Genomic DNA, 54,704 nt, shown 5'->3' with positions numbered 1-54,704 from the left:
TGAGCTTTCTTTTCGCTACGGGACATTCTGCTCACGCCTCTCCGACGGAGTGGCAAGTCACTATGACGACAAGGCAGGTGAACTACACGACCGATTCGAAAACCTGGCTTGCAGTTAAAGTCGGCGATGTAATCCCGAATAAGGCTTGGGTTTCCACAGGACCGAAGGGACGAATTCAGCTCTCCCGAGGCGTGGAGTCTGTTTCCTTTCAGCCAAACACGTTGGCAAGCATTACTACCTCCGGTTTTTTTCAGAAAACTACCGAAGTGCGCCAACAGACTGGTACGCTCGACCTCGAAATCGAAAAGCGTAGCAGACCTCATACCACGGTCCAGACACCTTACCTTGCGGCTGTCGTGAAAGGCACAGCGTTTCGCGTGTCAGTCACAAACACGACGGCAAGCGTGTCGGTAGCGCGTGGGCTCGTCCAGGTGAGTTCTTTTGCCAGCGGTCAGCGTTCCTCCGTCGGTCCTGGTCAACGTGCTGCGGTAGACGCCGTCAAAGGAATGACTGTCGCCGGCGCCGTTTCAGCACCCGCAATAAGCTCAGTAGAGCCTTCAGTAGCGAGCGTGCGGGCTGTTGGCGCAACAGCGCTAAACGGCCAAACGCAGTCCACGGCCGCTGGAAAAAACTCTACCACGTCAGGCTCGACGAACAGCAATCGCGCCGACAACGCTGGCCATTCGAAGAGCGGAAGCAGTGACAATGGTGCCGGCAACGGAAATGGAAACGGGAACGGGAACGGGAACGGGAACGGCAACGGGAACGGCAACGGCAACGGCAACGGCAACGGCAACGGCAACGGCAACGGCAACGGCAACGGCAACGGCAACGGCAACGGGAACGGCAACGGCAACGGCAACGGCAACGGCAACGGCAACGGCAACGGCAACGGCAACGGCAACGGCAACGGCAACGGCAACGGCAACGGGAACGGGAACGGGAACGGGAACGGGAACGGGAACGGGAACGGGAACGGGAACGGGAACGGGAACGGGAACGGGAACGGGAACGGGAACGGGAACGGGAACGGGAACGACTAAAGTCGTTATCGGGTGTCTAGGGGGACGAGGTGAGTTTTTGGAGAAAAGTGAAGACGTCACTCGCGGTTCGGGCCGCGTTGGTCGCACTTATGTGCGCCGTGCCAGTTTGGACCACAGTAAAGCCATTCACCGATCACGTCGACAACGTGATTGCCAGCCTTCGTTTCAAAGCTTTGCAACGGCCGGCGAGTGGCGACGTTGTCTTCGTGGCAATCGATAAGAAAAGTCTTGATGCGATAGGCGTCTGGCCCTGGCCACGCGGCATTCACTCGGAGATCATCGATCGACTGGCAGCGGGAGGTGCTCGTGACGTCTTTCTCGATATCGACTTCAGCAGCCCGTCGTCCGCCCCGGAAGATGAGAAATTAAGGCTATCACTCGTTGCTGCCGGCGGAGGCACTGTGTTGCCCGTATTCCGGCAACACGAAAGCGCCGTACCCGGATCGTCCACAAGCGTAACAAGGCCCATCCCCGCCCTCGCCTCGAATGCTTGGCTCGCGTTCGCTAACGTTGAACTTGCGGAAAGCGGGCTGATAACGACATTCAAAATGGCCGACCGATTGGACGGCAAGGTAACGCAATCCGTACCTGCCGTCTTGGCACAGGTCGACGACACCGCTGGCACCTACCTCATAGATTATTCCATCGACCCTTCAACAATCCCCACTGTTTCTGCCTCTGAGCTGATAGATGGAACGGTTTCACCAAGCGTTTTCGCCGATAAAGCGGTGGTTGTCGGCGCTTACGCTACTGAACTGAAGGATGTCTATCCAGTACCAATGTACGGGCCTCTAGCGGGCCCCCTGATCCATATCCTGGCGACAGAAACGATTTTGCAGCATCGATTGGCTTCGGGCGTCGATCAGACAATACCAGAGTTGCTCCTTGCAGCGGCGCTTATAGGGCTAGCTATAGCCTTCAGAGTGTACCGTCCCGTCGCGTTTTTCGCGACTGCCGTCATAACCATCTCAGCAATGGAAACTATCGCATTCATTGTGCAAGCCAATGATGCCTATGCACTGCGAACAGCAAACAGCTGGATACTTGTCGGGCTCTCTCTCTTACTCGCCCTCAGCGAGAGAAGTAATTTTGCCCACGTCCGAAGCCGGATCGCCGTTGCTGACTTTCAAACTTCAAAAAACATACTTCAGTCCATAATTGCGGACAGCAACGACGTCGTCCTCGTTTTCGATGAAAACCTTCGCGTTCTTGATCGGAGTGCGTCTGCTGATGACCTCGACTTAGAGCATGAGGAAGGTGACGACGACCGTCAAACTATTCCCAAAGCGTTGATGCGGCATGTCGAGCAGGCCGTCCTTCGTTTCAGAGAAGGCCAATCGCCCACCTATTCGGTCTCTGCAGACTTTGAGGTGGTTCGCAGAGGTTTCGAGGCCCATTTTGAAGCATCGATTACAATATCTCGTTCAGAACGTCTCGACGATAGCGGCGAGCAAATCAACGGGTTTTTGGGAAGCGTTATCGCTCGAGATGTTACCGCCCGTCGAAAGCACGATGCAGACCTTCTACGTATATCCCAAATCGATGAACTGACTGGGCTGCTCAACCGCAGAGAATTCATCAATCGCCTTCAGTCCATGATCAAACCGCAGGTTGTCGTCGCTGTTGGACTGCACAGATTTCCTGAGCTCAGTGCGACTCTGGGCCGCTCAGCGTGCGACCAGCTGCTGCGTGCAATCGCTGGCCGTTTGTCCAGCGTCTCGCGCGTCTCGCATTTGGGCCGTGTCGATGGTGATTGCTTTGCGATGTCACTGAGCCTGCACACTCGGGACTTCCACGAGATGCAAGCGGAAGCCGTCCTGAGACAGTTCGCGCTTCCTTTTGAAGCCGATGGGTCCGAAATCTATGTTGACGCTCGTCTGGGCATTTCATTGTTCAACGACATTAGGCTTCCGGCCGCGTCCGCTGTGGACCACGCCGAAACAGCACTTATCGACGCGAGGTCTAACCCGAATTCCAACTGGATCGTCTACGATGAAAAACGTGCCCAAGATCAACTTCGAGCCAGAAAGCTCGAACAGGCGATGCGCTCAAGTCTGAGGCGGGGTGAATTCTTTCTGGTATATCAGCCGCAGGTCGATCTGCCCACGGGACGGATGGTAGGGGCTGAGGCGCTCATGCGGTGGAAGCATCCCGATTTTGGCTTGGTTTCGCCGGGTGAGTTTATTCCTGTCGCCGAAAGCAGTGGTGTCGTGTGCGAACTCGGCACATGGGCGCTTCAAAACGCCTGTGCGACGGCGATGACGTGGGCACCTTATATGACCGTCGCAGTTAACGTCTCGCCCCTTCAGTTTGCCAAGACGGATATCGTGGAGGAGGTGAAAAGAGCTCTGGCAGAAAGCGGGCTGGCCGCCCACCGCCTTCACCTGGAGATCACCGAATCCGCTTTCCTGGACGGAACAGAGCGTTTATTGGGCGTCATTTCACAGTTACGAAGCCTCGGAGTTTGTATCGCACTTGACGACTTCGGTACCGGATATTCGTCCCTCAGCTACATGGCTGGTTTCCCGTTGGACAAGCTGAAGATAGACCAGTCTTTTGTCCGCAAGCTGACGACCGACCATCAGTCTCTTCTGATCGTAAAAGCGGTAGTCTCTCTCGCTCAGGGCCTCGGGCTGAAGCTCGTCGCTGAAGGTATTGAGAAGGAAGAAGAGCGACGGATTCTCGCCGAATTGCAATGCGAGGAAGGACAAGGCTACCTGTTTGGGAGACCGCAGAGTGCTGAAGAGATTATGCAGCAACTAACAATAAGGAATGTTAACGAGGCTGCCTGACCACTCATGGAGCACTGAACAGATGGGTCTTTCCAGGATCGCGATCCAAAAAATGTTCGAGTTCAGAAGGTCTTGAGAGGATGTGAACCCAAGACCCGTCTATCATGATTATAGCTAACGCGCTGAATCGCAGCTTGATTTAATATAAACCGACGGCTGCGGCAGGGCTCAGTTTGTCATGCTGGTGATCGTTTGCGGATCTTCATCGCAAGGACACGATGCTCGTCAGTCAAATGGAGATGACGACGGGCGGAGATAGTTTAAACCTCTGATCCACTCACGCTGCGTCGCGAGAGGGTCACACTCAGCCATATTGCCGAAACCAGAAAATAGAATGCCCCGACACCAGCGTAACCGGCGACAGTTGAGATCGACGGTTCTTGCGGCATCTGCGCCTGAAATAGAAAGAGCGCTCCCGCGACAGCTGACTGGCCACCGCTCAAGATCATGGCCCATTGACCGCCACTCGTTTTCCAACGCCGGAGAGCGGTGCCAAGTTGAAGTAGACCCGAGAAGATCGCCCATAGGCCGAATGCGCCGAGAACCCAGTTCATGCTCATCGTAAGTGCCAAAATCACGGCAATCGTCATCACCGCGCTTGCTGTAACGTTGATCGCTTGGCTCCGGTTGATCGCCAGACCTCCGCTCCTTAACGCATCAACCACATTGGCGGCAGCGTCCCAAGCCGGATAAATAATCAGCAGCGTGGCAGCCACCGCAAACGAATGCTGGCCGGCTGTCAGTGCAGCTATGACCCACAATATTGAGAACGCTGCTCGGGCAAGATAATATTGCTTCAGCCATTGTTCGTTGCCGCTCGCGGCATAGACATTTTGGTTGTTTGACATTGTTATCTTCCACCTTCTTGGATGATGAAATTGTTCACTCGGATCTTTCAGAAGAAACCGACATGCTTGCCAAATGGCGTATTCTTGTTCCAATCACGTCGACCGATCCGCTCGCTCTCGCCAGACAGTGTGCCGGATAGCTCATGTGAGGAGTCATCCCGTGTGCCGCCGCAAGACGCTGTCTTCGACCCACCTTGTTGATTGCTCACTGATCGCATGCGTTTCTCGAACCCTTCATTGATCGCTTCTTGCCGCTTCGCGACCCATCTGCCGTCGGGATCGGAGAGGATCGAATAGGTTTGACCGATCTCGACCTGGCGTGAAGACGCGGTCGCTGAAATCGGCATGATTTTCTGAACTTTGCGATTGCTCATGAATTGTCCCACTCGGCTGACTGGTCGACCGCATTAGATGCCGGCGTACCATTCGTATCCGCGGTCTTCCCAGTAACCGCCGTTTCCGCCCCAAAGGCCTGCGAAGCTGTCGACCAGTTCGATGCGCATGATGTATTTTGCTTGCTTGTAACCCAGCTGCCGCTCCACCCTGAGACGCAAGGGTGCGCCGTGGCCGACACTGAGGTCATCGCCATTCATCTGGTAGGCGAGGATGGTTTGAGGATGGACGGCGTCGATGAGATCGATGCTTTCGTAATAACGGCCGCTCCCGTCGAGCGTCTTTTCCAGTTCATCGGCGCAATGCAGCACGACATAGCGCGCAGTCGGTTTGAGCCCGGTCAGACGCAACAGGCTCGCAAGGGGCACGCCCGTCCATTTGCCGATCGCGCTCCAACCCTCGACACAATCATGCCGGGTGATTTGCGTGCGGGCCGGGAGCGCCTTCAGATCGGCAAGCGAAAACTCTCGCGGACGTTCAACAAGGCCGTCAACTTTCAATCGCCAGGCGGCAAAATTGCCTTCGGCCAGTTCAACATAGTCTTCGCTGTCAGGAGCGCTCGTTCCATTTACCCGAAACGATGGGGATATGTCTTTTTCATCAAACTCCCGCGCGAGGGCATCGCGACCCTGAAAAAGTCTCTGTGCCTTCATGGTCAAATGTTCGGCTGAGCGAAGGACATTGGCGACGTCCGCGTTCTCATCCAGCACATCACAACCGGAAAGAGCCAAAGCGCTGGTGCCAAGTGTGCCACCGACCAAAAAGCGTCGTCTCGTAAAAAGCGTGCTCATGATTTCGGGCCCTTTAGCTGGATTGCATAGCGCCCGGTAATCATCGAACGGATGTTATTCCAGGTGCCGGACAGGACGACCATTGCCACATGAACGACGACGAAGATGACAAGCGCTGACGCCGTAACGAAATGGATGGTGCGCGCGGACTGGCGTCCGCCAAAGAGATCGACAAGGGCCGGAAACGCAGCATCCACTCCGGGTGACATGGTCAAACCCGTCAGGACCATAAGAGGCAGCAAAATAACGGTGACGGCCAGATAGGTGAGTTTCTGAAGTGCATTGTAATGCCTGGCCTCATCCCCTTCAGGGAAGCGGAGCCTGGCGTGGTCAAGGATTTCACGACCAAGATGACGGGGTGAAAGCTCGTGCGTCGCTGGAGCGAGATCGCGCCGGAAATGCCCAGTCAGCAGGCTGAAGCCAAGGTAGAGAATGCCGTTGATGACAAACAACCAGGCAAAAAAGAAATGCCAGCGACGTCCGGCCGCGAGATCCTGGAACGACGGGATGGTAGCCCAGGACGGGAAAGCGCGTGCAGATGGCTCTCCATCGACGTTAGAAATGCCCAGAACGCCGGTCGTAGGGATCTGCAGGCCTACGATACGCACGAAGCCGCTAGGCGTGCCACGATCATCATTAGAGCCGATCGTAAGGACAGCAGGGTCGCCATTGGCGCCGTAGTGCCCCCAGTAGAGCTCCGGGTGGGCATTGAATATCTGGAGCCCACTCAGAAGGAGGAAGCTCAGGCAAAGGACGTTCAGCCAGTGGGTAAGCCTGGTCACAACAGAGTGGCGGCGGATGAAGATCGTCCGGGGATATCGGACATTGTCATTGGAGGCGGTTTCGCTCATCTCAGTGTCTCTTGTCTCTGACGTCTCATGGCTGCAGAGCAGCAAGGATCAGTTCCTGGCCGAAGCAGTGGGGCGGCTGCTCCGGCCAGTGGCGACGTGGTTTACATCGGTGGAACCACGCCATCCTTGCCAACGACCACCTGATGAGCGATCGGGCCGGCGTCTGACGTTTCGGCGGTGATAAAGACTACGGCGCCTGGAACGAGGTCTTCCCTTGCGGCCGCAGCAATGGTCACTACGGGCGTGCCATCGGGAATGGCGAATTTCTTTTCCTTGCCGTGATAGCTGACTGTGACGGTGCGGCCATCGACGCCTTTGACAGCATCTGCGACGGTCGCATTGGTCATGCTGCTTTCGGGTTTGAGATCCCAGCTATAGCTACCCTCTCCCGTGCCCTTCATAGCCGGTGGGAAGATCAGAACCTCCAGCGCACCATCGCCACCATCGGCCTTCGGCAGGGATGCAATGCCGACGAAATCACCCGGCTTGATGTCTGTCACCTTGGCATTTGCTACGCCTGCCACCTTCCAGTCGTCAGCAAGCGCAACATCGACGGTCTCGCCTTCGCGTGTTTTCACCTTGAGCGTAGAACCAGCGTAGGTGACGATACTTCCGCGAACGTGGATAGGCGCGGTCTTTTTATCTTCAGCATGGACGGGCACGGACAGGACCGCCGTAAGTCCGAAGGCGAAGGCAGTGATAATTCTCTTCATCGTATTCTTCCTACTAGTTGGTAGTTTTGAAGGGCGCATTTTGACGCCGGTGGCATACCACCGGCGGATTAATGAGAGGCGGAGGGAGTCAGCCGGCTGAGGGCGGGCTGCAGTATTACTGCGAACACTTCAGGTTTGCCGTAAGCTCTTGCTGAGAGCATTGCTCCGTAGACTGTCGCCAAAAATGCCTCGGCCTCGATCTCGGGAGCATTTGCAAGATTGAGCGTGCCTTGTTTGGAGCCCCGATCCATCACTGACGTTAGCCAGGACGAAATGAAGCGAAAGAATGCCGTGACTTCTTTTGCAACTTCCGCCGGAAGGGATGGCAGTTCGCTGGCAAGCAGCGCACACACACAGTATGGCCTGCTGGCATCCTCGATACATTTTGCCCAATGGTTTGCATAGACGTTGAGGATGTCCAGAGCGTCTGGCACGTTTTGCTCAAGGGCGGCAACGTTCGTCTCGCCGTCTTCACGGTAACGCTTGACCAGCTCACGCACCAAATCGACCTTGCTCGGGAAATGGTGGTGGATACTTGCCTTGCGAATTCCAACGACTTCCGAGATGTCAGCGTAGCTAAATCCATTGTAGCCTCCGCTCATGATCAGGTTGCGGGCGGAGGCCAAGATGTCGTCAGAAGTGCTCGAAAGATTGCTCATGGATCGTATCTACCTTCTAGTAGGCAGAACGTCAATGGCAATCTTTTCGGATTTTTCAGATTAGCCGTCTGTGGAAACTGTAAGGGCCCTCCAAGCGTCGATCTCCTGCTGTAGACGATCTATCCGTGCGGTCACATGTTTGAGAGCATCGCTCCCGAGCAAAAGTTGCGGTGGAGGATTTTCGGACGCGATCAGCGTCAATAACGCCGCAGCCAATTTTTGCGGATCGCCCAGTTGCTTTCCGCTGACTGCCTGGCGCGCCTCGCGGATCGGATCAAAAAGACTATCGTAGTCTGTAATCGAACGCCCTGTGCGCACCATAGAGCGCCCTGCCCAGTCTGTCCGAAACGAGCCTGGGCACAGCGTCGTCACGTGAACGCCAAAGGGCGCCATTTCAGAACGCATGACCTCGGAGATACCCTGAAGCGCAAATTTGCTACCGCAATAATAAGCAATTCCAGGCATCGTTATCATGCCGCCCATAGACGTAACATTCACGATGAACCCCCGGCGGCGCTCTCGAAACCTTGGAAGAAACGCCTTGGCCACCGCGACCGCGCCGAATACGTTCACGTCGAATTGGCGACGCATCTCCTCGATCGGCGATTCCTCGAGCACGCCTTCGTGCCCATATCCTGCATTGTTGATCAAGACATCGACTGGACCGTGTTCCTCTTCCGCCTGTTGGACCACATCCGGAATGCGATCGAATTCGGTAACATCAGCAAGAACGGTTTTGAGCTCGGGAAGCGTTTTTGATAGCATCTCTCGCGAGGCTTCGGAGCGGACGGTACCGATGACGGTGTGGCCGGCGTGTGCCGCGGCCGTGGCAATGGCGAGGCCGAAACCGGAATTCGCACCGGTGATGAAGAAGGTTTTGCTCGACATCTCTGAAACTCCTTGATCAATCTTGCATGTGACAGATATTCTAGGAGTAAGGGTTCCTTCGATTGCAATTCCTTTCCAATCCTTGCCAAATCCTATGAATTATAAGAAAACTCGCTCCACGCGTGATCAGCTTGTTGCCTTCGCCGGACGCCTAGCTCCACGTCTCGGGTACAATCAAACCGCCATCGAGAGCGTCCGTATCCTGCGTACGGAAGCGGTGCTCAACGACATTCCGGTTCTTTACCGACCGGGAGCAGTCTTCGTATTGCAAGGAAGCAAGCACGGCATACTCGATGGGGAAATCTACCTCTATGATGAGGACCACTATCTTGCCGTCTCGGTACCCGTTCCCTTCCGGATGACGTCTACGGCAAGTCCACAGCGACCACTGCTGGCGGTCTACCTCCAATTCGACATGCAGATGGCGGCCGAGATTGCTTTGCAGCTCGAACAAAATATTGGTCCCGATACGACCGAGCCCAGAGGCCTGTTCTCGAGCAGAATGGCGAGCGATATCGAAGACGTCTTGCTGCGCCTCCTAAAGGCGCTCGGCAGCCCGATCGATGTCGCCGTTCTCGGTGATCCGATCCTGCGAGAATTGCATTACCGCATCATGGTCGGTCCGCAAGGCGGAGCGGTGATTGCGGCGCTTCAGCGCAAAGGCACGTCCGGAAAAATTATTGAGAGCGTGTTGTGGCTGCGAGACAACTTCGGCTCCGAAATTGCGGTCGCGGATCTGGCCCGAGATGCGGGCATGAGTGTTCCTTCTTACCACGTGCATTTCAAGAACCTGACCGGCTCAAGCCCGATGCAATATGTGAAGGCGATGCGCCTCCATCACGCAAGACTTATGCTCGCCGGCCAACGCGGCACCATCGCAACGGTTGCCACTTCAGTCGGCTACGTCAGTCCGGCGCAGTTCAGTCGCGACTTTAGGCGGCATTTCGGGCGCACGGCCTCGGAAGAAGTGAAATGGGTTCGACAGCACCTTGGAGAACAGATCTGACGCTGCCCCTGCGGCATTCTCGAGAGCGGAGCGCACGATCACAGTGGCTGGGTTCTCACTGCAAAGCAGCCTGAAGCGCCGCTTTGCAATGAACCAGGGTCGTGTCGAAGACGGGGACGCTCACATTATCCTGGCTTAGCAGCATGCCCACCTCGGTGCACCCGAGGATGAGACAATCGCAGCCGCGGGCGATCAGCCGCCGCGCAATTCGTTCATACGCCAAGCGGCTTTCCTCTCGGCTAGCATCGCGACAAAGTTCGTCATAGATGATGCGATGGGTTTCCACCCGATCGTGATCCTCAGGATTAATGGCAAAAGACCTTGAGCGACCAGTCGGTCGACATAAAAGTTCTGCTCCATCGTGAATGCGGTCGCCATCAATCCTGGCCTCCGGAATCCGCGTTCAAGGATCGCTTTCGCAGTTGCATCCGCAATATGCAAGAACGGGATCGACACCCCGCTCAAGATCTGGTCGGCGACCTTGTGCATGGTATTCGTCGCCATGATCAGGATGTCGGCACCTCCGCGCTCCAGAGCGATGGCCTTTTCATTCAGGATTTTTGCCGCAGCGCCCCACTCAGAGGACGCCTGCAACCGTTCAATCTCGTCGAAATCGACAGAGCGTATGAGGAGCTCAGGAGAATGAAGTCCACCGAGGCTCTCGCGGGTAAGCCTGCACAATTCACGATAATAAATTTGGGTCGAGGCAGCAGACATTCCGCCCAATATTCCGATCGTCTTCAAATGTTTCGTCCATCTTCAGAAGTTTCAGTTTATCGCCGCCAGCTCTGTCGTCAGGAGAACCCGACGACAGGGTGAGGAATGTAACTGATTTCAAGCTCTGTGATTTCAGCAGCACTGAGCCTGATGGTAAGCGCTGCGACAGCGTCATCCAAGTGATGCAATTTGGTCGCGCCGATAATAGGCGCCGAAACTTCGGATTTCGCGAGAAGCCAAGCGAGTGCGATTTGCGCTCTGGGAACCCCTCGCACCTTGGCGATCTTTGCCACCGCCTCTACCACGCGCCTATCGGCATCCTCTGTCATCGAGGTGTAAAGGCCTTTTCCGATCTCGTCGGTCTCAGAGCGATCACTTCGTGCGTCCCAGTCGCGGGTCAGCCGGCCCCGTGCGAGGGGGCTCCACGGGATGACACCAATACCCTCAGCTTTGCAGAGTGGAAGCATTTCTCTCTCCTCCTCGCGGTATAGCAGGTTTACGTGGTTCTGCATGGAGACGAAGCGTGTCCATCCGCTAGCCGCTGAAACCGCGAGCATTTTCGAAAACTGCCACGCGTACATGGACGACGCTCCGATGTAACGGGCTTTTCCGGCTTTGACGACGTCGTGCAAAGCTTCGAGTGTCTCCTCGATCGGCGTGTTATGGTCGAACCGATGGATCTGATAGAGATCCACATAGTCGGTCCCCAAACGCTTCAGGCTGGCATCGATTTCCGAAAAAATGGCCTTTCGGGATAGGCCGGCACCATTTGGTCCCGGCTTCATCCGACCATTGACCTTGGTGGCAATGACGACGTCATCTCTCTTTGAGTAATCCTTGATGGCGCGGCCGAGAATTTCCTCGCTCGTCCCATCCGAGTAGACATTGGCGGTATCGAAGAAATTGATACCCATTTCGATCGCTTGGCGGATGAATGGTCGACTTTGATCTTCCGTCAGTGTCCATGGATGACTTCCCCGACCGGGCTCGCCATAGCTCATGCACCCGAGGCAAAGCCGGGAAACCTCAACACCAGTGTTTCCAAGGCGCGTGTATTCCATGACTATCTCCAATTCTGCGGCGAAATTCTATATGTTTGGGTCCTTGCAGGCGATGGGTTCCTACATCCTGCTCAAGCGCTTATGCCGCCGTCCACGAGGATCCCTGAGCCGGTGATGTAGCCAGCGGCCGGTCCGGCGAGGAAGGCGACGGCTTCCGCGACCTCTCGGGTCCGACCGTAGCGGGCAATAGAGAGACTTGGCAGAATAGCAGGGGACAAGTCGCCGTCGGCGGGGTTCATGTCGGTGTCGATTGGGCCAGGCCGGACCAGATTGACGGTAATCTCCCGCGGACCCAGTTCGCGTGCGAGACCACGTGTGAAACTCTCCAAAGCCGACTTGGTCGCTGCATAGACCGCAATCCCTGCGAACGGGACAGCCACGCCCGCGTTACTGCCGGTACTGATGATGCGCCCTCCATTCGGGATGTGCTTGAGCGCCGCCTGCGTCATCAAGAAGACGCCGCGGACATTGACGTCCAACTGTAGCTGAATCTCTTCCAGCGGCTGAGTGGCGAAATCGCCAACGAAAAGGACGCCGGCATTGTTGACCAGAATGTCTAGGCCGCCGAGGTCGGCGACTGTCCGATCTACAGTGGCCGTCGCGGTCTCCGCGCTCGCAGCGTCGGCCTGAATGGCGACAGCTCTGCGGCCCGTCGCGCGAATCTCGGCGGTAAGAGCTTTGGCCTTTTCGGCTGACTTCTCGTAGGTGATCGCCACATCGGCGCCATTCTCAGCCAGCTTCAGCGCGATGGCCGCACCGATACCGCGTGCTGCACCGGTCACGAGTGCTCGCTTCCCGGCAAGAGGAAGGTTGGGGGTGATATCCATGGAAAGTTACCTCTAAATGTTGGGTTTGAATTAGTTGGGAGATGATTGTGTGCCGCTAGCAGGCGAGGCAGGGGACGCGGTCTTGCCCTCAACGGGCCTGCCGATGACCGAAGCCACCGAGGTGCGCTCATTGGACGACCTCTTTCTTTTGTCCGAGGTCGGCAGAAAGCCAACCTGCAACGAGAAGACAAAGACCAATCGCGACGGCTGCGACGCTATAGGCATGACCGATGGATCCAACATCTGTTGATGAGCCCAGGATCGAAAAGAACAATCCTCCGATCAGGGCTGTCGCTAGAGCGCCCCCAATCTGAAGCATCGAATTGACCAGTCCGGAAGCCAAACCAGACTGCGTCGGATCAACCCGCTGGACGACTGTCCTCACGAGATTTGGAAGCGCTATTCCTTGTCCGGCACCAACGATGAACAATGCAACGAAGAGGAGTTCCGGCGCCCCGGACGAGATCAGGGCTGCCGTGCCGAACAATCCGGCCGCTTCCAGCGACATGCCTGCGGCGGTGGAATATCTGCCGAAAAGCCGGAAGATACGGCCACTCGCGAATGGCCCCAGAACGAAGCCGACCGCCGCAGGAAGGATTGCCAGCCCGGCCTCGAATGGTGTGCGACCGAGCCCGCCTTGTTGATACACCGAGAATGTCAGCCAGAAGGCCGCAAAGGCATAGAAGAACAATGCGGCAAGCAGCCCGCGCTTCAATCCTGGAACCCGAAGCAGGCGCGGTGCCATGATCGGATCTCTTCCGGCCGCCTCCACCTTTTGCTCGTGATGCCAAAACAGGAAAAGAAGTGGCAGGGAAGCCGCAAGCATCAGGAGCGACCAGACCGGCCAGCCTTGTTCACGGCCCTCGATGAGCGGCGAGATCAGCGCACATAGCGCGAGTGCAATCAGCACTGCTCCGCCGAGGTCCAGTCTGCTTGCGCGATCTGATCGCGTCTCGCGCAGCACCATCATCGCAGACGGCGCAGCTATGGCGATCACCGGAAGGTTGATGAGAAAAATAGCCCTCCATCCGAGCCCAAAAATATCGAGCGCTATCAGAGCCCCACCGAGAAACAACCCAGCCATCGACGCGATACCGAATGTCAGCGCGTAGAAGCTGAGCGCCTTTGATTTTTCGTGCTCGGGAAAGATTGCGTTGATGGATGCCAGAGCCTGCGGCGCCATGATCGCCGCAGCAAACCCCTGAAGGATCCGGCCGAAAACAAGTGCCGCTGGAGACCAGGCAAAGCCGCATAAGGCGGAGGCGGCTGCGAACGCGCCCATCCCTGCCAGGAAAACATTCCGCCGACCGTAGAGATCCCCAAGTCTGCCGCCAGTGATCAGCATGACGGCATAGGTGGTGGCGTAGCCCGAGATGATCAGTTGCATCGTTGATGCGGAGGAATGGAAATCCTCGCGGATCGAGGGCAGGGCCACGTTGACGATGAAGAAATCCAATGGCGGCAGAAAAGCGCCCGTCAACAAGATGGCCAACGCCGTCCACCTGTGCGGATCAAGACCGCCCATGGCCTGATGGGAATGTGTCAATTCTCTCTCCATATCGAGAAGCGAAGCCGCACAGCGGCTTGCAAAATGCGCAACTTCGGAACCATTTGGTTCCTATTTAGAGTCAGTCAAGCGGTTTTAGCGCGAAGTCGACCATTGCCTTGGTGGCATCGCGATCCGCTCCCGCCTTCCCCAGAACTCTCATCCCTTGGATCTGACAGACGAGAAACCGCGCCAGTGTTCGCTCGTCCAGCCCTGGATCAATCTCACCCAGGGCTTGAGCTCGGATGATCGCTGCCGCGTACAGATCCTGCAGTCGCCGAAACAGGCGCGCAATTCGAGCGGAAACCTCTTCGTCCGCTGGAAGCATTTCCACTGCCGACAACACGACAAAGCATCCACGCAGTCCCTCCTTGCCTGAGGACTCTTCCACCTGCCGCGAGAATGCTTCTTTGATTGCAGCTTTCGGCGACGGGTTGGAATGCATGATTTCCCCAGTCTTGCGAATGGCATCGTCGATGTAAACATCAAGCGCGCGGAGATAGACGCCCCTCTTGTCTACGAACGCCTTGTAGAAACTGCCTCTTGACAGTGCCATGCTTTCAAGCAAGTCGGGCAACGACGCATCGTGATATCCTCGGTCCCAGAACACGCTCATTGCCTTCCGAACGGCGTCATCAAGTTCGAATTCACGAGGACGGCCGACGGACGGAGATGTCTGAGTGCTTTTTACCATGACGCCAATATGGAACCATTCAGTTCCTATTGCAAGTGATATTTCCTGACGCTAGGTAATGGGCGTGATGTCGTGGCGACGCCCTTCTTGAATTGGGCCGCCTCTCTTTCAGGAAAAGGTGCAGCATTATGGATCGCGAAGTCATTATTCCGGAGGAAATGCGCGAGATCGTTGCCCGCGCAGGATATGCTCCGGCAGTTAAAGTCGGCAATACGATTTACGTCGTCGGGCAAGTCGGCCGCACTCGGGACCTTACGGTGATTGAGGACCCACAAGAACAGTTTCGCGCCATGTGGGAAAACCTCCGCATTGTCCTTGAGGCCGCAAACTGCACCTTCGACGACGTGGTGGAGATGACAAGCTATCATGTGGACATGTCGAAGAACATGGATGTCTTCCGGACGGCGAAGAACGAAGTTTTCCCAAGAGGAACATACGCATGGACCCGCATCGGGGTTTCCGAACTCGCACATCCCGGATTGCTTGCCGAGGTGAAATGCGTCGCGGTGAAGCGATAGCAAATAAGCCAAAGCGATCAGTGAATCGGCATTGCACGCGTCCAGCCACGCGAGAGCGATACCGGCGTGGAAAGCCGTTTCCATCGTGTTGGATGATATCTAACCGCTGACGGACAAAAGGCATATCCAAACTTGACGCTTCCAGCCGTGGAGATTTCTCAGAAATCGTCTATTGTGGTGTCGGCAATCGTCTGAGCGAAACCCACCCCAAACAACCCCGTTGGCGTCTGGAATCCTGGTTTAACCTCGCCTGCCACAACGCGTCGAGCCGCTTTGGCCGCCGCGATTGACGTGAAGGTGTAGCCGTTCATTGAATCCAGCACAGCGCAGACGGTAGTGCCGTCGGCTCCCAGAACTTCGACTGCGGCGTGGTAGCGGTTAGCCTAGCGCTCGGCGGCCGTGGGACCATCAGGAAGCTCCTTCAGCTCTCCCGCGGAAACACCCCCGCGCTGACATGAACATAGGTGTCAATGTTCTTCACTCCGGTCGTATGGCAGTTGGTAAGGAGATCGGGGAGCGTCACCGGGAATGACGATTGCGGACCACGACCGAAATCGAACTCACGCACCTCACCGGGGTCGCGGGAAACGAGTTCTCCATCGACGAGGTGAAGCATTTCCGTGACCATACCCTGTCTGGCACTGGTCACCGAGCCGCGCGACATCGAGCCCGAAACATGCAGCGCGACGCTGATCTTCTGCGGATCTTCTGCGGATCTTCTGCGGATCTTCTGCGGATCTTCTACACGGGCGACTGCGTGGGAAGCAAGACTGCCAAGCATGGCAACGCTGCCCCCACTTCCGGGTAGCAGCATCACCCCTGCCGCGGGTGCCTGCCCGTCCAGCGCCAGCGCCTCGCGGTAAGTGTCGAGTTCGGCCGAAAAGTCAAGGTAATGAACGCCAATGCGGATTGCGGCGGACATCAGAGGTTCGGCCGTGTTCATGAATGGCCCGGCCGCGTTGAGCACGACGGAGACGCCGAGCAGGCCCTCTTTGGTATCGGCGGGTTCATCGAGCGAGAAGATGCAAACCTCTGCTCCAAGGCGCTCAGCAAGTTCGGCAAGCTTCGATCGGTCCTTTTCCCGTCCTGCGACGACAAGAGCCAGGCCCGCCGCGGCGGCATGCTCGGCGGCCATGCCGCCGGTATAGCCGGCGGCTCCATAGATCATCAGTTTCTTCATGTCAGGGCTTCCAGACTGTTGAGGGTTATTCGAGATCGGCGCCTATGCGCGCGATCAGGCCTTTCGTATCGAGGATGATATCCAGCAGTCCGATCTTGTGGCCGAAGTCCTATCCAGTCTTCGGCGGTAACCGTCGACTGATGGATCTCGTAGCGCAAGCAGCCCGGCTCTTGTCGGGAAGGCGAAACCAGTGCCAGAAGCGCTTCTCCAAGATCCTTCGATCGCCCGGGCTTGGCCTTGAAGAAGGCTACGTTGGTCAGTTCGGCCATGTCCATACTCCCGGCCAAATACGGGTTTACGCACCTTCGAGTGCGATTATCCTCGATTTGGCCGCAGCCTGCCGCTGTACGGCGAGGGGGGCATATTCCGGCGACGCGAAGAGGTCGCGGATGGCTTGCTTGTTCGGCAATTCGATGATGAGCATGTTGGTGGATTCCCAACCCTCAAGCTCGAGCGGTTCGGCGTCGAATGCGATCAGACGGCCACCGGCTTTGGCGACGAGCGGCAATGCCTTGGTGCGATAGTCCTCGATCGATGCCATATCGTGGATATCGAGGTCGACGACGAGATAGGCAGACATGTTTTTCTCCTTCAATCTGTTAGGTGGGGTTAGTGACGCCGCCCCTCAGGGGAGGTGGCGCCATTTGACCATACGGTCTTTGAGATCGAGCGTGCCTCCGTCGACGGCGAACGATCCATCTCCCTGGTGGTGGAGGGTTCGACGTTCTTTACGGCTTTCATTCACCCACAAGCGCTTGGCTTCCAGGATGAACAGGTTGTACGGATCGACATTTCGTCGATCGACGACCACGCACTCGATATTTGCTAGGCAGTCGGCGATAAGAGGCGCGGATACGTCCTTGGCTTTACGGGTCTGCAATCCGAACCGGTGAAACTTGTCGACGCGGTCGCCGGAACAGTTCCCAACATCGACAACCGTTTCGGCAAGATCGAGACCGGGTACGGCGATTACGCATTCGCCGCTTTCGCGAAGTGTCTCGTAGCTATGGTCCCATGGACCGATCACGCAGCCAATCAGCGGTGGCGTATGCTGGATCATCATGTGAAAGCCCATACTCATGACATTGGGCTTTTCCTTATCGCTGGTCGTCACCATGACAATCGGTCCAGGTTCCAAGACGCGATAGGTTTGGGTTGCGGGTATCTCCTTCATTCCAATCTCCCTCGAAGAGATCCCTGCCAGTGGCAGGGACCCATTAGAGCTAGCTGGTTACCAGCCCTGTTCAACCGGCAGGACGAACAGCTCGGCGACGTCGACATGCGACGGAGCCTGGGCAGCGAACACGATGGTGTCACCGATGTCCTCGCCCTGGAGGAAGGTCATCTGGCCGGCCAGCTCGTCCATCTGCTTGCGATAGCCCGGATCAGTGATGTGATCGTAGAGCTCGGTGGCAACGGCGCCTGGCTGGATGCAGGTCACGCGAATGCCGTGCTTCTGGCCGACTTCCATGCGCAGGCCGTCAGAGAAGGCCGTGACAGCATGCTTTGTCGCGCAATAGACGGACAGGCCTTTGAACACCTTGCGCCCCGCGATCGAAGACATGTTGAAAATGTGGCCGGAGTGCTGCTTGATCATTTGCGGCAGGACGGCGGCTGTCGTGTTGAGCAGGCCCTTCACGTTCACGTCGACCATGCGGTTCCACTCGTCGACCTTGAACTGGTCGATATCGGAAAGCGGCATGAGGCCGGCGTTGTTGACGAGGATGTCGATCGAGCCATAGGTGTCGACGAGCTTCTTGACGCCCGCTTCGATCGAGGCGGTGTCCACAACGTCCATTTGGATGACAAGCGTTTCGCCGCCCTTGGCTTCAATCTGTTTCTTGACGTCTTCAAGTTTTTCGGTGCGGCGGGCTGCGATGCCGACTTTTGCACCGGCTTCAGCGAGCTTGACGGCGGTAGCAGCGCCAATGCCGCTCGATGCGCCGGTGACCAGTGCGATCTTTCCGTTGAGGTTGGTCATTGTCTTTACTCCTTGTCTGTAGCCCACCACCACTGTGGGCATCTCGTTGTGACAAGGATGAAACTATGCTTTTGAGCGCGGCCCTTCTCTCGGGCCCTTGCTCGACCTGTCGCGTTTTTGCTCAAAACCGCGACAGGTGAAAAAACTAGCCCCTGCGATAGTGGCTCGGTGGCAAGCCGGTCTCGCGCCGAAATACCTGCGCAAAGTGGCTCGGGCTCGAATAGCCGACGGACATACCAATCTCGATGATGCTTGTTTCCGTTTCCTGCAGGAGCAATTGTGCCCGTGCTACGCGTTGGCGAATGAAATAGCGAGATGGCGACACGCCAGTGGCCTTTTTGAACAGCCGGCTGAAATGGAACTCGCTCATCCCGACGGTCTCAGCAAGCTGGGCCAGATTGAAGGGTTCGGCCAGGTGCTCTTCGAGATAAGCGACTGCACGCCGGAGCTTGAATCCCGGAAGCGCATTCTGGCGATCGTCGAGCGCCTCGCCAGACGCGTAATTGCGGATCAAATGAACAGCAAGGCTTTGGGCAAGGCCCTGAATGAATAACTGACTTCCCATCCCTTCGGCGGTCAGCTCCTGGTGAACGAGTGCCAGCAGGTGGGAGAGCTGCTTATCCTTACCACCTGAGATGTCACGCAGTGCCGGCGGAGCGTTACAGCCAAGCACGTCATATGCGACGCGTTCGAAGAGTGGAACCGAGAGATAAAGGTGCATGACCTGGAACGGCGCATCCCCTACAGCGCGCCAGCGCATCTCATAAGGTGTGGTTGAGCGGGTGAGGAAGAAATCACCCACGGTTACGGTGTTCGCAACCCATTCGCCGTCGAGGTCACGTTCTTCGACGACGGCCTCTCCAGACATGACCCAAACAATGAGGGGTTCGGCGACGGCAGGAACCAAGAACGGTTCCTGCTTGTTTAGGCGGGAGTAGACCTGCACGAACATATCGGTCCAGGCCGGGCTATCGCCACTCACCATTGTTCGGCCTGCTATATACTGTTCAAGCCCAAGCGGGGATGTCCGCTCGGGCCTTACAGCAACCTGTTCACACGCCGGCAAACCGGCTGCGGGATGTATTTGCTTTCCAGCAATTGCTGGAATGGGACGTACATCAGTTTGAAGGGGTGCTTCGATATTCGCCAATGCGGACCCTCTCTTAAGCGGGGCCAGGATCGCCCCGATGATTGCGCGGGGCTTTAATGGAACAGTGCTTCATTCACATCTCCACCCATAACCACCATCAATGATGCGATGCAGCATTTGGTTTCATCCGACATGAAGATGAAGCCGGTGTCGTGCGTCTCTTTCAGGCAGATGAAGTCTGCATCGACGTCGCAGGTCAAGATCTCTGCTCGCTGCGGCATATCCGAACACTCCTGCATGGCATCATGCTCTAGCAGCGTCCGTAAAACAGCTCCTTGCCCAGGAATGGCCCGATGAATGTGACTGCGCTATCGCTGAACATGATCAACTCCATCTTTGTCTGATGAAGCCAATGTCTTTCATCATGTCCACGCGGCGGTAGAACAAGACTGCGTCCGTATTGCCTGATCCTATCGGATTGCATGACTATGCATATTGGGGCGCCACGCGCTCTTCAGGACATCCTTCACTCGTCGCGTCGGCTTAGATGCGAGAGCCTTACCTGCCAACTGCTGGAGAGGGCGCGGGCTCGGTTCTGCCGGGAAGAAACAAGCAGTGGTCGTGAGATAGGGGAGGCCGCTTGACCTCCCCTTCCCGATCAAAGACTGTTCAGACCGTCGAGAAGAGCTTTGTGAAACCTGTCGGGAGCCTGAATCTGAGGCGAATGGCCGAGGTCTTCGAACTCAACAAGTTTTGCCCCTGGGATGGCCTGCGCCGCTTGCTTGCCGAGCTGAGTATAATCGCCGAGCGTCGACGCAATCTCGGCCGGAGCGCGATTGGCACCCGGCGCCGTCTTGTCGGACATTCCGATCATGAGGAAAGTTGGCACTTTGATCTGGTTGAACTCATGCACGACTGGCTGCGTGAACAGCATGTCGGAAGTAAGCGCCTGGTTCCAAGCCACCTGATCGCCGCCCTCGCCACGATACATACCGGCGCTCATGGCCACCCACTTGTCGTATTCCGGTTGCCACTGCCCGGAATAATAGAACTTCTGCTGATACTGCTTGATGCCTTCGAAGCTGGTCTTTTTCTCACCCTCGAACGCCGCGTCAATCGTCTGGTAGGGAACTCCCTTTGCCTTCCAATCCTCAAGTCCGATCGGGTTGACCAGCACCAGCTGTTCGGTCACCTCGGGATACATCAATGCAAACCGCGAGGCGAGCATTCCGCCCATCGAGTGCCCGAGCACCGTTGCCTTCTCAACGCCGCGGCTATCTAAGAGAGCCTTGGTGTTCTCGGCCAGCTGGTGGAAGCTGAACTGGTATGCTTGCGGCTTGCTCGATTTGCAGAACCCGATCTGGTCCGGCGCGATCACCCGGTACCCGGCCTGTGTCAGGCTATTGATCGTACCCTCCCATGTGGCGCCACAGAAGTTCTTACCGTGCAGCAGGACTACGGTCCGCCCGTTCGGGTTGGCAGCTGCTATGTCCATGAAGGACATTTCAAGTTCCTGACCCTGGTTCGAAACCGTCATGATTTCAGTCTTGAATGGATAGTCGAACCGTTCAAGCCTGGGACCGAAGGTCACTTGCTGTGAACTTGACCGGTCGCTGTCCGCCTGAGCGAAAACGACTGCCGATGAGCCGGCGAGCAGAACGGATCCGAGTAGGGACGAAAGAAGGAAATGCCTGGTCATTTGTAATCCCGTTGAAGCGCGTGCACCATGCGAGCGCCAGGCACAGGTGGATCGACAGGCGGCATCCAGCAAGCCGACCTAACGTGGGTGTGATAAGCTGTTATGTTAGAAATTCGAGAGAGCGTTGGCAGCGCTCTGGCTCCTTCCGGTAGCAAAACTTGTGCATCTGCTTGGTTAAGACGCCGAAGATGATCAGCGGAAACGGGATACGCGACAAGAAGATCCGTCTCAGAAAGCAAGGCTGGCCACAGGCATGAACGGCCGGATTGGGTCCGACGACATTGCATGCCTGCGCCGCTCCTGCTTACTTCAGCCGGTCCAATAACTCATTCGCTACCGCCAATGCTGATGCCGGGTTTTGTCCGGTAATGAGCTCGCGATCAGTCACAACATGACTTGAAAATGCTGCGTCAGCCTGACTGTACTGACCACCCGCCTGAGTGAGTGCATCCTGCGGATAAAATTTCATCTCGCCGCCGCCCAGAAGGCCTTTGGCCATTTTTTCCTCCTCATTGCTGAAGACGGTAAAACGGTAGCCATCGTAAGCCCAGCGAGTTTGCGGATTTGCTTTTCCGCTCGTCTCAAACTCTCTGACAAACGCTTGTGCGTCGGGCAGAGTCGAAAGCAGGGCGATAGGACCATGACAGGCCAAGGCGGTCGGCTTTCCACTCTCATGGAAGTAAGTCAGGATCTTGCCGAGCTCGGCACTCACCAGAAGGTCTTGCATCGGAGCATGACCGCCCGGCACATAGACGGCATCGAAATGGCCGTAGCCGATCTGCTCGACCCGCGCGAAGCTAATGACGGGCGACCTGTCGCGTGATGTGAGTTGCAGGTCCGCGAGCGCTTCCTCGCTGGCTTTCATCGCCGCTTCGTCGCCACCGAAATACATCTTGTCGATTGATGTTCTGTCGACTGATGGAGCCGTTCCTTTCGGCGTGGCGAACGTAATCTTGTGGCCAGCATCACGCAGCGCTGTTACCGGCTGCATCAGTTCGTTGAGATAAAAACCTGTCTCGAAGACCTTGCCATCTTGCAGATCGAGGTGATCGGAATCGGACAGGACGATCAGCACGTTTCCGGCGTGAGCGTTTATGGCGCTCGCGCTAATGGCGAGTGCGACGGCAAGACTGCGCAAAAGTGTCATAGACTTGGTTCCCAAGGGATAGATGTCAGTTCGAAAAGTGAGTGCTCGCGGCAGGTTTAGCCGGCCACCTTGATCAGGCGGTGCAGTGAAAAGTCGGCGAAGTCGTCGCCAACGCCGCTCGCCTGAAAGCGCTGCATCGCAGGGCCCTGCATATGGGCGCGCCAGTGTGCCTCGCTTGCCCAAGTCTCAACGAAGATGCGGACGCGTCCATCGTCAAGCGATTGATGCAGTTCGTAGCGAAGGCAGCCGTCTTCGACTAAGGTTTCGGCGACGAGTTTTTCCTGGGCGGCGCCCAAGGCCGCCTCTTTTCCCAGTTTTGCCGTAGTGATTGCGATAACGGTCAAAGGTGAGTTCGACATGGCAGTTCTCCTCACGCGATGGTATTGACGAGCCCGCCTTCAGCACGAAGGGCGGCACCATTGGTGGCCGAGGAACGCGGACTGGCGAGATAGGCAACCAAGTTGGCCACTTCTTCCGCATCCACCATCCGTTGGAGGATGGATGCGGAGCGGGCGGTGGCGAAAAACTCAGCCTCGATCTGCTTCATTGGTGCGAATGGGTCGCTCGCCTGGCTGCGGAGGAAAGCCTCGATCCCTTCCGATCGGGTCGGGCCTGGCAGAACGGAATTGACGGTTACGTTCGTGCCACGGGTGATCTGCGCCAAGCCGCGCGAAACCGACAGCTGAGCCGTCTTTGTCATTCCGTAGTGGATCATGTCACCGGGAATTGCGAGGCCCGCTTCGCTGGAAATAAATACAATGCGCCCCCAATTGCGGTCGAGCATGCCTGGGATAAAGGCGCGAGAGAGCCGCACACCGCTCATCACATTGACGTCGAACAGATGGCTCCAGTCGGCGTCAGTGATATCGGCAAAGGCCTTGCTCTCATAGATGCCGAGATTGTTGACGAGGATGTCGATCGACGGCTCGACGCTGGCGATGACCGCAGCACCGTCAGCGCTTGCGGCGTCTGCCACGATGCCGGATATGTTCGCACCGCCGGAAGTCTTGATGGATGCAATTGCGCTTTCGAGCTTGGTGTTATCGCGTCCCGTGATAACGACGCGCGCGCCTTCCGTCGCAAGAGTGTGAGCGATTTCCAAGCCTATGCCGGCGGTTGCGCCAGTTACAAGTGCGGTCTTTCCGTTGAGTTGTAGATCCATTTTTATGTCTCCAGATTGCTGCTGGAGAAAAGCTATGATCTAAGCCGCGCTTGGACTATTGCCTGCAAAAGACACGCACCTGTGAATGAGGTTCATCAATGCCACGCATCCTCATGGAACGCTCCGGCGAAATGGAAGTCTTTGTACGGGTTATTCAAGATGGAGGCTTCTCCGCCGCCGCCCGCAATCTCGATCTTACTCCATCGGCAGTCAGCAAACTAATCGCGCGACTGGAGAGCCGTCTCGGCGCCCGCCTTCTAGTGCGGACCACCCGTGCTCTCACGCTCACGGAAGAAGGCGAGGCCTATCATCACGCGGCGCTGCGGATCCTGCAGGAGTTGAACGATGCGGATCAAGAGGTGGCCGGTGGTGCGGTTCGCGGGCGGTTACGGATTAATGCGACAATACCGTTCGGAACAATGTTCCTCGCTCCCGCGGTCCCGGAATTTGTTGCGCGCAATCCTGGTCTGGTCGTCGATCTTTCGTTGACCGACGGGATTGTGGACCTTGTGGCGGAGAAGACCGACGTTGCCATCCGTATGGGCAATCTACCCGACAGCGGGCTCATCGCGCGCAAGCTCGGGCAGAGCCGGCGCGTGATCTGCGCCTCACCCGACTATCTCGCGCGTAAGGGGACACCGGAGAAACCGGCAGATCTCGCGCATCACGATTGCCTGACATTCAATTTCCGCCGTGCAACACCCTCCTGGCCATTTCGCACCGGCGGTCGGGATGTTGTACAGCCGGTCAAAGGCAGTGTCGTCGTGAACAACGGTGAGACGATGAAGCAGATGGTGCTGGCCGGCGCCGGTATTGCCCGGGTCGGGCTATTTCACGTGGCAGATGAGATTGCGGCGGGTCGGCTGATCCCGTTGCTAGAAGAAGAAAACCCAGGCGACCTTGAACTGGTTCACGCCGTCTATGTCGGTGGCGGTCCCCTGCCACACCGCGTCCGGGCATTCATCGAATATATGATGCTGATCTTGCGTGCTTCACCCGTGTTAAATGGCACGTCCTGATCCTAGAAGCAGTAGGAAGGCGGGCGCGCGCAGGCTTTGCTTTCTCCCCCAGATCAATCTCGGTAGTCCGGCGCCTCCCGGTCAAGCTGACGCCGGATGCTCAGCAGATGCAACCTGGCACTGTCCGGGTCCCCTTCTCGCATCTGCCGCACCGCCTCGGCAGCAATATCGGCTGAAACCGGCAGGAGTTTGCGGCCCGTCCCCATTGCTTTCAATTGAACTTCGGCCGCCCGCTCGAGGTAGTAGAGATCATCCCAGGCTTCGGCGATGTTGGGTGCACAGACCATCACGCCATGATTTCTCATGAACAGGATATCCTTGTCGCCAAGCACCGAGGCAATTCGGTCACCCTCGCTCTCGTCGAGCGCAAGACCGTTGTAGTTCTCATCGATCGCGACACGACCATAAAATTTAAGCGCCGTCTGCCCCGCCCAGACCAGTGGCTCGCCTTCGACCATGCTGAGCGCGGTCGCATTCGGCATGTGGGTGTGAAAGGCGGCGCCCACCCTTGGCGCCATCTTGTGCAGACGTGCGTGGATGTAGAAGGCGGTCGCCTCCGGGACGCCGTCTCCAGCCACCACATTCCCCGCGAAATCACAGATCAGCAGTGATGACGCCGTCGCCTCCTTGAAGGCCCAGCCAAGGCGGTTGACGATGAAGAGATCGGGATGCCCGGGTACGACGGCCGAAAAATGATTGCAAATCCCCTCTTCCAGACCGAGGCGCGCAGCCATGCGAAGACAAGCCGCAAGGTCCATTCTCGCCTGCCAGATCTCCTCGCTATCCAGCGGGAGATTGTGGTGGGGATTGCTGCATGCTTTCGAAAGCTTCAATTCATGTGCCATCTGTTTCTCCTTGAATTAAATCCAGCCGGCCGTGGCAAAGATATCGGGCACCTTGTCGAGTGTCGGGACGATTGCATTGGGCTGGTAGTCAGAAAGCGGTTTGCGGCCCGTGCCACGATCGACCCAAACGGTGCGAAATCCAAGCTCACGCGCTGCAGCAAGATCAAGATGCGGGCTGGCACAGATATGCACCAGATCGCCCATTCCAGTCCCAAGGCTGTTCCAGGCGTGACGAAACGTCTGGGCGGAGGGTTTATAGGCGCCAGCTTGTTCAGCCGTGATAACCCGGTCGATGGAGCCGCCCAATTGGGCGACATTTCCGGCGATGATGGCGTCATCCGTGTTCGAGATGATTGCAAGGTAGAAACCTGCAGACTTCAACTCTTGAAGCGTTGCGACGACCTCTGGAAACGGTGGCATCTTGCCGATTGAGGAGGTCAGGAGTTCGGCATCAGCAGTCTCGAACGACAGCCCGAATTCCCCCATAGCCCGTTCCAGGGCAAGGGCGCTGACCTCGGAAAATGTTCTATGAGGACGCTCTGCCTCCAACATATGCTCATGCCGGTCATAGATCGAAATGAACGTCTTCTGATCGATGTTGCCACCTTTGGCGGACAGGATCCTGTCCATTGCCGCCAGCAGCCCTTCGTCCCACTGGATAAGGGTCCCGTAGCAATCAAAGGTCAACCATGTTGGCTTCGGACCTGGCAATGTCATGTCTAGTCTCCTGTGTTTCCGGCAGATTGACAAACACCGCAATCATTGGAAAATTAAATTTCGTCATACTCTCAATCGAGGAATCAAATGAGCTTCGGCTTTGACCTGGATCTCCTGAAAACGTTTGCTGCCGTAGTCGATTGTGGCGGCTTCACCAAGGCTGCGGAAAGAGTGCATTTGACGCAATCGACGGTGAGCCAGCAGGTCAAGAAGCTCGAGCAAAACATCGACTCTGTGTTGCTGCTACGGGATAAATCGTCCGGAACTGTCGAGACGACCGAGGCCGGCGAAAGACTTTTGAGCTATGCCCGCAGAATTCTTGCGACCGCAGAGGAAGCTAGCGAAGCAATGCGGAAACCCTCCGCACCCCGAACCGTGCGCCTCGGAGTGCCGGAGGATTTTGCGGGCCGGCGCCTGATCGACCTACTGTCGGGATTTTCTGCCGCCTCGCCCCACATCAGACTCGACACTGTCAGCGGCTGGAGCACGGAGCTTAGACGTCAATTGGACGCGGGGGAAATCGACCTCGCGTTGATCAAGCGCGAGCCTGGTAGTGGAGCAAGTCTCGCCACTTGGACGGAAAAGCTGATATGGGTCCAAGGTGCAAGCGGTTCTATTGCGGCAGACCCAGTGCCGCTTGCTGTCTTTCCGGTCGGATGCATCTACCGGGATCGCGCAATCCGCGCGATCGAGCAAAGCGGTCGCCGCTGGCGGATCTCTTATACGAGCCAAGGTTTGATGGGTGTGCAGGCCGCAGTCGCCTCCGGCCTCGGGATCAGCTTGTTGCCATCCGACGCGGTGCTTCCCGAACATCGGCAACTTGGCCCTCTGGACGGATTCGACGATCAGACCCCATCCGAAATGGCGCTGGTGAAAGGTCGAGCAAGTTTGTCAAATGAAGCGAAGTACCTCGCGCGGTTCCTCGCCAATAACGTAGGGTAGCACCTGCCATGACACTGCCCATTTAGCCCAGGTCTGACCGACGACTCCAGACTCGGATATCCTGCTCTTGAGCGGATACGAACCCTCGACCCGCAGTTCCAGACATCGCATTACGCCATTTTTTGTGCCGACTAACGACCTAGTCAGGGAGACTGCCTTTAACTCCCTCATTTGACGCTCGCCATGGCGGACCCACCCCGCCGTCGGCGTTGCGGCTCCATTCAAGTGACGCCAGGAATTAGGGCTGGGGATGATCTGCGGTAGATCTTGTGTAGGCTCGCACGAAGTCCAGGAAAGCCCGCATGGCGGCACTGGAGTGCCGCTTGTTGGGATAATACAGGAACCAGCTTGGCAATATCGGACTCCAGTCTTCGAGCACCTCCACGAGCCGGCCGTCTTCTACATACGGAGCTGCATAGTCCTCTAGAACGTGAGCCAGCCCATTCCCGGCTAGAGCTGCCTGAAGCTCGTTCTGCGCAGAGTTGAGCGTGAGGCGGGCGTCAGGAACGAGTTCCATCTTTTCGCCTTCCTTCTCGAATTGCCAGGTCGCGAGGGCACCACCTGGAAATCTGCGACGGATGCACTGATGATGCACGAGATCCGCCGGTTTCGTTGGACGGCCGTTTCCATCGATGTAGCTTCTCGACGCAACAATTGCATAACGCAGAGATGGTCCGAGGGGCATCGCGACCATGTCCTGCTCCAGTTGCTTGCCGAAACGAACTCCCGCGTCGAAACCTTGTTTGACGATATCGATCACCGCTGCGTCACTAACGATCTCGACATTGACCTCTTCGTGCAGCCGCATAAACTCGAACACCAGTGGGCATAGCAGATGATCGACGGCGGGCGCCGGCGCGTTGATACGCAAGGTCCCGGAGGGCTTTTCCTTCAACTGGTTGAGATCGTCGACCGCCTTCCTGATGTCAGCGATTGCCGGAACCAACCGCTCGAGCAAGCGCTCACCGGCCTCCGTGGGTGAGACACTTCGCGTTGTTCTATTGAGCAACCGGATCCCCAGAACCTCTTCCAGACCATTGATCGTCTGGCTCAGCGCAGAAGAAGAAATACCTCTTTCGAGCGCCGCCGCGCGAAAACCGCCGCATCTGACGATAGAAGCAAACACTTCCAGATTATCGAGCCGAACCTGATCCATTGAGAAGCCTGCCTTATCAACCCGCGCACATTCCCCCGGCTTATCAGAACACTGTTTATGCGTCATCTTGTGATGCATCCGCCTCTGGACGCAGGCTCAAAAACGTAAGGATCTCGTGGAATGGCTCCTCTGACGATAAACAGGCGCAGAATCATGCTGACGGCGGCAGCAGCCGGAGCCTCAAGCTTGATGCTCGGCAGCGCTATCGGACCCGTTCACGCGCAAGCACCCTCGGCTGTCGCTGCCGGCAATACCGGCTATTACCGGTTCAGCATCGGCGAGATCAGTGCAACAGTTTTGAGCGATGGTGTGATCGGCGGGCCACCCCGCATTTACGCCAGCGACGCAACCGAGGCGGAACTGCAGGAGGTGTTGCGCCGTGCCTTCCTGCCCCGCGACCATCTGACACTCAACCTCAACACGCTGCTGATCGAGGTCGGCGGCCGGAGAGTGCTGCTGGAGGCCGGCGCCGGCCAGACCATGGGCCCGAACGGTGGCCGGATTTTCCAGAATCTGTCGGCGATCGGACTCTCCGCCGCGGACATCGACGCGATCGTCGTGTCGCACACGCATCCCGACCACGTGGGCAATCTACGTGGAGCAGATGGTGGACGAGCGTTCCCCAACGCGACCGTGTACGCCCCCCGAGCAGACTGGGAATTCTTTATCAGCAACGACCCAGACCTTTCTTATATGCCCGTACCGGAAGACTTCCGGCGCCGGTTCGGCGCGGCGATCAAGCAGAGTGTTGCGCCTCTTGGAAAAGCGGTCGAGCTTTACGATGCCGGCGCGGAGATCTTGCCAGGCCTCAACACGATCGCTGCCTACGGACACACACCAGGCATGGCGACCTTCCTGGTCCATTCGGGTAACGAGCAACTGCTGCTGACCGCTGACCTCGCATATCATCCCGTGGTCAACGTCAACAATTCTTGGCGTCCCGGTCCCGACCGGGACAAGGACACGGCTCTCGCCTCGCGCCGACGCATCTTCGACATGGCCGCGACCGATCGTGTACCTGTACTCGGCTTCCACTACCCATTTCCCGGGCTTGGATACATGCTCAAGACCGATACCGGCTACGCCTGGGTTCCGGCCGGCTGGCAATTCTAAATGACCGCGGGCACAAGAAGGAGCGACCGATGAAGGCAATCATCAATCGAAGACACCTGCTCGGCGGCATCGGAGCTGCTGCAGCCGGAGCGACCATCGCTGGCAGTGTGAAGGCGCAAGGGAGCACAAGCGCATCATCTGAGCTATCCACCTCAGGAGTTGCCCCTGCCCTCACCCGCGCGGTTCCCAAAACCGGCCAGCAAGTTAGTCTTCTCGGCCTCGGCACCTTTCTAACCTTTGACCGCAGGCCGGGCGAGCAGCGCGATGACCTACGGGAAGTCTTCAAGCGGTATGTTGCTGGCGGCGGACGTGTGATTGATACATCACCACTCTATGGATCCGCTGAAGTCAGTGTGGGTCAGTTCCTGAACGAAAGCCCGAACGCTGCCGACATCTTTCTGACCAACAAGATCTGGTCAACAGGCGAATATCTCGGCGACGAGAGCCACGCTGTTGAAAGCTTCAGGCAGTCAAAGCTGCGCACATGGCGATCGAAGATCGAGGTGATGCAGTGTCACAGCCTCACCAATGCGGCAGTGGTAATACCGCTGATGCAGTCATGGAAGATGGACGGACAAATCGCGCATGTCGGCGCAACGCATCACGAGACTGCCGCACAGGAACAATTGATCCGTTTCATCGAGAGCGGCAGTGTAGACTTCGTTCAGACGAACTACTCGATCTTTGACCGCAGCGCGGAAAGGCGTCTCTTGCCCGCCGCGGCCGAAAAAGGCGTCGGTGTCCTCATCAACCTGCCGCTGGAAAAAGCTCGCCTTTTGAAAGTCGTTGAGGGACGCCCGCTGCCAGATTTCGCGAAGGAGTTCGGGGCCGGCACCTGGGCTCAATTTTTCCTTAAGTGGGTCATGGCCCATCCAGCTGTCACCAGCGTTTTGTGCGGTACGTCAAATCCCGATCACATGACGGAAAACCTTCAAGCGATGACAGGGTCGCTGCCAGACGAAGCGATGCGGCGACGGATGGTCGCGCATATGGAAACGATTCCTGCATTTGCCTCCATCGGTAGCATGCCCTGGTACCCCGACAAGGATCAGATGTACGCAGGTCTCATTCGCGATGCGCAGTCAAACGCGCGCGCGCGGTTGAACTAGCCTCACGTCAGCGACGGAAAGGGGATGAGCGGCGGCGCTTGCCAGTCGAGTGAAGCTGGCTCCGAGGACGCGATTTCGAGATGGTACTAACCAGACTTCTGACGGTTGGTTCGCCCGCAAGCGCTTTTCTGCCCGGTCGGCTGCTGTCCGCTGCCGGTTCTACCGATGATGTAATGGCCTTGGTCGTGCGCGTGCTTCAAGTACGCCTCGGTCGGCACCTTCGGGAAAATCAGCGGCTTGATGGCCGCGTCGCCTAGTCCCACATGGCCCTTCCTTCGGCTTACCAGCACAGGTCCGGCAGTGCGATGCACCTGTTCTCCTGGGTTCCTAGATTGGATTTATCTGCAGCCCGGTCATGATTTCGGAGACCTCCCAGAGCCGCTTGCTGGCGGCGCGATCGAGTGCCTGCGGCGGAATACGTGCCGGTCTTGGATGCCCCCGTGTCTCACCGAGTCTATCTGGACCATAGTAGCCACCTGACTTTGCCTCTTTCGAGGTGGCAGCAAAAAGCGGCGGCAAGGCACCTTGTGCAACAGGCTGGAACAGAAACCAGAGGAAGGTTCTGACCAGACCTTGCAAGCTATGTCGACCGGGCGCGTTGTGCAGCAGATCAGTTCGAGAAATCCCCGGATGCGCAGCCAAGCTTGAAATACCCCATCCTGCAGCTTGGCTTCGATTTTGAAGCTCAAGCGCGAACATCAAGCATGCAAGTTTTGACTGGCTGTAGGCCTCCATTGGACGGTAGTGCGTCTCAGAATTGATGTCGTTAAAATTGATCCTCCCAGCGCGCGCTGCGACGCTGGACACGGTGACGACACGGGCGTCCACCCCCTTTACCAGCAGAGGCATCAGGTGAGTGGTCAGTGCGAAATGGCCAAGGTAGTTCGTCCCGAGCTGCATTTCGAAGCCGTCGCGGGTTTCCTGCCGCGTCGGCGGCACCATGATGCCGGCATTGTTCACCAGAATATCCAGCCCCTCCCGGTCGTCCTTCATCCGCTGCGCGAACGACACGACCGATGAGAGATCGGCAAGATCGAGTGTCTCGAACCGCACTGCGGCACGGGGTACCGTGCGTCGGACGCGTGAAACGGCGTCGGCGCCTTTTTGCGGATTGCGGCCGGCGATGATCACGTCGCAACCGGCCCGGGCGAGCATCAGCGCGGTTTCCAGCCCTAATCCCCCGGTCCCGGTAACCACAGCGGATCGTCCGCGCTGCTCGGGTATGTCAGTCTCGCTCCACTTTGCCATCACAAACCTCTTTCCTCGTTTTTGCACTTGGTGTAAAATAAATATCGCACTGAGTGTAATATTACAAGAGGGCGTGGTGGAGAGAGTCGAGGATAGCGTTCGAGCAGGCGTTGGCCTGAGAGAACGAAAGAAGCGCGAAACAAAAAAGCGCATCACCGAAAGCGGGATCGCTCTTTTCCTTCAGAAAGGGTTCGACCACACGACGCTTGACGAAATCGCCGCGGCCGCAGGAATTTCGCGCAGAACCTTTTTCTATTACTTCACGTCGAAGGACGAGATTTTGCTGTCTCTGCAAAGCGGGATTGGCGAGATGTTGGCCGATGCGGTGCGGAAGGCTCCCGCGACATCGAAGCCCCTCGACGCTGTTCGGGATGCGGTTGTGAGCGTCTGCAATGCCATTCCTACGAACGACATGATCGAGATGGATCGCTTGATGCGGGCGAGCCCCAGCGTCCAGGCACGCAAGCAGGTCTCGTACGTCCAGCAGGAAGGTGAGATCTATGAAGCGCTCAAAGAGCGGTGGCCCGAGCCTGAGCGATCAACAGCATTACGTGTCGTCGCCATGCTGTCCGTTGGAGCGATGCGCATTGCCGGAGACATCTTCAACCTGGAGAAGGGCGCGCGGCCAATGGCTGAGCTTCTTATTGAAGCATTCGACAGTGTTGTCCGGGAGGTTCAGTCGGATCGCACGCGGTGTGATCGCGGCGTTGTCCCAAAAGCCTGTCTGTAAGCGTTGGTGAACGCGCTCTGCGATGTGTAGCCGACACGCCGCGCAACTGCCTCAACGGTATCTACATCCTTGCGCAAGAGGGTTCTTGCAAGGGTGAGCCGCCAGTAGCGTAGATAGGCTAGAGGCGGTGTTCCAACCTGCTGGCTGAACTTCGCCGAAAACGCTGCGCGGGACATACCGGCTATTTCCGCCAGCGCGGCAACCGTCCAGGGAACCGCGACGTCGCGGTGGATGGCGTGCAACGCGCGACCGAGACGTGGATCGGAGATCGCTCCGAGCCACCCGGTCCGGCTCCGCTCCTCATCGTCAGACAGCGTCCGGAGCGCCTCCACCACAAGGACGTCCGCGAGACGGGAAGCGACAGTATCGGCGCCCATCGCATTCCGAAGGAATTCCTTGCTTATCAAGTCGAGAACGGCGGAAATAGCTCCCGACGCGCTGGCCTCACGTCCTACGTGCAAAAACACGGGGAGCATGTCGATAAGAAACTCGCCGATCTGGTCCGGGAAAGCGATCGAGCCGCCGATTGCAACGACGCCGCTCCCAGAACCCACTCTGACCACGTCGGAGCCACCATCCGGGTAGAGGGCTGCCCCGTCTTGCGGTTCCAGTTCCGGATCGCTTGCCACGACGTACTTCGTGCGACCTATCAGGCAGACGTCGCCCCTCTGCATCAGGTAGCGCGACTGCCCTGATGGGAGCATCCACTGTTCGCCTTCAAGAATCGCGACAAACTTCAAGCGGTTCGCGAGCGGGAATGAGTATGCCCATGATCCACCTGCTTCCATGCGAGTTCGTCTAACCACATGTGCGCCGAGCACCTCGAGCACATCAGACAGTGGATCCCGGACAGTCATAGACGATTGCGGCAAAACACAAGACCCTTCGGCATAGATGCTCTCAAGACCCTGATCTAGGTTCAACTGATCAAAGTCCAAGAGGAGACAGTCGATGAGGATCGAAGATAAAGTCATCGTCATAACCGGAGCGAGCAGCGGTATTGGCAGAGCAACAGCGAAGCTGCTTGCGCAACAAGGCGCGCTCGTGGTGCTCGGCGCGCGAAGACTGGAACCGCTCCAGATGGTCGCGGATGAGATCCTAGCTGCAGACGGCAGGGTCGCCCTCAAGCAAACGGACGTTCGGCAACGTGGCGACTTGGAAGCCTTGGTTTCGGTTGCCGTTCAGGAAGGCGGCAAGCTTGACGTAATCGTCAACAATGCAGGCGTCGGCCCAATCTCTCGTTTCGATGACCTGCAGGTCGAAGACTGGGACCTGATGATTGACGTGAACCTGAGAGGTACGCTCTATGGCATTGCCGCGTCACTACCCGTATTTGCTCAGCAAGGCTTCGGGCATGTCATCAACGTTATCTCCACGGCCGGGCTAAAGATCGTGCCGACCATGGGGGTCTACGCGGCCACCAAGAACGCCGTTCGGACCGCAACGGAGGCCCTGCGCCAAGAAGCAGGACCAAACCTCCGCGTCACCGAAATATCGCCGGGAATGACCGCCACGAACTTTGGCGACAGCATCACGGATCCCGGGATGAAGAAAAAGATTGAGGATGATCTAGCGGCAACTGGCATGTCCGCGGATGCTATCGCGCGAGGCATTCTATTTGCAATCGAACAGCCTCCAGAGGTGGAGGTCGGCAGCATCGTCATCCGTCCAACAGCACAGGGATAATGGCGCAGGTACTGTGTGACATGGTAGGATGGATGCCTCCAGGCCGCACTACTTCACCGTCGTCTAAGAAAATCGACCTGATCCCTTCATAACCAGGCAGCGTAGCGCTCAGGCTTCGGCTGCTGCGCGCCGTTTCGCTGTGACTGTAGGAGGCCCGCAAAATTAAGAGAGGCTGCAGGACCATATCGGCAAGCGCGGACGTTCCGACCTCAGACGCCACTTGGTAATCCGGGTCTCCACCATTTCCTTAAATCCCGTCTGTCGCGGATACTGCTCCAGCAAAGACGCCGTCGCCACGCTCCTGATCGTGGCTCAAGTCATCAAGCTTTGCCAGAAGCTCACGGTTGATGCTGTGACGATGTTCATCAAGCTGATGGGCAAGTTGTTCTCGCAAGCTGCAGCGGGCCGCTTAAGTTCTCATTCGGATCGCCCTTGGCGTACGATTTGGACTGCCCTCGTTCTGACCCCTTGAAGCCCGCTACCGGTCTATTGTTTTCACTGGCATAGGATCGGGCCTCGCCGAGCAGGTTTAATCAATTGGCTGTGATATTGTCCCAGCCGGAAAGCGCAATTTCCGCCACATCGTGCAGCTCGGCGCGGTCCGCTCCATCCCGGGCACGGATCGCCATGCCGCTTTGGACTGTCTGCACGAACCTCGCCAGTTTGGTCGTGTCCACCGTAGCCTTTAGATCACCATCGTTCTTCGCTCGATCGAAGCGCGCTTTGAGCAGATCAAAACCGCCTGCACGAGTCGCTCGCATGAGTTCGCCCAGTTCGGAGTGCCCTTCGCTGCCCACGGTCGCGAGCGTTGACATGCACCCATGGGGTAGATCGAGATCTCCACCGGTCATCGCGATCGCCTCATCCTGCAGAAAGAACAGTGCGGCCTGCCTCGCTGTCGAAGCAGCCCTGAAGCGGGTCCACACCAACCCCTCGTAGGTCGTGTAATAGTATCGTAGGGCCTCGGCATAGAGCGCATCCTTCGAACCGAAGGCCGCATAAAGGCTTTTGGTACCGATCCCCATTGCCTCCGTCAGGTCGGCGATTGAGGTCGCCTCGTATCCCCTCATCCAGAAGAGCCGTGTCGCCGCGGCAAGCGCTGCCTGGCGATCGAACTCTCGCGGCCGCCCGCGGGGAGGACGCGTCGACGGTGAATTCGCTTGAGGTATCGAAACATGTTTTTGCATCGATCACTGCATAAATATATTGACCGTAGTTTGCAATGCCGCTACCCCTTTGTGCATCGATCACTGCATAAAAGGGGATGCCATGGATCTGTGTGAGAAGCGCGCACATGTGAATGGCGGTTCGAAGGGATACGGCCGCCGATCGTAATTCAGTCGCGACTACGTGCGCATCTTTGGGCTTCCACCGGCACGTCACGCCAGCCGACTGCGCAACTCAGCCCGAGATGCTCTTCCTTCAGGACGTTCTGTGTGTTTCGGCCCTTTAATTGCGGGACTTAGTCAACCCTGTTTTGTCAGTGCCGGGGTCATGGTCCTTTTCGAGGTCATGGCCTCATGATGATGTTCGGGTCGGATGCCTCAACGTGTGGAGCGCTGTACTGTCGTAGCCGCCAGCAGCCGAAACAACGAGGTCACCACAACCACCGTCCCGGCGGGACATCACAGGCCAATTCAGCCCTGCGATTTTGGGTTTAGGTAGTAAGGGATCAGGCTGGTTCCTTGCTCCACTGGAATGAGGTCCCGTCGATCCAGATGCAGTGCAGGATAACGGCCAATTTTCGCGCGACTGCCACCTGCGCTTTTTTTATGCCATTGCGTTTCGCCAACCGGAGTCCCCAGGCCTTCAACGCGCACCACCGCTTCGTCCGATGGAGCAGCACGCTTGCGGCCTCGAAGAGATAAGTCCGCAGCAAACGATCTCCCCATCGCGAGACTTGGCCGACAGTGTCCGTTTCACCCGATTGCTTGCGGCGTGGCGTCAGGCCCAAATAGGCTCCCACGGAGGTTGCGTTTCGAAAGCGAGACGGATCGTCGATGGTATGGCGGAAGGTCAGGGCCGTCACCACGCCGATGCCCGGCACGGTCATAAGTCGCTTGGTCGTGTCGTCTGCGCGAGCCATCAATCGGACTTGGCGGTCCAAACCGGCTAGTTCTCGACAAACATGCCCATGCACGGAAAGCAGTGGTAGCAAAACCGGCCAGAGCGCGTGTCTGTCCCCGGTCAATTCGGTGACGCATCGCTGGAATTGTCCTGCTATAGCGCGAGAGAAAAGCAACCCGCATTCTTTCAACATCGATCGGATCTGATTTTCGAGATCACGTCGCATCGTCACGAGCCGGGACCGCGCAACTAGCAGTGAGCGAACCTGTTGACTGGCCTCGCTCTTCACCGCAACCTCGCGATACCATCCGATGCGAACCAGCTCGGCCAAGCCACGCGCGTCGTTCTCATCGCTTTTGTTCATTCGGACCGACAACACAGCGTGGGCGTGTCGTGCGTCGATGCAGACCACCGGCACGCCGATCCGCTTCAATTCATGCCAGAGCCAACTCGACATAGCACCGGTCTCGAAGCCAACTCGTTCCGCATCAGGAGCCTTCTTCGCCAGCAGGGTCGCTAAGGCTCCCGGATCGGACTTCGCCCGGCCCTCGAAGATCAATCGGCCGTTCTCGTCAACGACACAAACGGAAGTCTCCTTCTGTGAGACGTCCAATCCGACATACTGTTTCATCGTGATGTCCTCCCGTTGGTACTGGGATCAGTCTGCCACCAGAGAGGCGACTGGGATATGCCGGCAGCAATTACGTCATCGTGTGGAACATTGGACCCACCTCATCGGTGGCCGCTCGCGCAGCTTCCCGGCCGCCCATTACCGGCAAACAATTTCGTCTAGTTTCCTAACCCCTCTCTGGAGAGCAACCATGTCCACTCACCCTATCGATATCGCGACCACTTTCTTCGGCCACTGGAGTGCAAATCGCATTGAGGACGCCCTTGCGATGCTGTCGGATGACGTCCTCTACGACAACGTCCCGCTGCCCAACATCATAGGGAGAGACAACGTTCGCGAATTCCATGAGGACTTCGGGGTTGGGACGGCGTTCAGGGTAGACTGGGCTGTGACCAACATCGCGGCATCTGGGAATATTGTTCTCAACGAGCGGATCGATGTGTTCACCCATGAACGTGGCGGGACGATCACATTGCCGGTCATGGGTACGATCACCGTGGAAAACGGAGAAATCACTGTCTGGCGCGACTATTTCGATTTGGCCGACTTCGAGAGGCAGGTCTCACTTCTCAAGAGATAGCCAGATCGCAAACCCGCCGCCGTGGCGCCACGGCGGCGTTGTTCTTGCCGGCATGCCGCGCTCGAAGGCAAGGTGCTTTGCTGACTGACGGAGCCGCACCTGTATTCCCGTGGATCGCCCGGACGGGTCCGTGGCTCCCGTAACACGAATATCGATAGAAATGACGCGGTGTTTCTAGAAATGCGCTGGAATAGAGCGGTTTCCCTTCAGCCTAAGCGGAAAACGTCATGATTTCACCCTACACGATCAACATCCCTGACGAACGGCTCGCCACGATCAGAGCTAAGGTCGAGGCTTATGACTGGAGCCAGCTGCGCGATGCGGGAGGCTGGTCAGCGGGGGTCGGGGTTGATGACCTCAAGCGGCTCGTCGAGTATTGGCGGAACAGCTATGACTGGCGTGCGGTCGAACGCCGCCTCAACGCACGCCCCAACTTCACGGCCGACGTGGAAGGCGAGCACATCCACTTCGTTCATGTGAAGGGCGACGGCTCGAAGCCGCCCGTCCTGCTTCTCCATGGCTGGCCGGGCTCGTATCTCGAATTCAAGCGGCTCCTGGAGCCGCTCGCAGCAGACGGGCACGATGTTGTCGTCCCCTCGCTTCCTGGCTTCGCGTTCTCCAACCCGATCACGGGCCCGATCGGCCCGCGACGGGCTGCTGCGCTCATGCATGGGCTGATGATCCAACTGTTCGGCGACGCGCCGTATTTCATCCAAGGGGGCGATTGGGGCCACGCCCTCGCGGTCTGGGCGGCGCATGATCGTCCGGACGCCCTGCTCGGCATCCATATCAACATGATGACCGTGCATGCGGAGAATGCCGCTGCGACGACCGACCAGGAGAAGTCCTTCGCCGCCAAGCGGGCCGCAATTGCCGATCGGGAGAGCGCCTATTTTCACGAGCAGGCAACGCGTCCGCAAACGCTTGGCGTCGCGATGGCCGACAGCCCGGTAGGAGCGGCGGGCTGGATACTCGAGAAGTTCGGCAAGTGGGCCGATCTACCAACAACCGCCGATGGCGACCCGGACATCTGGAGCAAGTTTTCCGAGGAGGAACTCCTCACCAACATCATGCTTTACATCGCGCCCGCATCGTTCGTGACTGCAACCTGTTTCTACTACGGCAGCCGGCTTGAGGAATCGCGGATGCTCCCGGCCGGTACCCGCATCCAGGTGCCAACCGGCTTCGCGGCCTTCCCCGATCCGGTGTTCCTGCCGCCGCCGCGCTCGTTCGCGGAGAAGACCTACAATATCGTGCATTGGACCGACATGCCGCGGGGCGGGCATTTCGCCGCGCTGGAGGAGCCGGAGCTGATGCTGGCCGACCTGCGCGCCTTTATCGCAACGGTGTCGGCGGCGCGCTCCTGACGGTGGAGATCTCAGTTTCAGAAGCGCGGGGCGGGCGCTGTCGGCGCAGGGTTACATAACCCGTAACGCCATCTATGCGCCGCGACGGCAGGCGTGGGGCGTGCGACAATGCCGTCCTGACGGAAATGGTGTCGAAAGGCGTCGCCCGCTTTCGCTCGTCATGTCGCTCGACGAGGAAGAGCGGAAAGATGATTGCTGCACAGATCGTAACGGCCTAATCGTCAAAAGCTATCGTTTCGACGGTGACTTCGCGGTAGCAGCATTTTTGGCTTCTTCGATGGATAGGCGAACCGCTCGTTTCATTGCATCGGCCTCGCCGAATATCGCAACAAAAGCCGTGGCACCTTCCAACCGGGCTAACGTGTCGGTCGCGATTTCGCGAGCGACATCAACAGGCATGGCGCGTGACAAGATGCTCGACAAATGCTCGCGATGTGCTTGGAAAAACGCTCGAACAGCATCCTTGGCTATCGGGGTCTCGTCACTTGTACCGTAAGCTAAGTGAAGGCCCACACATCGGCCGCGATCAGTAAGAGTGGTCGCAATTAGCTCGATGACCTCGACAAATTCATCATCCCACTGCCCAGAGGCTGGGTCTCTCTGACCGAATGTTTCTTGCAAGGTGAGATCGAGTACTGCCGGAACGAGAGCCTCCTTGCTGGGAAAGCGGACGTATAGCGATGATTTCTTCAGACCCACGGCATCCGCGAGATCATTCATCGACGCGCCGGCGTACCCTTTCGAGCGAAACAATTCCCTCGCAGTCGATACAATTGTTTCTCTCATAACTTTCATGCGGTTTCTCCGAGCCAAGCTTCTCCGATGCCTGATACACCACCCTCAAAGGGTTGACAACCGACCGTTCGGTCGTATTTTGCATGCATCGTCTATTGTTGATTTACCAAGACCTTTCAGAAGGAGTTCTAGCATGGCCGTAAACTACAAAACGCAAAAGGTAAAAGACGTCGAGGTTTTCTACAGAGAGTCTGGCTCAAGAGACGCGCCAGTCCTTCTTCTGCTCCACGGCTTTCCATCCTCCAGCCACATGTTCCGTGATCTGATCCAGCTACTGGCAGATCGATACCGCGTCATCGCACCTGACCTTCCCGGGTTCGGTCAAACGACCTCGCCTCAACGTGGTAATTTTGCTTACACATTCGATAACCTCGCCGATGTCATCACTGGGTTTACGGAGGCGCTCGGCCTCACCCGTTTTGCACTTTACGTGTTCGACTACGGTGCACCGGTCGGGTTCAGGATGGCGATGGCCAATCCCGAGAGGATCACCGCCATAATCAGCCAAAATGGCAACGCCTACACCGAAGGGTTCAGCGATGAGTGGACCGCGTGGGAGGCCTATTGGAGGGACCCCTCCGACGAAAACAGAGAGGCATGTCGGGCATCCTTATCTCCTGCGGTGATCGAGAACTGGCAATACCGCACCGGCACATCAAAGGAGCGCCTTTCGCCTGATGGTTATCAACTCGATATCGCGTTCATGTCGCGGCCGGGAGCGGAAGACATTCAACTCGATCTTATCCTCGACTACCGGACAAACATCGACCGGTATCCGGAATTTCAGACGTACTTCCGGAATCATCAACCACCGTTCCTGGCGGTCTGGGGCCGACATGATCCAGCATTCGTCCCGGCGGGTGCCGAGGCCTACAAGCGTGACCTGCCCGCCGCGGAGGTCCATCTGCTCGATACCGGGCATTTTGCCCTGGAAACACATGCTGATGAGATCGCTCAGTTCATCCAGAGCTTCCTGATCAGACACGTTTGAGCTCGGGACACAGTCTACCGGTCAAGTCCGGCTCTAGGATCAACCAAAGATAGACAAGGGGGAACCTTCGCAGGAACACAGGGGCCGTATGAGCCTGTCCCAGCGTTCCAGCTTTCGCAACAGAGATTGGCGCGTCGCGTACCTACAGAATGCCAGAAGCCCCACGAAATATTGGTTGCTCCTTCGGTTCGCCGCTTCGGCAATTTCGCAGACGACCTGAAACACACCAACTCATCTAGAAAGAAAGGAACAGAAATATGATCAATCTTGAAGGCAAACGAGCATTAGTAACCGGCGGCTCGCGAGGCATTGGTGCTGCAATCGCGTTGTCGCTCGCGGAAAATGGCGCGGATGTCGCGTTCACCTATCAACGCTCCGCTGAAAAGGCTTCAAAGGTAACGGAAGCGATCGAAAAGTTGGGGCGCCGTGTGGCTGCGATCCAGGCTGACAGTGCCGACCCAGAGGCAATTGCCAACTCCGTAAGCGAGGCCGTCTCCACTTTGGGCGGGCTGGACATCCTTGTGAACAGCGCTGCGATTGGCCACAGCGGCATGATCGCAGACCTTGATGTTTCTGCATATCAGACGTTGATGGATGTGAACGTGCGAGCTCCGGTCCTGTTCGCGAAGGCCGTCATCCCGTATCTCGGCAAAGGCGGCCGTATTGTCACAATCGGCTCGGCTCTGGGTGAGCGAGTACCGTTCCCCGGCATTACACCCTACGCCATGTCTAAAGCAGCACTCACATCCTTCACGCGCGGCCTTTCGCGTGAACTTGGTCCGAATGGTATCACCGTTAATCTGGTACAACCCGGCGCTACTGATACGGAAAGCAACCCGGCGGACGGACCAGCTTCAGAGCTCCAGAAAAGCTTGACCTCCCTTGGACGTTATGGCGAACCGCGGGAAATTGCGAACGCGGTCGTATTCCTCGCAAGTCCAGCCGCGAGTGTCATTACGGGCGCCATTTTAACCGCAGACGGCGGTGCGATCGCCTGATCTGCCGTGCAAGACTTTGACAGAGTGATGGTGCCCACGTTTCGAAGACCCGGCCGTACGGGGCGGTCTCTTTTGGTAGGCGCCATCTCCATTCATTTACGTTCCTTACAAAAGGAGACTTCAATGGCCAAGCCTGAACTGTTCGTCACACCAGGGTATGGGCAGAAATTCCATGAGCTCCTACACTTTTCGCAAGCGCTAAGGATGGGTGATCGCATCGAGATTTCCGGCCAAGGTGGGTGGAATGACGATCTCGAAATTCCGGATTCCATCGTGAGCGAGATCGAGAAAGCCTTTGAGAATGCTCAGCGAACTTTGGCCACGGCTGGCGCCGAGTGGAGAGATGTCGTCCATGTCAATTCTTATCACGTTGGGGGCTTTCCTCCGATCGTGAACGAGACGATCGCCGGCCTTTTCCGCCAGTACATGCCCGATCGCGCTCCAATATGGACGCAGACCGGCGTAGAAGCCCTTGGGCTCCCTGCTATGCGAATCGAGATCCGTGTCACTGCCATCCTGGAATGACACTGGCGCCAGCCAAGGCTGCATCAGGGTGCAAAGACCAGTCGCGTTTAGCAACAACCGACCCATGAGCACAGCCTGTGACCACCTCAATGCGATCAGAACATCAACCTCCCAAGGAGAATGTTATGAAGACCCACGACAGTTGCCCCATTCCCACACCGCAGGAGCGCTCCTTCCTCGCAATCCAACGAGCGGCCGAACGGACGATGATTGAGAAGGTGTCGCGCGCTATTTCCGATGCGACAGCCGAAGTCAGGAGGAACGTGCAAGACGCTGGTTTGGACCTTGAAACGACCAGCGAAGGCTACTTCATGTTTGCGGTTCAGCAGGCAACGTTCGTGCGCCTTTGCGGTGGCAATCCAGATACTCTGCGCGGAGGAAACCCTGAGGTTGGCGAACATGTCATTCGGAATTGTCGCAACATCATCGACACCTATTGGAAGAGCAACACAGCACAGAACACGGCGCCCTGAAAAAAGCTCTTCACCAGTCTCTAGCAATCACTCAACAATGAACGAGGTCCATCATGAAATGGGAATACCTAACAGTCGACAAGACACTTGATAATCAGCAGATGAACGAACTTGGTGAAGCCGGGTGGGAATTGGTTGCGGTCGTTTCACCAGCGCATTTCGTCTTTCATTATTTCTTCAAGCGGGTAGCTGAGCCGCTTTAGCAACTGCATTGGGCCACATCGCCGACGGGCATCTGGCCTTTCGCACTTCAGATGGCGCCCCGTACCATTGGTGGAACGACTAAGATCCGCGCCCCAAATCGCCGGGGAATCCTATCAGTGGAATATTGAGCAGATTGGGCTGATCGCTGCCAATTGGGTTTTCGGTGAAGGATAGTTAGCTCATACCGTTACGGGAAAGGAAGAACAGATGAAAGCTGCAGTCTATGACGCCCCTGGTGTTCCGGCCGTTCTCGAATATGTCGATATGCCGGACCCTGTCTGTGGGCCTCGCGATGTACTCATCTCTGTGGAGGCTATCTCCGTCGAGGGCGGCGACCTCATCAATCGGCGTTCCACAGAACACCGATCCCGGTGGATCGTCGGTTACGCCGCCGCGGGGACGATCGTCGCAGTCGGCGAAAACGTGCAGCACCGGACCGTTGGTGAGAAGGTGGCCGCCTTCAACATGCAAGGATCGCATGCCGAGCTCTGGGCCGTGCCGGAGACACGCACGTGGCTAGTCCCCGACGGTTTGAGCATGGCCGAGGCGGCGATACTGCCGATTTCGTTCGGAACGGCCTATCACTGTGTAATCACCAAGGGACAGTTGCGGGCGGCAGAGACGGTGTTGATCCATGCGGCCGCGGGTGGTGTCGGGCTTGCTGCGGTTCAGCTAGCACGGCAAACAGGGGCGAAGGTAATTGCTGTCGCCAGCGGCAATGAAAGGCAGGCGCGCCTGCGCGCGCTCGGTGCATCGTATCTTATCGACCGCCACAACCAGGATGTGGTTGAAGAGGTTCAGCGGCTGACGGGTGGCAAGGGTGCGGATCTCGTGATTGATCCGGTCGGTTCAACCTTGCAGAGTTCGCTGATGGCGCTCGCGCCAGAAGGTTGCTTGGTTTTCGTCGGCAATGCAGGGGGAGGCGGTTTAGCCGTCGATCTTTGGCAACCGATGCAGAATAACCAAACGCTGCACGGCGTGTTCATGGGAGCCCTGTTCGAAAGGCGTGCGGTACACGAAACGGTCGACATCCTCCTGAGAGCAGCGGCCGAGCGACGCTTGGAGGTCGTGATTGATCGGACATTCTCACTCAAGGATGCCGCCTCGGCGCATGAGCACGCAGAGAGGGCAAAGCCTCTTGGGCGAGTCGTAATGAAGGTCTGAAGCCCCGAGTACGAAGATCCGAGTTGGAAAGGAGTCATCGAACGAATTCTGCTTATTCGCGAGCTTTCCGGCGCGGTGCCAGGCTCTCCCGTATTCTCCGCCGCCTCGGATGCCGGCGATTGCCAATACCCCGCCCTGCTCCACCCAAGCGAGGTGGATCGGGTTGTAGTAGAGCACTTGAGGAATTCCGAAGCCACCGTAGCCACACAGCAATGTCGGAGCAGCGATGGACGTCCTTGCGGCGCACAATAAAGATCGGCACCTCCATCCAGTCCTTCGAGCGATACCCTTCTGCGATCCGATCGCACCGCGGCCGCGTTAATTGGCTCAGCGAATGACGCGTTGGCTTTGCCGCCTCCGCAATCTAAGGGCCAGAACAAGATCAGTGTGAAATCGTGCGTTTAGCCGAGAAGCGATTGACGAGATCGAGAGCTGTCTCAAAATAGGGGCGTACACAGCAGTTCGCACTGAATCTTCATATTTAGCATGGACAGCAAACTGCGGATAACTTGCAGAAATTCGCTCAGCGTACGATTTCGCACTGATCTTGTTGACGCAAAGAGGTGAAAATCATGCCTCGCTGTAAACCCTCCCTTGATGTGTAAAACGATCGCTTTACATCAAAGTTATGGAAAAGCAGCAAGAGATTATTGAAGGCGCGGAGCGGGCGTTCGAAGCCGAAGGGTTTCGAGGGATTGGGGTCGACAAAATCCTCGCCCATTCGGGAGCATCAACACGAACGCTTTATAAGCATTTCGGGTCTCGGGATGGCCTCGTGATTGAGGTCTTAAAGCACAGGCATCTTGCTTTCATGGAGTTGTTGAGAGAGGCGGACCCTTCGGACCCTGTAGGGCAGCTGTTCGAAATCCAGCGTAGGTGGACAGATGGGCATATTAACTCCGGCTGTATGTTTTTGCGCGCCCGCGGCGAATACGCCGCGATAAGCGCGGAGATCACCGCCGTCGTCGACGATCATAAACGACAATTTGGAACTGAGATCGGACGGCGCTTGGAGATAGCACTCGGTTTTCCTGACGCGGATCTTGCAATGCAAATCTGGCTTTTGTTTGAAGGCGCGACGGCGTTGTTAGGCTTGAGAGGCACACTCGCCCTTGACACCGGGAAAGAGGCCGCGGCGCTTTTGATACGTGCACGTCGGGAGTACACGCCATGAAGCGCCACGCAAACATGGTGGCGGCGGCCTTTGCTCTCACAGCCCTCACCTACGGGTTAACGAGGTTTGCGTACGGCCTTCTGCTACCTTCGATCCGCACTGACCTTAACTTGAATGCAGTATCAGCTGGCTGGATCGGCGGATTGGCCTTCGCATCGTATTGCCTAGGGGTTGTTATGGCGTTCACCCTGGTTGACCGTTTCGGCGAGAGATGCATCACCGTACTGGCAGGCTCGTGCGCGACTGGCGCTATGGCAATAATCGCCGTGTCATGGTCGGGCTGGAGCTTGAGCTTCGCCATGGCACTAGGGGGCCTGAGCACCGGATTGACATCACCTCCCCTCGCATCAACCGTGGCAAGAACTTTTTCTCATCCTAACCAGCCCAAGGCCAATGGCCTCATCAATTCTGGTACGGCAGTCGGGATAGTGATTTCAGGTGCAGCGGCGCTCGCATTTTATGGTAGCTGGCGCCCGCTCTATGCGGCCTTTGCTGGTCTTGGACTGATTATAACTTTCTGGCTTTTCTGGACGATCCCGCCTCGAAACGGCAAAAACGTCGCAGAAAAGTTGCACTGGGGTAACGCTCATGTTCCGGGCGCTCGAAATCTCATGGCCGGGTCGTTCATCGTCGGCTTTGCTAGTACCGCGGTATGGACTTTCGGCGCAAACATAATGCAGGATGAAATGGACTTCTCCAGGTACCAGATCGCTACAAGCTGGATTGTACTAGGAGTGGTCGGTATCGGAGGATCATCAACGGGTTCACTTGTGCAGCATCTCGGACTTCCTGCCGTTCACCGCCTTTCGGTCGCAATGATGGGTATAGCCATCGCGTTCCTTGCAGCAGCGATCGGATACTCCCACCTAGCCTTCATCGCTCTCGGTTTGTTCGGCTTCGGCTACATCGTCACAACGGGCGCCCTTCTCATTTGGGGTGTATCGATCTACACCAGACACCCTGCACTAGGGCTGAGTGTACCCTTTCTCATTGTTGCTATCGGTCAAACCGTCGGGGCGCCGATCTTCGGCCTACTATGGGATGTCGGTGGAAGCGTCTCGGCTCTCGTAATCTTTGCCTTGGTCATGGCAGCTGGTGCAAGCTTTACCGCTGCGAAGAAAGTATCCGCTGAACAAATGCGGCCAATCAGAGAGAATAGGTAGCGGTCAGTGATAAGTCTTGGACGAATTACGCTCGTGAGAGGTACGTGATGAGGACCAACTCCGTCTATCCACCGTTCTAAGCGGCATAGCCAGAAGAGGTCCACAAGAGGACGCAACGATCTGCTCGCATCACGAAACGCCAATCGACGCCTGTGCCGCCTATTGAGGGCGGTCGGGCGGAGCAGCCAGCTCACGCGCTCCGGCACTGACGAAATAAACTTCACGGTCTTGAGCGGATGCGAACCTTCGACCCGCCGTTATCGTTGTAGACTGGACCTCGTTCGACGATCTGCCGACACGCTTCACCACTTTCGGACGCATATCAAACGGCAGGTTCATGTGCGACAGCAGAGCACCGCCAGCCCGAATATCCGCTCTTGCATAAAGGTTGCAACACGCTCTGCGTTATGAAGGCTCGCCCCATCACCTAACTTGTGCTGGCGGGTTAGAGAGCGAGGACAAATCACGTCAGCGCACGATTAATATGACGGACGTTTTCCCCATATTTGCGGTCACCTGAGCGAGAATGATCGACACATTATAGACGAGTCGCTTCAACTGTTTGATCTTACCAATTTTTCAGAGCGGTTTCTCGAGACTCTCTCCGGTGGACAGCGGCAACGTTGCCTTGTCGCCATGGCCTATTGCCAGGACACCGACTACCTCCTGCTCGATGAACCGCTCAACAACCTGGATATGTATTTCGCGAGTGAATTGATGAAGTCGCTGCGAACGATCGCCGATATGCGGGACAAGACGGTGGTGATCGTTAGCACGATATCAACTACGCCGGCAGTTTTGCAGACAGGATCGTTGCCATGAAGGATGGCCATGTCATTGCTGATGGCAAGCCAAAGGAGGTCATCACCACCGGGATGCTTCAAAGGATCTATGGTTTCGACATTCCAGTAACAACCGTAAACGAGCAATCGGTAGCGTTGCCATTCTTGATCCCATCTTAAGCTCTTGATGAGATCCGCATCAACGCCCCCCTCATTACGTTTGGGAGACCGCTGATTTCTTTCAATTATCCTATTGCTGCGCTTGATAGCCGTCCGTCTCATAGTGCCGCAGCTAGGCATCCAACGCTGTTGGCTCGCGCCCGTAAGCGACCTCGTCGCGCCCGACATAGCGAATTAGCCGCCTTGCATTAAATCGCGCGCTCATGAAGTCTTCAGTCCGCCGATCAAACGTGTGAGACTCATGACTGAGACAGATCTGCCCTCTCGCGAACGTTCACAGCTTTCCCGCCATTACACAGACAACGGCATAACCGTCCTTGTGGAAATTTTCCGCCCGTGGGGAGGTGACACTTGGCGAATGGAAGTCACCAGCCTGGAAGACCAGGTTACCGACTGGAATGACCCGTTCGCATCCGCTCAAGAGGCGTGGGACGAATTCATTCATGTCGTGAACACGGAAAGTATCGCGGTTTTCCTCTAGCAATCTCCACATCATCGAGGAAAGAAGATTGGCGATCGACAGCGACAAGCGGCGAGTGATTTTCAACCAGGTTCGGCTAAAGGCGGCATCAAGAGGCGTGCCAATCGACGATGACCCTGAATTTCTCGGTTGGGTAGAGCAATGGATCGCTGGCGCGTACGAAATCTCCGAGCTTAGGTCCGGCTATAACGATCTCGCTGCGCGTCGAGCGCACCAGTCAAGGTCTGCGAGAGGCGCCGGAAGAAGGACATCTTCGACCGGCGAAGGGGATCAGTGACTCGACGCAGAGGCTGATCCTCTTTGAAACTCTGTCCGCGATGCAGATTGAAATCGAACGGCATCCTTGCCCACTGCTTTTGCTTCATACAGGTCGGCCTCTTTCAGCAGCTCTGACACATCGCGCTTCGCGTCTGTCCAGATCCCTCCAATGCTCGTGCGGATGTCAGCATTTTCATCGGCAATCGCAATGGGCTCGCGCATCCGCTGGAGAATACGTTCGGCCGCCGCTCACCCGACGACTGGCTACCCGCGACCACCACGACAGTTCATTTCCGCCCGTTCGTGCCACAAGATCCTGCTCTCTAACGGCAGATATCAGACGTGTGGTGGTGTTTGCAGAACGGCATCTCCCATTGCGTGGCCATGAGCATCGTTGACTTCCTTGAAAACATTGAGGTCGAGTGCAAGGATCGCAAAACCGTCAGCAGACCGTAGAGAGGCAAATTCCACCGCCAGTCCGCGGCGGTTTAACAGCCCGGTCAGTGCATCGGTTCGTGCTGTCTCCTCCAGCATCTCGATCCGGCGCCGGTCCTCGGTGAAGTCGATTGCCATGCCGACAATCTTCACCGGCTGGCCGTCGCTGTCACGGAGAAGCCGACGGTCACAACGCATCCATCGTTCGCCATGGACGGTATCAAGGCGATACTCGGCAACATTCTGATCCTGCTCACCGGCGATCAGAGGCGTCAGATCGGCCTGGGCGCCATCATTGACATTGACGCGATTGACGTAACGTTCGAGGTCGAGCCGCGCGGCGGTTGGCCCACCGATAAATTGCGCCGACCGATCTGAAGTCTCAAACTTGCCGCTCTGAATGTCCATTTGCCAGAAGCCGCCACGAACGGCCTCAAGCGCCAACTCAAGCTGAGCCGCGCGCTCGGCGAGCTGGCGCTCATGTTCTTCATGACGGGTGATATCCTCGATCTGCGAGATGAAGCGTACAACCTTACCTTCGGCATTCCGCATGGCCGCCACGTGGATGAGAACGTGGACGATCTCTCCGGAGGGTCGTAGATATCGCTTCTCGATCGTATAGCCGTCCCGCCTTCCCTGCAGCACCTGCTGAAACAGGATCAAGTCGGCCTCGATATCTTCGGGGCGAGTGAAATCTTTAAACTGCGTCCCAAGTATTTTGTCGGGAGGAAGCGACAAGAGCTTAGCGAACGCAGCATTGCCGCGAATTATACGTCCCTCGAGGTCTACAAGGACGATCCCGTGGGAGCGTTCTCGAATGCAAAGTCGAAAAGCGCCAGGCGGGTTTCGGGATCGTCAGCCGTATAAGGTTCCGCTGCCATCTTTCCTCCGAAGACAAGAGCTTTACCGCGATAGGTGTGTTTTAGCAGGCGATAATCAAGTGATCGCGGCCGCATCACCACGACGGCAGTTCGTACTGTCTTTCTGTTGAGCCACAGCCGCGAGATCGAGCTTGCCTATACCCCACCAATCTAAGCGGCAGAGTCTCGCTGGAGATGGGGTGGCACATCTTCGAGTTCGGCAAGCTTGCCGTCCTGTTTCAGAAAAACCTGGAAGTTCTCTCGGACTGCGTCGATTGGCCAGTGACCAGCAGCCGCTTCCCGGCAATATCGGAGAAGGGTCTCATAAGCGAGATTTCGCTTTGCCTGCGGCCACTCGTCAAGAAAGCCGAACACATCATCCAGCCCGGTTATCTCCTGAACAAAATACCGGCGCTGCGCGTAGATCGGTTTGTCGAACAGAGCGAATGACATCACAACTTCCTCCTCTTGCTCTGCATGAAATTTTGAGACCGGCCCCGCGAGGGGGCCAGCCGAGTAACGATACGCAAGGTACCTGCGTCGAGCGTCATCTCAACCCGACAGTGGTACTATCAGGCGACCTCACGGTCCGTTTCCAGACGAAGGGGCTCGCGGGCGGCGGACTCAACGCCGATCTCGATCTTTCTCGGCTTCATAGCTTCCGGCACCTCTCGTTTCAAAGCAATGGTCAGCAGGCCATTCCTCAGGTCTGCGCCTTCCACCCTCACATGATCAGCGAGCTCAAACCGGCGTTCGAAAGAAAGACCTGCGATACCGCGATGAAGATACTCGCCCTGGAGTTAATCGGCTTTGCCGCCCTTGACCACAAGGACGTTGCGTTCCTGGGTGATATCCAGATCACCATCGGCGAAGCCGGCCACCGCCATCGTGATGCGATAGTCGTCATCGCCGTTCTTGACGATGTCGTAGGCCGGCCAGGTCTCTATTGCGTTAAGGCGCTGCGTATTGCTCAGCAGATTGAACACGCGGTCGAAACCGATGCTCGAACGATAGAGCGGGGCGAAATCAAGTACAGTTCTCATAGCCATATCCTCCGTAAAGCAACATGGAAGGGAGCGAACGTCCGCTCCCTCGGTCAACCGACACCCTATGGACCGTCGGCGCCGATCGATTTGGTTTTTGAGATTTTGCAGTTCAACACCTCGTCCGATTTTTTTTGGACCAATGAATTGCCTCTTGGCGGAGTTTACACCGGCTCTTATCTCGATGCCCGTATCTCGCCTTGGGAGTACTGAGATGGATGAACTAACGACGACCACAGACGCGGATTTTGAACTTGAGATTTTGTCGCCAGAGCATGGCAGCGCGGACGAGACAGTCACCTGCGCGTGTTGTTGTCGCCCGCGCCCGCGCTCCACTATGGACGAGGATGGGTGTGGCATATGTGACGAATGTCTGGCGCCCTAGACGCGGATGCAGTCCGGGCTCGGTTTCCCAAGCCCGGTCCCGAACTCTGGTCATCTCTACTATTCAGGCGGCAGTTGCGAACCGGGGAGCAGAGTGGGTCGCTGAGAGTCGCGGACCCAACGCGAGGCGAGCCGTCTCATACGCTCCCACAGTGCGATATCCTTGATCATGGCGATGCCCTTCAATTGGTGTTGTGTTCCGATGTTGATTGAAAGATAAGCCAGTTGATCGGCGCGGGAAATTGCAATATTTCTTGAGAATGAATTGCAATTACTGAAACAATCACATGAACGATTATAAAGCACTTCGAACTTTTTTGCTCGCTGCCGAAAAGCGGAACTTCGCTCAGGTCGCCCGCGAACTGGACATGACACCAGCCGCCGTCACGCGCGCGATCGCAGCACTGGAGACAGAACTTGGCGTGCAGCTCTTTGTCCGCACAACAAGGCAGGTTTCACTGACAACCGATGGTGCAATCTTCGCCGCACAGATCCAACCGGCTGTGAAAACGCTCGAAGAAGCTCGACGCGATGTCATGAATGCACATAAGGCGGACGAAGGACGCCTGCGGATCAGTGCTCCAACCTGGTTTGGCAAGACGGTGCTCCCGCCGATCCTGTCAGGCTTCAAGGAACGCTACCCGAAGATGAGCTTCGAGATCTCCTTGTCTGATGGCTTGGTGAACATCGTCGACGACGACTATGATCTTGCGATCCGGATCTCATCCCAGCCTTCGGACAAATTCACGATCTGGCGGAAGATTCGAAAGGTCCCACGCATCCTGGTGGCTGCACCCGGTACCCGGTTCGCTGATATGCAGCACCCGAACGAGCTGAGGCCAGACGACTGCCTTGCCTATAGCGGGGAAAGCCGACGCGAGAACTGGGTCCTGTCCGATGGCGGATCGAGCATGACCATTTCTGCGGGGCGCGCCTTCAGCGCCAACAGCGGTGAGGTTCTGGCTGATATGGCCGCCGACGGAGCGGGTGTAGCGCTTCTTCCGGGCTTTAACATCGCCGACCACATCAGAAGCGGCCGGCTCGTCCATGTCTTCAAAGGATGGGCGCCGCCTGATCTTTGGCTAACACTGTTCTATCCACCCTATCAGGCGCTTCCGCCCCGCATCGCCTCGTTCTCGAAATTCTTCGAAGAACAGGTGGCGTCGCACATGGTCATGTTGGATTGACGAGAGGTGGTGCCGCGTTCTCATCGATCAATCCCGTAGCGGGAGGTCTTCCAGCCTTTCCGCTACGAATTTTTGTAACGTCCAAAGGTTTCGGTCGAAGATCCTACGCTCCGCCAGGTCGAGAACCGTCCGATGCAAATATTCCGCGCAGGATCCGGCGGGACCGCATGCCTGGGCAATCAATTGGGCGGCCTCATCAAGCGGCACCTTGTCAGTCAGTAGAGACTGCTTTGGGCTCGCCCAGAACGTCAACGCCCGACGTGTGCCTTTCGATGTTTTGACCGAGACCCAGCGCACCATATCGCAGACTTCGGCATACCGGATCTCGCGGGCAAGCAGCGTACGCAGATCCTCTTTCTTCGTTGCGCATGGGAGCTTGAGAATTAGACCGGAGCAGCTTCCTCCTGGCTGAAGCGCCAGCATGAGGCCCGGTGCATCCGACGTGGCACGCAGACGTTCAATCCTTAGCGAAAACGCGCGATGCCAGCCGAATGCAACAGCGTTATCACTTGCCGCCACCTCAAAGCCGGGGTTCCACATTAGGGAGCCATAGGCGAACACCCAGATTTCCTCATCGCCAGCTTCTTCCTCTACCCGCCGGACAAGCTGGTCTAGCTGGTCGCGCGAGACGGGCGTCCAGTTCGGTTCCGGGCCTTCTTCTTCGACCACCCTCAGCGTCTTGGCGACAAGATCGGAAGTCAGATGCAAGGTGCCAGCTAGCCGTGTTTTGCCGGAGCGCGTTCTCGACATTTCGAAACTCACTTAAAGATGGAGCCGCCGAAGCGTTCTCGCCGCGGCGGCTCTCGCTGGGACAATTAGGTTTATGGAGCGGTTGGGATGTCGACCACGGCGCGGAACGTGATCTCGACGATCTGTTCTGGGAAGGCCAATTCGCTCACACCGATCAGGTTGCTGGCAACAGGCGGCGTGTCCGTGCCGTACATTTCCTTGCGGACCTTGGATCCGGCTGCGAATGCGCTTGGAACGTCGAGGACAAAAAGCGTCTCTTCGACAACGTCCTCAAGAGTGGCACCGAACTCGGCTAGCAGCTTCTTGGCATTGACGTATGTCTGGCGGATCTGATCTTCCATCTGGTTGAAGTCGATTGGCCGACCTGCGGCATCAAGGGCGGCGGGCGCAATAAGCTTGCCATCGCCGTCATGGCTCAACTGTCCGGAGATGTAGATCGTATCCTTCACTTGTACGGCTTGAACGTATCCGAAAGCCTGTTCCCAGGCGACGCCGTGGTTTGCGATTTTCTTTTTGATCCGGGTACTCGTCATGTTCGGTTCCAGTCGTAGGCAGCGCTAATCGCGCATGAGGGTGATGCGAGACGACGCAAACCTGGGCGGCCGTAGCTCGTCTGACAGCAGCGATATTGCCGCCAGCAGGTCACGCTCACAATTGAGATAATAGTATCGAATTGATTGCACCCAATGAAACAATGAGAAGCGGTCATGTAGCTGAAGTTGACCAAACCGACGCTGAACTGGACGCCGGATGCAGCACGGACTCTTCGACAGTTAACCTAAGGGCGAGACGGCAGATAAACTCTTGAGCGGATACGAACCGCCGGCCCATCGGCTAGATCAGTTATATTTTCTGCAGTTTTCCCTTCGGAATGGCCGATCTTAGGCCGACCTAAGGGGCCAAAACGCGTACGGACAGCGACAGCATAAGAGGGGCCATCATGGCGTGATGAAGATTGAACCTGTTCAATCATTGGGCTGACCAAACTAATGGCACAAGCCTCAAACAGCCATATTCCCGGATAACCACAGACTTGATATGTTGTCTCCCATAGGTTACATAACTTCATGTTCACGATTAGGCGCACCCGTGATTTTGCGGACTGGATAAAAACGCTGAAGGACTTTCGTGCTCTAGCTCGAATTGCCGACCGCATAGACCGTCTCGCTGCAGGAAATCCTGGGGATGTAAAACCAGTCGGTGAAGGCGTGAGCGAACTCCGCATTAATTATGGGCCCGGTTAGCGGGTCTATTTTGTCCGGGACGGGTCGATCGTTTATGTTCTTCTCTGTGGTGGCGACAACAGTACCCAGGACAAAGACATTCGATTAGCGAAAAAACTAGCACAGCAATTGAAGGAGTAATCGCATGCCACTTGACACGTTTGAGTATGACTCCGCGGAATTCCTTGGAAGTGAGGAAGCGATTGCTGAATATCTTCTAGCTGCAAGCGAAGATGGAGACGCAAGCCATATTGCTCGCGCTCTTGGTGTTGTCGCGCGCGCGCGCGGCATGTCAGACCTTTCTCGGAATACCGGACTTACACGACCTGCTCTCTACCGGGCATTAAGTGGGGATGGTAATCCAGAGTTTGGGACGATCGCAAAGGTAGCTGACGCGCTTGGTTACAGGCTAAATCTTGTTTTGAAATCCGACAGGGGATCGACCGCCGTAGTAAAGTGAACGGCATAGGGCTAGAAGATTTTCGCTCTGTGCCAGAGCGAGCTTGCCCGTTTTTTATGGTTTAAGCTCTTGAGATCCCATCAGGGGTGAGTAGCGGCCTGCTCCGTGGCAGAGTGAGGTTGCTAGAAAACTCTCTGGAGGCCAACCATGCCGATGACATCAGATCAATCTCAAGCACAGACCGCTACTCTAGTCGATCTTGGCGCAATTTTCGTCTCGTTGGAACTTAGTAAGTCAACCTGGCTGGTGACAGCCCTATCCCCTTGTAGCGAGAAGATGTCCCGCCACACCATCGAGGGCGGTGACATCGTCAGCCTGTTCGCATGCTTTGAAGCGCTTCGCCAGAAAGCCAAACGGC

The 54,704-nt window shown here is 56.9% G+C and carries 62 protein-coding genes and 5 pseudogenes (1 of these 67 running past the window's edge); 26 read left to right on the top strand and 41 right to left on the bottom strand.

Features of this window, described 5'->3' with window-relative positions:
• Window positions 1-368, top strand: a pseudogene (locus JNB91_RS31530) (FecR family protein); its annotated part reaches 55 nt to the left of the window's first position; the annotation flags it as partial.
• Between the two features lie 273 nt (window positions 369-641).
• On the opposite strand, the gene JNB91_RS31525 reads toward JNB91_RS31530, so the two are convergent.
• A complete protein-coding gene (locus tag JNB91_RS31525) occupies window positions 642-1,103 on the bottom strand; it encodes a hypothetical protein (RefSeq protein WP_346269410.1) in 462 nt (153 codons plus the stop codon).
• Between the two features lie 29 nt (window positions 1,104-1,132).
• Here JNB91_RS31525 and JNB91_RS27630 point away from each other — a divergent pair, with 29 nt between their 5' ends.
• The gene (locus tag JNB91_RS27630) at window positions 1,133-3,835 is read left to right on the top strand and encodes an EAL domain-containing protein (protein ID WP_223218426.1); all 2,703 of its coding nucleotides are present in this window, start codon (window positions 1,133-1,135) and stop codon (window positions 3,833-3,835) included.
• Window positions 3,836-4,095: 260 nt separating this feature from the next.
• Here JNB91_RS27630 and JNB91_RS27625 read toward each other — a convergent pair whose 3' ends face one another.
• From JNB91_RS27625 to JNB91_RS27595, 7 genes are all read right to left on the bottom strand, one after another.
• Window positions 4,096-4,683 carry a DUF308 domain-containing protein gene (locus JNB91_RS27625; protein ID WP_220328667.1) on the bottom strand — a complete coding sequence of 196 codons (588 nt, stop codon included), beginning with the start codon at window positions 4,681-4,683 and terminating at the stop codon, window positions 4,096-4,098.
• Between the two features lie 47 nt (window positions 4,684-4,730).
• A complete protein-coding gene (locus JNB91_RS27620) occupies window positions 4,731-5,057 on the bottom strand; it encodes a hypothetical protein (RefSeq protein ID WP_223218421.1) in 327 nt (108 codons plus the stop codon).
• A gap of 33 nt (window positions 5,058-5,090) precedes the next feature.
• Window positions 5,091-5,867, bottom strand: coding sequence for a molybdopterin-binding protein (locus JNB91_RS27615; RefSeq protein ID WP_220328666.1), 777 nt, complete (start codon window positions 5,865-5,867; stop codon window positions 5,091-5,093).
• Entirely contained in the window at window positions 5,864-6,718 is an 855-nt protein-coding gene (locus tag JNB91_RS27610) for a cytochrome b/b6 domain-containing protein (protein ID WP_220328665.1), read from the bottom strand. Before JNB91_RS27610 ends, JNB91_RS27615 begins: the two co-directional genes overlap by 4 nt.
• 101 nt (window positions 6,719-6,819) lie before the next feature.
• Complete coding sequence (locus tag JNB91_RS27605) at window positions 6,820-7,431, bottom strand: hypothetical protein (protein ID WP_220328664.1); 612 nt, start codon at window positions 7,429-7,431, stop codon at window positions 6,820-6,822.
• 68 nt (window positions 7,432-7,499) lie between these two features.
• Window positions 7,500-8,090: a TetR/AcrR family transcriptional regulator gene (locus tag JNB91_RS27600; RefSeq protein WP_220328663.1), complete on the bottom strand. Its 591-nt coding sequence runs from the start codon at window positions 8,088-8,090 to the stop codon at window positions 7,500-7,502.
• 60 nt (window positions 8,091-8,150) lie between these two features.
• Window positions 8,151-8,978 (bottom strand): oxidoreductase, encoded by an 828-nt coding sequence (locus tag JNB91_RS27595; RefSeq protein WP_220328662.1) that lies wholly within the window; start codon window positions 8,976-8,978, stop codon window positions 8,151-8,153.
• 94 nt (window positions 8,979-9,072) lie between these two features.
• Here JNB91_RS27595 and JNB91_RS27590 point away from each other — a divergent pair, with 94 nt between their 5' ends.
• Window positions 9,073-9,984 (top strand): AraC family transcriptional regulator, encoded by a 912-nt coding sequence (locus JNB91_RS27590; RefSeq protein ID WP_220328661.1) that lies wholly within the window; start codon window positions 9,073-9,075, stop codon window positions 9,982-9,984.
• A 55-nt stretch (window positions 9,985-10,039) separates the two neighbouring features.
• On the opposite strand, the pseudogene JNB91_RS27585 reads toward JNB91_RS27590, so the two are convergent.
• The 5 genes and pseudogenes from JNB91_RS27585 to JNB91_RS27565 all read right to left on the bottom strand — a co-directional run bounded on the left by JNB91_RS27585 (window position 10,040) and on the right by JNB91_RS27565 (window position 14,751).
• A pseudogene (locus JNB91_RS27585) lies at window positions 10,040-10,728 on the bottom strand (aspartate/glutamate racemase family protein).
• Between the two features lie 50 nt (window positions 10,729-10,778).
• Window positions 10,779-11,762 (bottom strand): aldo/keto reductase, encoded by a 984-nt coding sequence (locus tag JNB91_RS27580; RefSeq protein ID WP_220328660.1) that lies wholly within the window; start codon window positions 11,760-11,762, stop codon window positions 10,779-10,781.
• Between the two features lie 71 nt (window positions 11,763-11,833).
• On the bottom strand, window positions 11,834-12,589 hold the full coding sequence (locus JNB91_RS27575; RefSeq protein WP_220328659.1) for an SDR family oxidoreductase: 756 nt from the start codon (window positions 12,587-12,589) through the stop codon (window positions 11,834-11,836).
• A gap of 127 nt (window positions 12,590-12,716) precedes the next feature.
• On the bottom strand, window positions 12,717-14,114 hold the full coding sequence (locus JNB91_RS27570; protein ID WP_220328682.1) for an MFS transporter: 1,398 nt from the start codon (window positions 14,112-14,114) through the stop codon (window positions 12,717-12,719).
• A 103-nt stretch (window positions 14,115-14,217) separates the two neighbouring features.
• Window positions 14,218-14,751, bottom strand: a complete 534-nt coding sequence (locus JNB91_RS27565; RefSeq protein ID WP_220328658.1) for a TetR/AcrR family transcriptional regulator — start codon at window positions 14,749-14,751, stop codon at window positions 14,218-14,220.
• 206 nt (window positions 14,752-14,957) lie between these two features.
• Here JNB91_RS27565 and JNB91_RS27560 point away from each other — a divergent pair, with 206 nt between their 5' ends.
• Window positions 14,958-15,347 carry a RidA family protein gene (locus JNB91_RS27560; RefSeq protein ID WP_220328657.1) on the top strand — a complete coding sequence of 130 codons (390 nt, stop codon included), beginning with the start codon at window positions 14,958-14,960 and terminating at the stop codon, window positions 15,345-15,347.
• Window positions 15,348-15,505: 158 nt separating this feature from the next.
• On the opposite strand, the gene JNB91_RS30980 is transcribed toward JNB91_RS27560, so the two are convergent.
• From JNB91_RS30980 to JNB91_RS27505, 12 genes are all read right to left on the bottom strand, one after another.
• Window positions 15,506-15,658: a hypothetical protein gene (locus JNB91_RS30980; RefSeq protein WP_223218420.1), complete on the bottom strand. Its 153-nt coding sequence runs from the start codon at window positions 15,656-15,658 to the stop codon at window positions 15,506-15,508.
• 110 nt (window positions 15,659-15,768) lie between these two features.
• Window positions 15,769-16,527 (bottom strand): saccharopine dehydrogenase NADP-binding domain-containing protein, encoded by a 759-nt coding sequence (locus JNB91_RS27555; protein WP_223218419.1) that lies wholly within the window; start codon window positions 16,525-16,527, stop codon window positions 15,769-15,771.
• Window positions 16,524-16,796 carry a putative quinol monooxygenase gene (locus JNB91_RS31790; protein ID WP_220328656.1) on the bottom strand — a complete coding sequence of 91 codons (273 nt, stop codon included), beginning with the start codon at window positions 16,794-16,796 and terminating at the stop codon, window positions 16,524-16,526. The genes JNB91_RS27555 and JNB91_RS31790 overlap by 4 nt, the downstream gene beginning before the upstream one ends.
• Before the next feature lie 26 nt (window positions 16,797-16,822).
• The gene (locus JNB91_RS27545) at window positions 16,823-17,107 is read right to left on the bottom strand and encodes a DUF1330 domain-containing protein (RefSeq protein WP_220328655.1); all 285 of its coding nucleotides are present in this window, start codon (window positions 17,105-17,107) and stop codon (window positions 16,823-16,825) included.
• A 45-nt stretch (window positions 17,108-17,152) separates the two neighbouring features.
• On the bottom strand, window positions 17,153-17,701 hold the full coding sequence (locus JNB91_RS27540; RefSeq protein WP_220328654.1) for a flavin reductase family protein: 549 nt from the start codon (window positions 17,699-17,701) through the stop codon (window positions 17,153-17,155).
• Between the two features lie 57 nt (window positions 17,702-17,758).
• On the bottom strand, window positions 17,759-18,508 hold the full coding sequence (locus JNB91_RS27535) for an SDR family oxidoreductase (protein WP_220328653.1): 750 nt from the start codon (window positions 18,506-18,508) through the stop codon (window positions 17,759-17,761).
• 145 nt (window positions 18,509-18,653) lie between these two features.
• Window positions 18,654-19,658 (bottom strand): AraC family transcriptional regulator, encoded by a 1,005-nt coding sequence (locus JNB91_RS27530; RefSeq protein WP_220328652.1) that lies wholly within the window; start codon window positions 19,656-19,658, stop codon window positions 18,654-18,656.
• A 53-nt stretch (window positions 19,659-19,711) separates the two neighbouring features.
• Window positions 19,712-19,879: a hypothetical protein gene (locus JNB91_RS30975; protein WP_223218418.1), complete on the bottom strand. Its 168-nt coding sequence runs from the start codon at window positions 19,877-19,879 to the stop codon at window positions 19,712-19,714.
• Between the two features lie 377 nt (window positions 19,880-20,256).
• Window positions 20,257-21,135, bottom strand: coding sequence for an alpha/beta fold hydrolase (locus JNB91_RS27520; protein WP_346269406.1), 879 nt, complete (start codon window positions 21,133-21,135; stop codon window positions 20,257-20,259).
• A 466-nt stretch (window positions 21,136-21,601) separates the two neighbouring features.
• Window positions 21,602-22,444 (bottom strand): type 1 glutamine amidotransferase domain-containing protein, encoded by an 843-nt coding sequence (locus tag JNB91_RS27515; protein WP_220328651.1) that lies wholly within the window; start codon window positions 22,442-22,444, stop codon window positions 21,602-21,604.
• A 56-nt stretch (window positions 22,445-22,500) separates the two neighbouring features.
• Complete coding sequence (locus tag JNB91_RS27510) at window positions 22,501-22,803, bottom strand: putative quinol monooxygenase (RefSeq protein ID WP_220328650.1); 303 nt, start codon at window positions 22,801-22,803, stop codon at window positions 22,501-22,503.
• An 11-nt stretch (window positions 22,804-22,814) separates the two neighbouring features.
• Entirely contained in the window at window positions 22,815-23,606 is a 792-nt protein-coding gene (locus JNB91_RS27505; RefSeq protein WP_220328649.1) for an SDR family NAD(P)-dependent oxidoreductase, read from the bottom strand.
• Between the two features lie 98 nt (window positions 23,607-23,704).
• On the opposite strand from JNB91_RS27505, the gene JNB91_RS27500 reads away from it, so the two are divergent.
• Window positions 23,705-24,625, top strand: coding sequence for a LysR family transcriptional regulator (locus tag JNB91_RS27500; protein ID WP_220328648.1), 921 nt, complete (start codon window positions 23,705-23,707; stop codon window positions 24,623-24,625).
• 53 nt (window positions 24,626-24,678) lie between these two features.
• On the opposite strand, the gene JNB91_RS27495 is transcribed toward JNB91_RS27500, so the two are convergent.
• Together JNB91_RS27495 and JNB91_RS27490 are read right to left on the bottom strand one after the other, a co-directional pair.
• Window positions 24,679-25,470, bottom strand: a complete 792-nt coding sequence (locus JNB91_RS27495; protein WP_220328647.1) for an aldolase — start codon at window positions 25,468-25,470, stop codon at window positions 24,679-24,681.
• Between the two features lie 15 nt (window positions 25,471-25,485).
• Window positions 25,486-26,187: a haloacid dehalogenase type II gene (locus JNB91_RS27490; protein ID WP_220328646.1), complete on the bottom strand. Its 702-nt coding sequence runs from the start codon at window positions 26,185-26,187 to the stop codon at window positions 25,486-25,488.
• Between the two features lie 87 nt (window positions 26,188-26,274).
• On the opposite strand from JNB91_RS27490, the gene JNB91_RS27485 reads away from it, so the two are divergent.
• Complete coding sequence (locus tag JNB91_RS27485; RefSeq protein WP_220328645.1) at window positions 26,275-27,129, top strand: LysR substrate-binding domain-containing protein; 855 nt, start codon at window positions 26,275-26,277, stop codon at window positions 27,127-27,129.
• 238 nt (window positions 27,130-27,367) lie between these two features.
• On the opposite strand, the gene JNB91_RS27480 is transcribed toward JNB91_RS27485, so the two are convergent.
• Entirely contained in the window at window positions 27,368-28,351 is a 984-nt protein-coding gene (locus JNB91_RS27480) for a LysR family transcriptional regulator (protein ID WP_223218417.1), read from the bottom strand.
• Window positions 28,352-28,405: 54 nt separating this feature from the next.
• Between JNB91_RS27480 and JNB91_RS27475 the strand changes: the two genes are divergently transcribed.
• Complete coding sequence (locus JNB91_RS27475; protein WP_220328644.1) at window positions 28,406-29,398, top strand: MBL fold metallo-hydrolase; 993 nt, start codon at window positions 28,406-28,408, stop codon at window positions 29,396-29,398.
• 29 nt (window positions 29,399-29,427) lie between these two features.
• Window positions 29,428-30,507 carry an aldo/keto reductase gene (locus tag JNB91_RS27470; RefSeq protein ID WP_220328643.1) on the top strand — a complete coding sequence of 360 codons (1,080 nt, stop codon included), beginning with the start codon at window positions 29,428-29,430 and terminating at the stop codon, window positions 30,505-30,507.
• Window positions 30,508-30,834: 327 nt separating this feature from the next.
• Here JNB91_RS27470 and JNB91_RS27465 read toward each other — a convergent pair whose 3' ends face one another.
• Window positions 30,835-31,755, bottom strand: coding sequence for an SDR family oxidoreductase (locus JNB91_RS27465; RefSeq protein ID WP_220328642.1), 921 nt, complete (start codon window positions 31,753-31,755; stop codon window positions 30,835-30,837).
• Between the two features lie 76 nt (window positions 31,756-31,831).
• Here JNB91_RS27465 and JNB91_RS27460 point away from each other — a divergent pair, with 76 nt between their 5' ends.
• Entirely contained in the window at window positions 31,832-32,485 is a 654-nt protein-coding gene (locus JNB91_RS27460) for a TetR family transcriptional regulator (RefSeq protein ID WP_346269405.1), read from the top strand.
• On the opposite strand, the gene JNB91_RS27455 is transcribed toward JNB91_RS27460, so the two are convergent.
• A complete protein-coding gene (locus JNB91_RS27455; RefSeq protein ID WP_220328640.1) occupies window positions 32,431-33,342 on the bottom strand; it encodes an AraC family transcriptional regulator in 912 nt (303 codons plus the stop codon). The two genes, JNB91_RS27460 and JNB91_RS27455, sit on opposite strands and share 55 nt — an antisense overlap.
• Before the next feature lie 94 nt (window positions 33,343-33,436).
• On the opposite strand from JNB91_RS27455, the gene JNB91_RS27450 reads away from it, so the two are divergent.
• Complete coding sequence (locus tag JNB91_RS27450) at window positions 33,437-34,171, top strand: SDR family oxidoreductase (RefSeq protein WP_220328639.1); 735 nt, start codon at window positions 33,437-33,439, stop codon at window positions 34,169-34,171.
• A gap of 533 nt (window positions 34,172-34,704) precedes the next feature.
• On the opposite strand, the gene JNB91_RS27445 is transcribed toward JNB91_RS27450, so the two are convergent.
• Entirely contained in the window at window positions 34,705-35,358 is a 654-nt protein-coding gene (locus JNB91_RS27445) for a TetR/AcrR family transcriptional regulator (protein ID WP_220328638.1), read from the bottom strand.
• Window positions 35,359-35,843: 485 nt separating this feature from the next.
• Window positions 35,844-36,869: an IS110 family RNA-guided transposase gene (locus JNB91_RS27440; RefSeq protein ID WP_220328637.1), complete on the bottom strand. Its 1,026-nt coding sequence runs from the start codon at window positions 36,867-36,869 to the stop codon at window positions 35,844-35,846.
• A 190-nt stretch (window positions 36,870-37,059) separates the two neighbouring features.
• Between JNB91_RS27440 and JNB91_RS27435 the strand changes: the two genes are divergently transcribed.
• On the top strand, window positions 37,060-37,449 hold the full coding sequence (locus JNB91_RS27435) for a limonene-1,2-epoxide hydrolase family protein (protein WP_220328636.1): 390 nt from the start codon (window positions 37,060-37,062) through the stop codon (window positions 37,447-37,449).
• A gap of 227 nt (window positions 37,450-37,676) precedes the next feature.
• Window positions 37,677-38,816, top strand: a complete 1,140-nt coding sequence (locus JNB91_RS27430) for an epoxide hydrolase family protein (protein WP_220328635.1) — start codon at window positions 37,677-37,679, stop codon at window positions 38,814-38,816.
• A 228-nt stretch (window positions 38,817-39,044) separates the two neighbouring features.
• On the opposite strand, the gene JNB91_RS27425 is transcribed toward JNB91_RS27430, so the two are convergent.
• A complete protein-coding gene (locus tag JNB91_RS27425; RefSeq protein ID WP_220328634.1) occupies window positions 39,045-39,611 on the bottom strand; it encodes a TetR/AcrR family transcriptional regulator in 567 nt (188 codons plus the stop codon).
• Window positions 39,612-39,744: 133 nt separating this feature from the next.
• Here JNB91_RS27425 and JNB91_RS27420 point away from each other — a divergent pair, with 133 nt between their 5' ends.
• The 6 genes from JNB91_RS27420 (at window position 39,745) to JNB91_RS27395 (ending at window position 43,966) form a co-directional block, all read left to right on the top strand.
• Entirely contained in the window at window positions 39,745-40,602 is an 858-nt protein-coding gene (locus JNB91_RS27420; RefSeq protein ID WP_220328633.1) for an alpha/beta fold hydrolase, read from the top strand.
• A 257-nt stretch (window positions 40,603-40,859) separates the two neighbouring features.
• Window positions 40,860-41,600 carry an SDR family NAD(P)-dependent oxidoreductase gene (locus JNB91_RS27415; protein ID WP_220328632.1) on the top strand — a complete coding sequence of 247 codons (741 nt, stop codon included), beginning with the start codon at window positions 40,860-40,862 and terminating at the stop codon, window positions 41,598-41,600.
• Window positions 41,601-41,723: 123 nt separating this feature from the next.
• Window positions 41,724-42,125 carry a Rid family hydrolase gene (locus JNB91_RS27410; RefSeq protein WP_220328631.1) on the top strand — a complete coding sequence of 134 codons (402 nt, stop codon included), beginning with the start codon at window positions 41,724-41,726 and terminating at the stop codon, window positions 42,123-42,125.
• A gap of 125 nt (window positions 42,126-42,250) precedes the next feature.
• Complete coding sequence (locus tag JNB91_RS27405) at window positions 42,251-42,598, top strand: hypothetical protein (RefSeq protein ID WP_220328630.1); 348 nt, start codon at window positions 42,251-42,253, stop codon at window positions 42,596-42,598.
• Window positions 42,599-42,651: 53 nt separating this feature from the next.
• On the top strand, window positions 42,652-42,801 hold the full coding sequence (locus JNB91_RS27400; protein WP_220328629.1) for a hypothetical protein: 150 nt from the start codon (window positions 42,652-42,654) through the stop codon (window positions 42,799-42,801).
• Between the two features lie 208 nt (window positions 42,802-43,009).
• Window positions 43,010-43,966, top strand: a complete 957-nt coding sequence (locus JNB91_RS27395) for a quinone oxidoreductase family protein (RefSeq protein ID WP_220328628.1) — start codon at window positions 43,010-43,012, stop codon at window positions 43,964-43,966.
• Here JNB91_RS27395 and JNB91_RS30970 read toward each other — a convergent pair.
• Window positions 43,889-44,110 carry a prolyl oligopeptidase family serine peptidase gene (locus JNB91_RS30970; protein ID WP_346269409.1) on the bottom strand — a complete coding sequence of 74 codons (222 nt, stop codon included), beginning with the start codon at window positions 44,108-44,110 and terminating at the stop codon, window positions 43,889-43,891. The genes JNB91_RS27395 and JNB91_RS30970 overlap by 78 nt on opposite strands.
• A gap of 484 nt (window positions 44,111-44,594) precedes the next feature.
• On the opposite strand from JNB91_RS30970, the gene JNB91_RS27385 reads away from it, so the two are divergent.
• The 4 genes from JNB91_RS27385 to JNB91_RS27370 all read left to right on the top strand — a co-directional run bounded on the left by JNB91_RS27385 (window position 44,595) and on the right by JNB91_RS27370 (window position 47,265).
• The gene (locus JNB91_RS27385; RefSeq protein ID WP_220328627.1) at window positions 44,595-45,140 is read left to right on the top strand and encodes a TetR/AcrR family transcriptional regulator; all 546 of its coding nucleotides are present in this window, start codon (window positions 44,595-44,597) and stop codon (window positions 45,138-45,140) included.
• Window positions 45,137-46,303: an MFS transporter gene (locus tag JNB91_RS27380; RefSeq protein ID WP_220328626.1), complete on the top strand. Its 1,167-nt coding sequence runs from the start codon at window positions 45,137-45,139 to the stop codon at window positions 46,301-46,303. Before JNB91_RS27385 ends, JNB91_RS27380 begins: the two co-directional genes overlap by 4 nt.
• A 504-nt stretch (window positions 46,304-46,807) precedes the next feature.
• A complete protein-coding gene (locus JNB91_RS27375) occupies window positions 46,808-47,125 on the top strand; it encodes an ATP-binding cassette domain-containing protein (RefSeq protein WP_220328679.1) in 318 nt (105 codons plus the stop codon).
• On the top strand, window positions 47,122-47,265 hold the full coding sequence (locus tag JNB91_RS27370; protein ID WP_220328625.1) for a hypothetical protein: 144 nt from the start codon (window positions 47,122-47,124) through the stop codon (window positions 47,263-47,265). Before JNB91_RS27375 ends, JNB91_RS27370 begins: the two co-directional genes overlap by 4 nt.
• Window positions 47,266-47,539: 274 nt before the next feature.
• Here the strand turns inward: JNB91_RS27370 and JNB91_RS27365 are convergent, their stop codons facing one another.
• The 5 genes and pseudogenes from JNB91_RS27365 to JNB91_RS27345 form a co-directional block, all read right to left on the bottom strand.
• A complete protein-coding gene (locus tag JNB91_RS27365; protein ID WP_220328624.1) occupies window positions 47,540-47,794 on the bottom strand; it encodes a hypothetical protein in 255 nt (84 codons plus the stop codon).
• Between the two features lie 222 nt (window positions 47,795-48,016).
• Entirely contained in the window at window positions 48,017-48,226 is a 210-nt protein-coding gene (locus JNB91_RS27360; RefSeq protein ID WP_220328623.1) for a nucleotidyl cyclase domain-containing protein, read from the bottom strand.
• Between the two features lie 114 nt (window positions 48,227-48,340).
• Window positions 48,341-49,207 (bottom strand): PAS domain S-box protein, encoded by an 867-nt coding sequence (locus JNB91_RS31515; protein ID WP_346269408.1) that lies wholly within the window; start codon window positions 49,205-49,207, stop codon window positions 48,341-48,343.
• A gap of 263 nt (window positions 49,208-49,470) precedes the next feature.
• The gene (locus tag JNB91_RS27350) at window positions 49,471-49,752 is read right to left on the bottom strand and encodes a DUF982 domain-containing protein (RefSeq protein ID WP_220328621.1); all 282 of its coding nucleotides are present in this window, start codon (window positions 49,750-49,752) and stop codon (window positions 49,471-49,473) included.
• Between the two features lie 119 nt (window positions 49,753-49,871).
• A pseudogene (locus JNB91_RS27345) lies at window positions 49,872-50,342 on the bottom strand (Hsp20 family protein).
• A gap of 671 nt (window positions 50,343-51,013) precedes the next feature.
• On the opposite strand from JNB91_RS27345, the gene JNB91_RS27340 reads away from it, so the two are divergent.
• Window positions 51,014-51,913 (top strand): LysR family transcriptional regulator, encoded by a 900-nt coding sequence (locus JNB91_RS27340; protein ID WP_220328620.1) that lies wholly within the window; start codon window positions 51,014-51,016, stop codon window positions 51,911-51,913.
• Between the two features lie 27 nt (window positions 51,914-51,940).
• Here JNB91_RS27340 and JNB91_RS27335 read toward each other — a convergent pair whose 3' ends face one another.
• Both JNB91_RS27335 and JNB91_RS27330 read right to left on the bottom strand, forming a co-directional pair.
• Window positions 51,941-52,663: a gamma-glutamylcyclotransferase gene (locus tag JNB91_RS27335; RefSeq protein WP_220328678.1), complete on the bottom strand. Its 723-nt coding sequence runs from the start codon at window positions 52,661-52,663 to the stop codon at window positions 51,941-51,943.
• A gap of 71 nt (window positions 52,664-52,734) precedes the next feature.
• Window positions 52,735-53,196: a RidA family protein gene (locus tag JNB91_RS27330; protein ID WP_220328619.1), complete on the bottom strand. Its 462-nt coding sequence runs from the start codon at window positions 53,194-53,196 to the stop codon at window positions 52,735-52,737.
• A gap of 534 nt (window positions 53,197-53,730) precedes the next feature.
• Between JNB91_RS27330 and JNB91_RS27325 the strand changes: the two are divergent.
• The 3 genes and pseudogenes from JNB91_RS27325 to JNB91_RS27315 form a co-directional block, all read left to right on the top strand.
• Window positions 53,731-54,027, top strand: a pseudogene (locus tag JNB91_RS27325) (type II toxin-antitoxin system RelE/ParE family toxin).
• 4 nt (window positions 54,028-54,031) lie between these two features.
• Window positions 54,032-54,346, top strand: a complete 315-nt coding sequence (locus tag JNB91_RS27320) for an addiction module antidote protein (protein ID WP_220328618.1) — start codon at window positions 54,032-54,034, stop codon at window positions 54,344-54,346.
• A 147-nt stretch (window positions 54,347-54,493) separates the two neighbouring features.
• Window positions 54,494-54,704, top strand: a pseudogene (locus tag JNB91_RS27315) (IS110 family transposase); the annotation flags it as partial.

The sequence above is a fragment of the Aliirhizobium wenxiniae genome (genome assembly GCF_019511445.1).
In the GTDB taxonomy this organism is placed as follows: domain Bacteria; phylum Pseudomonadota; class Alphaproteobacteria; order Rhizobiales; family Rhizobiaceae; genus Neorhizobium; species Neorhizobium wenxiniae_A.
This window is presented reverse-complemented; position numbering and strand designations above follow the sequence as displayed.

Coding starts and splice junctions, on each gene's coding strand:
- JNB91_RS27600 (WP_220328663.1), bottom strand. CDS start 8,090: ATGAGCAATCTTTCGAGCACTTCTGACGACATCTTGGCCTCCGCCCGC.
- JNB91_RS27625 (WP_220328667.1), bottom strand. CDS start 4,683: ATGTCAAACAACCAAAATGTCTATGCCGCGAGCGGCAACGAACAATGG.
- JNB91_RS27455 (WP_220328640.1), bottom strand. CDS start 33,342: ATGACTGTCCGGGATCCACTGTCTGATGTGCTCGAGGTGCTCGGCGCA.
- JNB91_RS27590 (WP_220328661.1), top strand. CDS start 9,073: ATGAATTATAAGAAAACTCGCTCCACGCGTGATCAGCTTGTTGCCTTC.
- JNB91_RS27630 (WP_223218426.1), top strand. CDS start 1,133: ATGTGCGCCGTGCCAGTTTGGACCACAGTAAAGCCATTCACCGATCAC.
- JNB91_RS27385 (WP_220328627.1), top strand. CDS start 44,595: ATGGAAAAGCAGCAAGAGATTATTGAAGGCGCGGAGCGGGCGTTCGAA.
- JNB91_RS27420 (WP_220328633.1), top strand. CDS start 39,745: ATGGCCGTAAACTACAAAACGCAAAAGGTAAAAGACGTCGAGGTTTTC.
- JNB91_RS27485 (WP_220328645.1), top strand. CDS start 26,275: ATGAGCTTCGGCTTTGACCTGGATCTCCTGAAAACGTTTGCTGCCGTA.
- JNB91_RS27490 (WP_220328646.1), bottom strand. CDS start 26,187: ATGACATTGCCAGGTCCGAAGCCAACATGGTTGACCTTTGATTGCTAC.
- JNB91_RS27330 (WP_220328619.1), bottom strand. CDS start 53,196: ATGACGAGTACCCGGATCAAAAAGAAAATCGCAAACCACGGCGTCGCC.
- JNB91_RS27410 (WP_220328631.1), top strand. CDS start 41,724: ATGGCCAAGCCTGAACTGTTCGTCACACCAGGGTATGGGCAGAAATTC.
- JNB91_RS27360 (WP_220328623.1), bottom strand. CDS start 48,226: ATGCGCGAGCCCATTGCGATTGCCGATGAAAATGCTGACATCCGCACG.
- JNB91_RS27545 (WP_220328655.1), bottom strand. CDS start 17,107: ATGTCTGCCTATCTCGTCGTCGACCTCGATATCCACGATATGGCATCG.
- JNB91_RS27520 (WP_346269406.1), bottom strand. CDS start 21,135: ATGACGGTTTCGAACCAGGGTCAGGAACTTGAAATGTCCTTCATGGAC.
- JNB91_RS30975 (WP_223218418.1), bottom strand. CDS start 19,879: ATGCCGCAGCGAGCAGAGATCTTGACCTGCGACGTCGATGCAGACTTC.
- JNB91_RS27620 (WP_223218421.1), bottom strand. CDS start 5,057: ATGAGCAATCGCAAAGTTCAGAAAATCATGCCGATTTCAGCGACCGCG.
- JNB91_RS27615 (WP_220328666.1), bottom strand. CDS start 5,867: ATGAGCACGCTTTTTACGAGACGACGCTTTTTGGTCGGTGGCACACTT.
- JNB91_RS27515 (WP_220328651.1), bottom strand. CDS start 22,444: ATGACACTTTTGCGCAGTCTTGCCGTCGCACTCGCCATTAGCGCGAGC.
- JNB91_RS27560 (WP_220328657.1), top strand. CDS start 14,958: ATGGATCGCGAAGTCATTATTCCGGAGGAAATGCGCGAGATCGTTGCC.
- JNB91_RS27540 (WP_220328654.1), bottom strand. CDS start 17,701: ATGAAGGAGATACCCGCAACCCAAACCTATCGCGTCTTGGAACCTGGA.
- JNB91_RS27595 (WP_220328662.1), bottom strand. CDS start 8,978: ATGTCGAGCAAAACCTTCTTCATCACCGGTGCGAATTCCGGTTTCGGC.
- JNB91_RS27405 (WP_220328630.1), top strand. CDS start 42,251: ATGAAGACCCACGACAGTTGCCCCATTCCCACACCGCAGGAGCGCTCC.
- JNB91_RS27580 (WP_220328660.1), bottom strand. CDS start 11,762: ATGGAATACACGCGCCTTGGAAACACTGGTGTTGAGGTTTCCCGGCTT.
- JNB91_RS27510 (WP_220328650.1), bottom strand. CDS start 22,803: ATGTCGAACTCACCTTTGACCGTTATCGCAATCACTACGGCAAAACTG.
- JNB91_RS27395 (WP_220328628.1), top strand. CDS start 43,010: ATGAAAGCTGCAGTCTATGACGCCCCTGGTGTTCCGGCCGTTCTCGAA.
- JNB91_RS27400 (WP_220328629.1), top strand. CDS start 42,652: ATGAAATGGGAATACCTAACAGTCGACAAGACACTTGATAATCAGCAG.
- JNB91_RS27465 (WP_220328642.1), bottom strand. CDS start 31,755: ATGGCAAAGTGGAGCGAGACTGACATACCCGAGCAGCGCGGACGATCC.
- JNB91_RS27440 (WP_220328637.1), bottom strand. CDS start 36,869: ATGAAACAGTATGTCGGATTGGACGTCTCACAGAAGGAGACTTCCGTT.
- JNB91_RS27555 (WP_223218419.1), bottom strand. CDS start 16,527: ATGAAGAAACTGATGATCTATGGAGCCGCCGGCTATACCGGCGGCATG.
- JNB91_RS27445 (WP_220328638.1), bottom strand. CDS start 35,358: ATGCAAAAACATGTTTCGATACCTCAAGCGAATTCACCGTCGACGCGT.
- JNB91_RS27425 (WP_220328634.1), bottom strand. CDS start 39,611: ATGAAAGTTATGAGAGAAACAATTGTATCGACTGCGAGGGAATTGTTT.
- JNB91_RS27415 (WP_220328632.1), top strand. CDS start 40,860: ATGATCAATCTTGAAGGCAAACGAGCATTAGTAACCGGCGGCTCGCGA.
- JNB91_RS27565 (WP_220328658.1), bottom strand. CDS start 14,751: ATGAGCGTGTTCTGGGACCGAGGATATCACGATGCGTCGTTGCCCGAC.
- JNB91_RS27475 (WP_220328644.1), top strand. CDS start 28,406: ATGGCTCCTCTGACGATAAACAGGCGCAGAATCATGCTGACGGCGGCA.
- JNB91_RS31790 (WP_220328656.1), bottom strand. CDS start 16,796: ATGGCCGAACTGACCAACGTAGCCTTCTTCAAGGCCAAGCCCGGGCGA.
- JNB91_RS30980 (WP_223218420.1), bottom strand. CDS start 15,658: ATGAACGGCTACACCTTCACGTCAATCGCGGCGGCCAAAGCGGCTCGA.
- JNB91_RS27470 (WP_220328643.1), top strand. CDS start 29,428: ATGAAGGCAATCATCAATCGAAGACACCTGCTCGGCGGCATCGGAGCT.
- JNB91_RS27610 (WP_220328665.1), bottom strand. CDS start 6,718: ATGAGCGAAACCGCCTCCAATGACAATGTCCGATATCCCCGGACGATC.
- JNB91_RS27495 (WP_220328647.1), bottom strand. CDS start 25,470: ATGGCACATGAATTGAAGCTTTCGAAAGCATGCAGCAATCCCCACCAC.
- JNB91_RS27605 (WP_220328664.1), bottom strand. CDS start 7,431: ATGAAGAGAATTATCACTGCCTTCGCCTTCGGACTTACGGCGGTCCTG.
- JNB91_RS27340 (WP_220328620.1), top strand. CDS start 51,014: ATGAACGATTATAAAGCACTTCGAACTTTTTTGCTCGCTGCCGAAAAG.
- JNB91_RS27450 (WP_220328639.1), top strand. CDS start 33,437: ATGAGGATCGAAGATAAAGTCATCGTCATAACCGGAGCGAGCAGCGGT.
- JNB91_RS27320 (WP_220328618.1), top strand. CDS start 54,032: ATGCCACTTGACACGTTTGAGTATGACTCCGCGGAATTCCTTGGAAGT.
- JNB91_RS27370 (WP_220328625.1), top strand. CDS start 47,122: ATGAAGGATGGCCATGTCATTGCTGATGGCAAGCCAAAGGAGGTCATC.
- JNB91_RS27535 (WP_220328653.1), bottom strand. CDS start 18,508: ATGACCAACCTCAACGGAAAGATCGCACTGGTCACCGGCGCATCGAGC.
- JNB91_RS27435 (WP_220328636.1), top strand. CDS start 37,060: ATGTCCACTCACCCTATCGATATCGCGACCACTTTCTTCGGCCACTGG.
- JNB91_RS27430 (WP_220328635.1), top strand. CDS start 37,677: ATGATTTCACCCTACACGATCAACATCCCTGACGAACGGCTCGCCACG.
- JNB91_RS27350 (WP_220328621.1), bottom strand. CDS start 49,752: ATGTCATTCGCTCTGTTCGACAAACCGATCTACGCGCAGCGCCGGTAT.
- JNB91_RS27480 (WP_223218417.1), bottom strand. CDS start 28,351: ATGACGCATAAACAGTGTTCTGATAAGCCGGGGGAATGTGCGCGGGTT.
- JNB91_RS27380 (WP_220328626.1), top strand. CDS start 45,137: ATGAAGCGCCACGCAAACATGGTGGCGGCGGCCTTTGCTCTCACAGCC.
- JNB91_RS27570 (WP_220328682.1), bottom strand. CDS start 14,114: ATGGGCGGTCTTGATCCGCACAGGTGGACGGCGTTGGCCATCTTGTTG.
- JNB91_RS27500 (WP_220328648.1), top strand. CDS start 23,705: ATGCCACGCATCCTCATGGAACGCTCCGGCGAAATGGAAGTCTTTGTA.
- JNB91_RS27505 (WP_220328649.1), bottom strand. CDS start 23,606: ATGGATCTACAACTCAACGGAAAGACCGCACTTGTAACTGGCGCAACC.
- JNB91_RS27575 (WP_220328659.1), bottom strand. CDS start 12,589: ATGGATATCACCCCCAACCTTCCTCTTGCCGGGAAGCGAGCACTCGTG.
- JNB91_RS27335 (WP_220328678.1), bottom strand. CDS start 52,663: ATGTCGAGAACGCGCTCCGGCAAAACACGGCTAGCTGGCACCTTGCAT.